The sequence below is a fragment of the Actinomadura sp. WAC 06369 genome, assembly GCF_003947565.1.
GTDB classification, from domain to species: domain Bacteria; phylum Actinomycetota; class Actinomycetes; order Streptosporangiales; family Streptosporangiaceae; genus Spirillospora; species Spirillospora rifamycini.
This window is the reverse complement of record NZ_QHJN01000010.1, coordinates 1-57085: the sequence shown is the minus strand read 5'-3', so window position 1 is coordinate 57085 and position 57085 is coordinate 1. Positions and strand designations below refer to the sequence as shown.

Below are 57085 nucleotides of genomic sequence, written 5' to 3'. Positions count from 1 at the left end.
GCGGTGCAGGCGCCGCCCGCTCACCTCTCCGGCGGTCAGGCTGAACCAGGCGCCGCGGTGCCCGGCGGGCCACGGCTCCACGCTCGCGACGGCGTCCCGCTCGTCCTCCGACAGCGGATGGGCGCCGCCGCGCAGCAGGACGCTCCACCCCTCGTGCGTCGCGGAGTCGATCCGGTCGACCTCGAACGCCATGCGGACCTGCCCGCCCGGCACGGCCGTCAGCAGGCTGCGGTTCATCCGCGCCGACTCCGACGTGCGGAAGATCACCGACTCGCCGTCGACCGCGTAGTTCACCGGGATGACCGTGGGGCCCTCCCCGTCGTCGAACGCGACCCGGCCGATGCCGCCGGGCGCGATGAGGCGCAGGCACTCCGCCCGGTCGAGCTCTTCCAGGACGGGCCGCGCGGAAGACTCAGAAGCCATGTCCCTCCCCATGCCCCGGCGCCCCGCCCGCCATGCATCCTCACAGGGGCAGCCGCGCGCGGAGCCGAAACCGGCCGCCCGCCGCGCCGTGCTCGAGCGTCCCGCCGAGCAGCGCCACCCGCTCCGCCAGCCCCACCAGGCCCGCCCCGGCGCCCGGCAGCGCCGGTTCCCGGCCGGGCGCCGTGGCGTTGTCGAGCTCGATCGTCAGCTCCGGCCCGGCGTCCAGGACGACCCGCACGGCGGCGTCCGGCGCGTGCTTGCGGGCGTTCGTCAGCCCCTCCTGGACGATCCGGTAGGCGTGCCGCCCGACCCGGTCGGGGACGGCGGCGGGATCGGGCACCCGGTCGTCCAGCTCGATCCGGGTCCCGGCGGCCCGCGCCTCCCGGACCAGCTCCGGGACGTCGGCGAGCGTCGGCTGCGGGCGCTGCGGGTCCTCGCCCGCGCCGGGGGCGCGCAGCACCCAGATCACCTCCCGCAGGTCCTCCATCGCCTCGTACGCGCTGCGCCGGATGATCCCGACGGCCTCGCGGTGCTCCTCGGGCGTGTCCGGGCGGAACTCCAGCGCCCCGGCGTGCACGGCCAGCAGCGAGATGCGGTGCGCGAGGACGTCGTGCATCTCCCGGGCGATCCGCTCCCGCTCCAGGTGCCGGGCCTCCTCGATGCGCAGCCGCTGCCCCTCCTCGGCCTGCCGCGCCCGCTCCCGCAGCGACTCGACGAGCTGCCGCCGCGACCGGATCAGCAGCCCCGTGGCGACCAGGAGCGCGTAGCCGAGGACGAAGACGGCCACCGACTCCAGCCGCTCCCGCGTCGTCAGGTCGGCCGGCAGGCCGAGGAACGCGCTGAGGATGAGCCCGCAGTTCAGCCCGGCCACGGCGAGCGCGGACCGCCAGGGGCGGTGCACGGCGACGCCGAACACCGCCATCGCGGTGGCGCCCCACGCCACCGAGCTGGTGAGCCCCCACACGGTGAGGAACAGCGCCGTGTGCATGGGGCGCGACCGGCGGAACAGCAGCAGCACCAGCATGCTGATGCCGCCCAGGACCGCCTCCTTGACGTCCTCCCATCCCGAGACCGCCTCATAGGTGTCCCGGGCGCCCGCGAGGACGAGAAGACCGATCACCAGGGCGCACGCCGTGACGAAGACGTCGCGGACCCACTCGCGGAAGGACCTGCGGAGACTCACGCGCACCACGCTAGCGGCCGGGCGCCCCGCCGGCAGTGGCCGCAGGTCGTCCGGACGATCGACTTTGGTAGCCCCCCGCGGGGATCAGCCGAGCTTCGCGACCGTCAGCAGGACGACCGAGTCCTCCAGCGCGTCGAGGGCGTGGCGGGCCGGCGGGACGATCAGCAGGTCGCCCGCGATCCCGTCCCAGGCGTCGTCGCCGCTGCGCAGCCGGACGCGCCCGGACCGCACCAGCACCGTGGCCTCGCCCGGGTTCTCGTGCTCGGACATGCCCGTGCCGGCCGTCAGCGCGATCAGCGTCTGCCGCAGCACGTGCTCGTGCCCGCCGTGGACGGTCTCGGCCGCCCGTCCCGACGATGCGGCGGACGCCTGCTCGAGGAGCCTGCGGGCCTGCGCGTCCAACGAGAGCTTCTGCATGCCCGTGGTCATTCCCGCGCCCCCCGCCCGTCACACTGGCCGCCCGGGGCGCGGGAACCGCGTTCCGTCCGGCTACCGGGGCCCCGGCCCGCCGCCGGCGGCGGCGCGGTCCACCAGGAGGAGGGTGCGCTCGGCGCCCCGGGCGCCCGCCACCGGCGCCTTCTCCGGTGCCGTGCCGGGCGCGAGCGCGAGCCGTACGGCGTCGGCCTTGCTCTCGCCCGCCGCCAGCAGCCACACCTCCCGCGCGGCCCGCAGCGACGGGTACGTCAGCGAGATCCGGGTCGGCGGCGGCTTCGGGGCGTCCCGCACCGGCACGACCGGGCCCGCGGCGGTCAGCTGCGGCATCCCGGGGAACAGCGACGCGACGTGCGCGTCCGGCCCGACGCCCAGCATCAGCACGTCGAACGCGGGCACCGGACCGTTCCCGCCGGCCGCTGCGGCCAGCTCGGCGGCGTACCGCCGCGCCGCGGCGTCGACGTCGTCGCCGTCGGGACCGTCGGACGCGGGCATGGCGTGCACGCGGGCCGGGTCGACGTCGACGCGGTCGAGGAGCGCCTCCCGCGCGCCCGTCTCGTTGCGCTCGGGATCACCGGACGGCAGGAACCGCTCGTCGCCCCACCACACGTCCACGCGCCGCCAGTCGACCGCGTGCCGGGCGGGGGAGGAGCCGAGGGCCGCGAGGACGGCGGTGCCGACGCCGCCGCCGGTCAGCACGATCGACGCGCCGCCCCGCTCGGCCTGGGCGTCGGCGATCGCCGTGACGAGCCGGGCCGCGGCGGCCTGCGCGACCGCGTCCGCGTCCGGGTGCGGGACCGCCAGCGGGGCGCTCACGCGTCCCCCGCCGCGCCCGCGAGGTCCTTGGCGAACCGGGCCGCCGCCTCCTGGTACACCTCGTCGGGGTCGAGCCGCCGCAGCTCCTCGGCCAGCAGCTCCGACATCGGCCGCCGCATCAGCGACACCTGCCGGTCCGGCTGGTCCGGCCGGCACAGCGTCGCGACGCGGCCGTCCGGGCGGTGCACCACGATGTCGCCGGACGCCGTCCGCAGCCGGACGCCGGTGATGCCGGGCCCCTCGGACACCGTGCGCTCCACGGGCACCCCGAGGCGGATCGACAGCCACGCCGCCAGCAGCTCCGCGCTGGGGCTGTCCGGCTCGGCCATCACCTCGCCGGACAGGATCTCGTCGTGGTCCTGGTCGAGCGCCGCCGCCAGCAGGGACCGCCAGTTCGTGACCCGCGTCCAGGTGAAGTCGGTGTCGCCCGGACGGTACCCGGCGGCGAGCTGCGCGAGGGTGCCGAGCCGGTCGCGGGCGGCGTAGGCGTCGGTCACCCGGCGCTGCGCCAGCCGGCCGAGCGGGTCCTTGGCGGGCACCTTCGGCACCTTCCCGCCGGGCCACCACGTCACCACGGGGGTGTCGGGCATCAGCAGCGGGACGACGACCGAGTCGGCGTGCTCGGCGAGCGGGCCGTACATCCGCAGCAGCACCGTCTCGCCCGGCCCCGTCTCGCCCATCCGGATCTCGGCGTCCAGGCGGGAGGAGTTGCCGCGCGGGTCCCGCGAGATGACGGTCAGCACCCGGCACGGGTGCTCCCGCGCCGCCTCCGTCGCGGCGCGGACCGCGTCGTACTGCGCCGACTCGTCCGTCACGATGATCAGTGTCAGCACCATGCCGACCGCGGGCCCGCCCATCAGGTGCCGCGCCTGCGTCAGCGCGTCCTGGATCTTGCGGGTCGAGGTCCCGGTGAGGTCGATGTTCATCAGAGCCTCCTCCACGAGCGGCCGTCCCGCGCCATCAGCTCGTCGGCGCTGTCGGGCCCGTAACCGCCGGACTTGTACTGGTCGAGGTCGCCGCGCTCGGCCCAGAACTCCTCGATCGGGTCGAGGATCTTCCAGGACAGCTCGACCTCCTCCTGCCGGGGGAACAGCGGCGGGTCGCCGATGAGCACGTCCAGCAGCAGCCGCTCGTACGCCTCGGGGGACGCCTCGGTGAACGACTCGCCGTACGCGAAGTCCATGTTGACGTCGCGGATCTCCATCGAGGTGCCGGGCACCTTCGAGCCGAACCGGACCGTGATGCCCTCGTCCGGCTGCACCCGCATGACCAGGGCGTTCTGCCCCAGCTCCTCGGTGTCGGTCTGCGAGAACGGCTGGTGCGGCGCCTGCTGGAACACCAGCGCCACCTCCGTCACGCGGCGGCTGAGCCGCTTGCCGGTGCGCAGGTAGAACGGGACGCCCGCCCAGCGGCGGTTGTCGATCTCCAGCTTGACCGCGGCGTAGGTCTCGGTGCGGGAGTCGGCGGGGATGCCGTCCTCCTGCAGGTAGCCCTTGACGTTCACACCGCCCTGCCACCCCGCCGCGTACTGGCCGCGCGCGGTGGACTCCGCCAGGTTGCCCGGCACCCGCACCGACGACAGGATCTTGGCCTTCTCGGCGCGGACGGCCTCCGCGCTGAACGACGTGGGCTCCTCCATCGCCGTCAGCGCCAGCAGCTGCAGCAGGTGGTTCTGGATCACGTCGCGGGCCGCGCCGATGCCGTCGTAGTAGCCGGCCCGGCCGCCGATCCCGATGTCCTCGGCCATCGTGATCTGCACGTGGTCGATGTACCCGCGGTTCCAGATCGGCTCGAACATCGAGTTGGCGAACCGCAGCGCCAGGATGTTCTGCACCGTCTCCTTGCCGAGGTAGTGGTCGATCCGGAAGATCGACTCCTCGGGGAACACGCGGTGGACGGTGGCGTTCAGCTCCTTGGCGGTCGCCAGGTCGCGGCCGAACGGCTTCTCGATCACGACCCGCCGCCACGACCCGTCCGTCCGGTCGGCCAGGCCGCTGCGCTGCAGCTGCTCCACGGCCTGCGGGAAGAACTTCGGCGGGATCGACAGGTAGAACGCGTAGTTGCCGCCCGTGCCGCGGCTCTCGTCGAGCTCCTTGACGGCCATCGCCAGCGCCTCGAACGCGCCCGGGTCGCCGAACTCGCCGGGGACGAAGTGCATGCCCTCCGACAGGTGCCGCCAGACGTCCTCGCGGAACGGGGTCCGGGCGTGCGCCTTCACCGACTCGTAGGCGATCTGCCGGAAGTCCTCGTTCTCCCAGTCCCGGCGGGCGAAACCGACCAGCGAGAACCCCGGCGGGAGCAGGCCCCGGTTCGCCAGGTCGTAGATGGCCGGCAGCAGCTTCTTGCGGGACAGGTCGCCGGTGACGCCGAACAGCACGAGCACGCACGGCCCGGCGACCCGCGGCAGGCGCTTGTCCCGCGGATCCCGGAGCGGATTCGCTGACTCGGTCACGTGGCGGCCCCCTCTGCTCGCACCCTGTCTTCTCCTGCTCTGTCCGCCGCGGGTATCCTCACGGCCACTCTCGTCACTGGGCATCTGTCACTGGGCATCATGCTCAAGACACGCATACATGTTCTGATCCCGTGTGTCCCCCGACGGCGCCGAATTAGTGGCGCCGGGGCGGGATCACCCCTCTCCTCTTGCGGCGTCGAGCAGCCGGGCGAGTCCCGCCCAGCGGTTCTCCAGGTGCAGCCGGACCACCGGGCGGCCGTCCGCGCGCGCCGCCCGCGCGTCCCCGAGGGCCCGCGCGAGCTGCAGCATGCCCAGCCCGTGGTGGCGGTCCGGGACGGGCACGTCGCGGACGACGTTGCCCGTCACCAACAGGTAGACGCCCCGGTCCCGCTGATCATTCCCCGCGCCGGACTCGGCGGGGGAGCCGTCCGGCACGGGGCGGCGGCCGCCCCACGCGACGGTCACCGGACGGTCGCAGCGCGCGGCCAGCAGCGCGGCCAGCCGCCGCACCTGCGTGCCCTGCCCGCGCGTCTCGTCCGGGTCCAGGTAGGCGACGACCGCCAGGTGCTCGCCCGGGCCGACCAGCGCCGCCAGGCCGTCCAGGAGGCGCGGCAGGTCCGGTGCCTCGGCGAGCGACGGGACGGTCGTGTGCACCTCGACGGCCCGGCCCGGGTCGCCGTCGGCGAACACCGGGTCGCCCGTCCCGTCGTCCACCGTCAGCGGCGCCCGCCGCGGCGGCGGGGCGAGCGGGTCGCCGCCCAGCAGGTAGGCGGCCACGGCGGCCGCGTACTCCCACAGGACGAGCTGCGCCGCGAGCGGGCCCGACACCGTGGCGTCGTCCTGGTGGGGGCGGCCGTCCAGCGTCACGAGGAACAGGTCCGGGTCGGGCACCAGGGGCAGGCCGCCGCCCTGCACGACCGTCGTCAGCCGGCCGCCGGTCGCCTCGTCCAGCAGCCGCGCCGCCCACCCGGCCAGGCCCGGCAGCGCGGCGGGGTAGCCGCCGAGGACGAGCGTGCCGCGGCCCGAGCGCACCGCCCCGCCCAGGATCGCGCCGAGCACCAGCCCCGGGTTGTCCTCCGGGCGGGTCAGCGCGGGAAGCACCGCCGACGCGCCGTCCAGCAGCGCCGCCGCGTCCGCGCCCGCGAGCGCCGCCGGGACGAGCGCGTACGGCGACAGCGCACCGAACGCCGTCTGCGCGGGCGCCTCGACGAGCGGCCGGCCGTCCTCGGCCGCCGCCTTGGCCGCCGCCGAGCCGGCGGGCGCCACCGTGACGAACCGGCGCGCGAGATCGTCCGGGGCGAGGCCCGCGTCGCGCATCACCGCGTGCAGGGCGCGGCGGAGCGTGTCGGTGACCGGGTCGTCCCCGGCGACCACGACCAGGGTCCCGGCGAGGCCCGCCGGGTCGGCGGCCAGGCGGGTGAGCGGACCCGGCTCCAGGTCGTCCAGCACGGTCAGCGGCAGGACGCCCGGGGCGTCCGGCCCGGCGGCCCGGACGACCGCCTCGGCGGCGCGCACCGCGGTGCCCCGCCCCACCAGGACGACCCGCGTCGGCGGCCCCGGCTCGGCGGCGTCCCCGAACAGCCCCCGCCGCAACTCCGCGACCCGCTCCAGCACGGCGCGCCCCGGCCCCGGCTGGCCCGGCCAGCACAGCCGCCTCCCCTCGACCTCGGCCGTGGCGGCCGACGGCCACAGCATCGCGTCCTCCGACGCCAGCCGGACCGGGACCTGGTCGATCCACAGCCGGCCGAGCACCCGCTCCGCGGCGTCCTTGAGGGGCCTGCGCGCGGTGACGGCGGCGTCGCCCGCGACGACCGAGCTGTGGTCCGCGACTCCGGGGGTGCCGTGTCCCGGTCTCACTGCCCCCGCCCCGCGGAGACCATCGATGCGACCTCCCGCACCGCCTCGGTCAGCCGTCCGGCGCCCTCCACCGGGTTGCGCAGGTGCAGCCGGATGACCGGCAGGCGGCGCGCGCGCAGCGTCCGCAGCTCGCCCAGCGCGCGCGCCAGCCGCAGCTGCGCCAGGCTGTAGGGACGGCCGGGGACGGGGTGCGCGGCGAGCGCGTCCCCCGGCACCGGGTCGCCGGTGATGATCAGGAACGCGCCGTTGCCCGGCCCCTCCTTGTGCACCGGAGCGGTCGCGTGCGGGTAGGCGGGGCCCGGCCCGTACGCCACCGGGCGTCCGGACGCGCGGGCCAGCGACGGCGCCAGGTAGCGGCCGGAGAAGTCGCCCGACAGGTACGTCATCACGGCCAGGTAGCCGTCGGCGGGCACCGACCCGACCAGGCCGCCGAGGACGGTCCGCAGATCGGCGTGCGCGGGCCACGGGAAGTCGACGTACACCTCGATGTCGTCCTCGGTGTACGCGGGGCGCTCCGCGGTCAGCGGGCCGCCCGCCGCCGCGCGCAGCAGCGTCGCCGCGTCGTCCTCGGCCTCCTGCACCGCCGTGGCGCCGGTCTCGAACGGGTTCACCCCGAGCAGCCACCCGGCGACCGCCGTCGCGTACTCCCACAGCAGGAACTGCGCGCCTACCGGCGCCAGCACCGCGGTGTCGGAGTCGTCGTGCGCCGCCGACGGCGGGTTCAGCGCGATGCCGTGCACGTCGGGGAACGACCCGCGGCAGCCGGACGGCTCGAACGCCACCACGCCGCGGCCCCGCCGCCCGGTGCCGACCGCGAGGAGCTGCGACACCCACGCGCTCAGCGCGCCCGGGCCGCCCGGCTCCCGCAGCACCACCTTGTCGCGCGCGATCCCGCCGGGGCCCTGCTGCGCGCAGCCGCCCAGCACCGCCCCGAGCAGCAGCCCGGGGTTGTCCTCCTCCTTGGACAGCGACGGCACCAGCGACGCCGCGTCCTCCAGCAGCGCGTTCGCGTCGGCGCCCGCCAGCACCGCCGGGACCAGCCCGTACGCCGACAGCGCGCCGAAGTGCCCCGGCAGGTACGGGTCGGTCAGCCCGATCCGGTAGCCGTTCTGCCGGGCGAAGTCGTGCAGCGGGCTGCCGTGGTCGGTGATCACCAGGAAGCGGCCCGCGATCTCCCGCTGCGACAGCCCGAGGTCGCGGAACGCGTTCGCGAAGATGCGGCGGTAGGCGTCCCCCTCCAGGGACACGCCCGCCTTGCTGGCCAGCACCACGAGCGTCCGGTCCAGCCGCTCCAGCGCGAACGCGAGCGCCGCGGTGTCGCTGCCGTCCAGCACGGTCAGCTCGCCCGCCGGGCGGTCCGGCCGCCCGGCCGCGCCGCCGGACGCGTGCGCCTCCATGATCGCCTGCGCGGCGAGGCTCTCGGCCCCGACGCCGATCAGCACGATGTGGTCGAGACCGGAGTAGCGCGCCTCGGCGACCAGGCCCTCGACCTGGTTCAGCAGCCCGCGGGACGCGAACGGCAGGTCGAGCCAGCCGAGCCGGCTGTGGTCGACCGCGCGCCGCCCCCACAGCTCGGGGTCCTTGGCGGCGAGCGCCCCGGGGACGCCGCAGCTCACCAGATAGTCCCGCGCCTGCAGCGCCGAGTCGAGCACGTCGCCGCGCGTCAGTACGTCGAATCCGGACACGTTCCCTCCTGCCTGTCCCCATCGTTTCAGGAGAGAACGGTCATTGGCGACCATCTCCGTTGATCTTCCGTTGTGCCGTGACGATCAGGGCGGCGCGGGACAGAGTAGCGCGACCCCGGGCGGTCCGTATCCGTCCCGCGGATCCCCGCGGTCCGGCGGCCGCCCTCCGGACGGCCGGTCAGCAGAGCGCGTCGGCGAGCTGCGCCAGGCCCTCGGCCCGGTCCCGCAGGTGCAGCCGGACCGCCGGACGGCCCAGCGACCGCAGCACCCGCAGGTCGCCGAACGCCTGCGCGAGCTGCAGCTCGCCGAGGCTGTACGGCCGCCCCGGCACCGGCACGTCCGTCCTGACCGCGCCCGTGATCTGCAGGAACGCGCCGTTGCGCGGGCCGCCCTTGTGGTACTGCCCGGTCGTGCGCAGGTACCGCGGCCCCCAGCCGAACGTCACCGGGACCGGACGCCGCCGCACCTTCGCCGCCCGCGCGGCCAGCAGCGGCCGCAGCCCGGCCGCCTCCGCGTCGGCACGGCCGTCCAGGTACGCCAGCACGCCGAGGTAGCCGCCGTCCGGCGCCGCCTCCACGACGGCCTCCAGCGCCCCCGAGAGCGTCGCCGCGCCCTTCAAGGCGTCCTCCCGGGCGTGCACCTCCACCGCGCCCTCGACCAGGGCGGGCGGGCGGCGCACCACCGTGGGCGCCGTGCCCTCCTCCGACCGCAGCAGCGCCGCGATGCTCGCCGCCGACTCCCGCACGTCCGGCTCGCCGAACGGGTCGACGCCGAGCACCCGCGCCGCGACCGCCGTCGCGCACTGCCACAGCAGGAACTGCGCGCCGAGCGGCCCCGCCACGCTCACCCCCGCCTCGCGGCCGGGGCCGGGCTCGTCGGGGCGGCGGCCCAGGATCACCCGCCGCATGTCGGCCGTCAGCTCGAACCCGGGAGCCTCGACGTCCTCGACCACGACCGGCAGCAGGCCCCGGCCGTCCTTGCCGAGCGCCCCCGCCACCAGCTGCTCCGCCCACGCCCCGAAGCCGGTCAGCCCCGAGCCGTGGTCGGCGATCACGAGCTTGTCGCGCCCGGCGAGCGCGGACGCGCCCAGCGCGGCGCCGAGCGTCAGCGCCGGGTTGTCGTAGGGCTGCCGCAGCGTGCCCGCCAGCGCGGCGGCCTCGTCCAGCAGCGCCGCGACGTCGACGCCCGCGAGCGCGGGCGCGGTCAACGCGCGCGCGTCGAGGGCGCCGTACCGCCCGTCCACGTCCGGGGCGGTCTCGACCAGGTGGTGCCCGGCCTCCGGCGCGGCGCCCGCGGCGGCCGACCCGGGCGGCGCCACGACGACGAACCGGCGCGCGAGGTCCGCGCCGGACAGGCCCGCGTCGCGGAACGCCCCCGCGAAGACCCGCCGCAGCGCGTCCACCTCGAGCCCGTGCCCGGCGCCGTCCGCGCCGCCTCGCGCGCCGCCGTCCGCGCCGCCGTCCATGCCGTCGTCCGCCACGACGACGATCGTGCGGTGCGGGTCGCCCGCGAGCGCCCCCGTCACCTCGTGCGGATCGGTGGAGTCGACGACGGTCAGGTCGGCCCCCGCGGCCGCGCAGACCGCCTCGGCGGCCACGGCGGGCCCGCCCGACGCGATCAGCACGACCCGGTCCAGACCGGCGCCGCGGGCGAACCCCGCCGGCCCGGACAGCCGGGCCGGCAGGGAACGCGCGGACTCCTGCGGCCCGAGCCAGCCGAGCCGGCGGGCCGCCGCGGGGGCCGCGTCCGGGCCCCACAGATGCGGATTGCGGGACGCGAGGGCCCCGGGCACCCCGTCGGAGACGAGACGGTCCAGGACCGTCTCGCCCTCGTCGACGACGGCGCCGCGGATGGTGACCGAGATCCCCCCGGCGGTCACCACCGACGTCACGCGCCGGCCCTCTTGCTCTCCAGCTCGCCGCTGATGGAGCCGAGCAGCTCCTTCCAGGACGCCTCGAACTTCTCGACGCCCTCCTCCTCCAGCACCCGCACGACGTCGTCGTAGTCCACGCCGGCGTCCTTCAGCGCCGCCATGTGCGCGCGGGCGTCGTCGTAGGTGCCGCGGACGGTGTCGCCGCGCACCTGGCCGTGGTCGGCCTCGGCCACCAGCGTGGCCTCCGGCATCGTGTTCACGGTGCCGGGCGCCACCAGCTCGTCCACGTACAGCGTGTCGTTGAGGTTCGGGTCCTTCACCCCGGTCGACGCCCACAGCGGACGCTGGGGACGGGCCCCGGCGTTCTTCAGCGACGTCCAGCGCTCGGTGCCGAACTTCTCCTCGTACAGCGCGTACGCGAGCCGCGCGTTGGCCAGGCCCGCCTTCGAGCGCAGCGCCTTCGCCTCGTCCGACCCGATCTTGTCGAGCCGCTTGTCGATCTCGGTGTCGACCCGGCTGACGAAGAACGACGCCACCGACGCGATCTTGGTCAGGTCGCGGCCGTTCTCCCGCGCCTGCTCCAGGCCCGCGAAGAACGCGTCGATCACCTTGCCGTAGCGCTCCAGCGAGAAGATCAGCGTCACGTTCACGCTGATGCCCTCGGCGAGCGCCGCGGTGATCGCCGGCAGCCCCGCCTCGGTCGCCGGGATCTTGATGAACAGGTTCGGCCGGTCCACCGTCCACCACAGCGCCCGCGCCTCGGCGATCGTCCGCGCGGTGTCGCGCGCGAGCCGCGGGTCGACCTCGAGCGACACGCGGCCGTCGAGCCCGTCCGTCCGGTCGTACACGGGGCGCAGCACGTCGCAGCCCCACCGGATGTCGTAGGTGGTGATCGCGTGGGCCGCCTCGTCGACGGTCACTTCGCGCAGGGCCAGGTCGCGGACCTGCGCGTCGTAGGCCGTGCCCTTGCTCAGCGCCTTGGCGAAGATCGTCGGGTTGGAGGTGACGCCGACGACGTGGCTCTCCTTGACCAGGTCCTCGAGGTTTCCGGTGCGCAGCCGCTCGCGGCTGATGTCGTCCAGCCAGATCGACACGCCCTCGTCGGACAGCCGCTTCAGAATCTCACTCATCGCTTCGCTATCTCCCTCGTCATCGAGTGTTCCGCGAGGCCGGAGGGTCAGTTGCCGGTGGTCTCGCCGCGCCCGGCGTGCTTCACGTTCGCCTTGATCAGGCTCGCCTCCGCGGCCGCGACGACCCGGTCGGCAGTGATGCCGAACTGCCGGAACAGCGTCTTGTAGTCCGCCGAGGCACCGAAGTGCTCCAGGCTCACCGACTCGCCGGCGTCGCCGATGTAGGCCCGCCAGCCCATCGCGATCCCGGCCTCGACCGACACCCGGGCCTTCACACCGGGCGGCAGCACCTGCTGCTTGTAGGCGTCGGTCTGCGCCTCGAACCACTCCACGCACGGCATCGACACGACCCGGGTCGGGGTGCCCTTCGCCTGCAGCGCCTCGCGGGCCTCCAGCGCCAGGGACACCTCGCTGCCGGTCGCGATGATGATCACGTCGGGCCGCCCGTCGGTGGCGTCCGCCAGGACGTACCCGCCCTTGGCCGTGCAGTCCGCCGAGGCGAGCTCGCCGTCGCGGTCCAGCGTCGCGAGCTTCTGCCGGGTCAGCGCCAGCCCCGCCGGACGGTCGGAGTGCTCCAGGATCGTGCGCCACGCGACGGCCGTCTCGGCCGCGTCCGCCGGGCGGACGACGTCCAGGCCCGGGATCGCCCGCAGCGCCCACAGGTGCTCGACGGGCTGGTGCGTCGGGCCGTCCTCGCCGAGGCCGATCGAGTCGTGCGTCCACACGAACGTCACCGGCAGCTTCATCAGCGCGGCGAGCCGCACCGCCGGGCGCATGTAGTCGCTGAACACCAGGAACGTCCCGCCGTAGGGACGGGTGCCGCCGTGCAGCGCGATGCCGTTGCAGATCGCGCCCATCGCGTGCTCGCGCACCCCGAAGTGCAGCGTCCGCCCGTACGGGCCGCCCGGGAACTCCTTGGTCTGGAACTCCTCGGGGACGAAGGACGGCTCGCCCTTCATCGTCGTGTTGTTGCTCTCGGCCAGGTCGGCCGAACCGCCCCACAGCTCCGGCAGCACCGGCGCCAGCGCGGCCAGCACCTCGCCGGACGCCGCGCGCGTCGCGACCTCCTTGCCCGCGGGGAACGTCGGCAGCGCCTTCTCCCAGCCGGGCGGCAGCGCCCGCCGGGAGATCCGGTCGAACTCGGCGGCCCGCTCGGCGTTCGCCGCGCGCCACGCCTCGAACCGCTCGGTCCACCGCGCGTGCGCCGCGCGGCCCCGGTCGGACACGGCGCGGGCGTGCGCCAGGACGTCCTCGGGCACCTGGAAGCTCTCCGCCGGGTCGAGGCCGAGGATCCGCTTGGTCGCCGCGACCTCCTCGGCGCCGAGCGCCGAGCCGTGCGCCTTGCCGGTGTTCTTCTTGTTCGGCGCCGGCCAGCCGATGATCGTGCGCAGCGCGATGAACGACGGGCGGGACGTCTCGGCCTGCGCGGCGGCGAACGCCGCGGCGAGCTTCCCGACGTTCTCCTCGTAGTCGCCGTTCTCCGTCCAGTCGACGGTGTGGACGTCCCAGCCGTACGCCTCGTAGCGGGCCCGCACGTCCTCCGACAGCGCGATGGCGGTGTCGTCCTCGATCGAGATGTGGTTGTCGTCCCACAGCAGCACCAGGTTGCCCAGCCGCTGGTGGCCCGCCAGCGCGGACGCCTCGTGGCTGATGCCCTCCTGGATGTCGCCGTCCGAGCAGAACGCCCAGACGGTGTGGTCGAAGGGGGACTCGCCCTGCGGCGCGTCCGGGTCGAACAGCCCGCGCTCGCGGCGCGCCGCCATCGCCATGCCGACCGCGTTCGCGATGCCCTGGCCGAGCGGCCCGGTCGTCGTCTCGACGCCCGCGGTGTGCCCGTGCTCGGGGTGCCCCGGCGTCAGGCTGCCCCACTTGCGCAACGCCTTCAGCTCGTCCAGCGTCAGCGGGTAGCCCGAAAGGTAGAGCTGGATGTAAAGGGTCAGGCTGGAGTGGCCGCAGGACAGCACGAACCGGTCCCGGCCCGCCCAGTCGGGGTCGGTCGGGTCGTGCTTGAGGAACCGCTGGAAGAGCAGGTAGGCGGCCGGGGCCAGGCTCATGGCGGTGCCGGGGTGGCCCGAGCCCGCCTCCTCGACCGCGTCCATGGCCAGGGCGCGGACCACGTCCACCGCCCGCCGGTCCAGGTCAGACCATTCAAACGTGCTGTTGTCCCTAGTCACGGAACGCCAGGCTCCTCTCGAAACCGCTCTATGTACATGATCGCGCCGTGCGGCGAGTCGACGTGCGGCGAAACGCCGCGCCCCCCTCTGTGGAGCGGTGCGCTGTGGGCAGGACGCCCGGCCGAAGATCACGCCGTGCCCGATTCGAGCCTATCGCGCGGCCGTGCGGCCCACGCGTGACCGCGCGCACGTCACCGCCCCCACCGCCGGGGACGTCCGCCGGACGTTCGCGCGCACGCTCCGGCGGGGGCCGGGGCCGCTCCCTGCACCCTTGCCCGATCGCCCTTCCGCTAACCCCCCCGACGGGGGGATAAGACGGGGGATTCGGGCGGGGCGCCGCCCCGTGCCGCGGGCCCCGGGACGGGCGCCGCGGACCCGCCGACACGCCGGTCACGGTGTGTCAGGCGACCCGGTGCACGACCTCCGGAGGGGTCGGACTACAGTGATTGCGCGGTTGACAACGAGCGGCCGCCGTATTCGCCAAGCCGAAAGTCGCACCCAGCCGAGGTCGGCCCGAACACGGGGGCACCGCCGAGTTGGTACGCGATTTCACATGCCTAGTTGAACGTGGACCCGATTGTGACGGTGCTCAGTAACAAGCGCGGGGTGGAGCTCGACGAGCACATGCCGATCGCGCCCCCCGAGCCGACGCCGGCCGAACCGGCCGCGCGCCGGTCGATCGGCGAGAGCGTGCGCGCCTACGTCGCGCTCACCAAGCCGCGTGTGATCGAGCTGCTCTTGATCACCACGATCCCGGTGATGTTCCTGGCGGCCGGGGGCGTGCCGCCGCTGGGCACGGTACTGCTCACGCTGGCGTTCGGCACGATGTCCGCCGGGGCCGCCAACGCGATCAACTGCTACATCGACCGGGACATCGACGCCAAGATGCGCCGCACCCGGCGCCGCCCGCTGGCCCGCGCCCAGGTCACCCCCGCCCGCGCCCTGGTGTTCGGAATCACCCTGGCCGTGCTGTCCACGGTCGGGTTCGCGGTCGCCGTCAACCCGCGCGCCGCCGCCGGTTCGCTGTTCGCGATCCTGTTCTACGTCTTCGTGTACTCGCTGCTGCTCAAGCGGCGCACCTCGCAGAACGTCGTGTGGGGCGGCATCGCCGGCTGCATGCCCGTCCTCATCGGCTGGACGGCCGTCACCGACGAGATCTCCTGGACGCCGTTCGTCCTGTTCGGCGTCGTCTTCCTGTGGACGCCGCCGCACACCTGGACGCTCGCGATGCGCTACCGCGAGGACTACGCGGTCGCCAACGTCCCGATGCTGCCGGTCGTCAAGGGCGAGCGCCGCGTCATCGTGGAGAGCCTCGTCTACACCTACGCCACCGTGGCGTGCTCGCTGCTGCTGTGGCCCGTCGGCGGGATGACCCCCGTCTACGGGGCGGTCGCCGCGGTGCTCGGCCTGGTGTTCCTCGCCGAGGGGCACCGCCTGCTGAAGGCGGTCCGCGCCGGGGTGACGGGCGTCCACCTGCGGCCCATGCGGTTCTTCCACCTGTCGAACGTCTACCTGGCGCTGCTGTTCCTCGCCGTGTCCGTCGACCCGCTCCTGCACTGACGGCCCCCGCGCCCCGGACACAACGATCACGCAACGTGACCGTCCCGTCCCGGCGGCGCGGCCCGGCGCCGGTTACGCTCACGTCATGGCGCGTGTGGACCCGAAGGCGGTGCTCGAGGGGCGGATCCCGGGGCGCCCGCCGATCGGCCTCATCGCCGGGCTGACGGTCTCGGGGCTGTGCGCCCTCGCCGCCCTCGGCGTCGACGTCCTGTCCGGCGGGGGCGGCTTCTGGGTGGGGCTCCTGCTGGCCGTGCTGCCCATCCCGCCGCTGATCGCGCTCGCGCTCGCGCTGGACCGGCTGGAGCCCGAGCCGCCGCGCGCGCTCGTCTTCGCGTTCATGTGGGGCGCGGGCGTCGCCGTCCTGGGCGCCCTCGTCCTGAACACGGCGGGGCTGCTCTACGTCACCGTCCCCGTCTTCGGGGAGGCGGACGGCCACTTCGTCAGCGCCACCTTCGGCGCGCCGGTCATCGAGGAGACGCTCAAGGGCGCCGTCCTGTTCGGCATGCTGTGGCTGCGCCGCAACGAGATCGACGGGTTCGCCGACGGGCTGATCTACGCCGCGATGGTCGGCCTCGGCTTCGCGATGATGGAGAACATCACCTACTACATGCGGGCGTTCGAGGACGGCGGCGCCCAGCAGCTCCAGGCCGTGTTCATCCTCCGCGGGCTCGTCGCGCCGCTCAGCCACCCGCTGTTCACCTCGATGACCGGCCTCGGCGTCGCCTACGCCGCCACGCACCGCCGCGGCCAGCTCCTCGCCCCCCTCGCCGGGCTGCTCGGCGCCATGATCCTGCACGGCCTGTGGAACGGCGCCGCGTCGACCGGCCTCGCCGGGCTCGGCGTCGTGTACCTGCTGGACTTCTGCATCCTCGTCGGACTGATCGCCATCGTCGCCGTCGAGCGCCGCAGCACCGTCCGCCGCATCGAGACGTACCTCCCGCTGTACGCCGCGACCGGGCTCGTCACCGCCGCGGACGTCCGGATGCTGCGCTCCATCCCGGCCCGCCGCGCCGCCCGCCGCTGGGCCCGCGCCGTCGGCGGCCCGCCCGCCGGCCGCGCCATGGTCGACTACCAGCTCGCCGCGACCGAGCTGGCCCTGCTGCACAAGCGCGCCGACCGCGGCGTCGCCGACCCGCACTGGTTCACCGCGCGGCGCGACGCCCTGCTCAACCTCATGGCGCTGGCCCGGCACGCGTTCCTGCGCGTCCCGCAGGCGCCCCGCGCCCCCGGCGGGCCGCCGTGGGCCCCGCGCGGGCCGTCCGGCTTCCTCCGGCCCGACCTGCGGAAACGGTGACCCGGCGCCGCTCCCGGGGGGTTGTGTCACGGGTGCGCGGGGGCGGCCATAGCATGGTCGGCGTGACAAAGCGAGAGTCGACCCCCAACCCGCTGATCCGCGCGCGGGACGCCGTGTGGCGTCCGACGGCGGGTTCGTTCCGGCTGCTCGCACTGCTCGGCGTCATCGGCAACGTGCTCATCGTCGTCAGCGGCGGCGCCGTCCGCGTCACCGAGTCCGGGCTCGGCTGCCCCGAATGGCCCAAGTGCACCGGCGACAGCCTCGTCCCCACCCCGCATCCCGAGCACGAGACCATCAACATGGCGATCGAGTTCGGCAACCGGATGATCACCTTCGTGGTGCTGGCCGTCGGGATGCTCGTCTTCGTCGCCGCGCTCCGCCTCGTCCCGCGCCGCAAGGACCTGGTGCGGTGGGCGCTCGCCCAGCCGATGAGCGTCGTCGCGCAGGCCGTCATCGGCGGCATCGTCGTGCTGACCGAGCTGCACCCGGCCGCCGTCGGCCTGCACTTCCTCGTCTCCCCGGCCCTGCTCGTCTTCTGCGTGGCGCTGTGGATCCGGGCCGGCGAGGGCGACGCGCCGCCCCGGCCCCTCGTCGCCCCCTGGATCCGCGCCCTCGGCGCCGCGCTCCTGGCCGCCAGTGCCGTCGTGCTCGTCGCCGGCACGGTGGTCACCGGCACCGGCCCGCACGCCGGGGACGCCTCGTCGCGCCGCTACGGCTTCGAGATCACCGACGTCACCCGCGTCCACAGCATCACCGCCTGGGTCGTCTGCGCACTGACCGCGGTCATCGCCGTGGCCCTGTACCGGACGGACGCGCCCGCGGCGGCACGCCGCCGCGTCAACGAACTCCTCGTGCTCATCGTCGCGCAGGGCGCGCTCGGGTACGTCCAGTACTTCCTCGGCGTCCCCGCCGTCCTGGTCGTCCTGCACATGCTCGGCGCGGTCCTGATGTGGGTGGCCGCCTTCCGGCTGTTCTTCGCCCTCCGCGACCGCGGCCCCCGCGCCGGCACGGGCCCCGACGCGGCGTCCGGACCCGCCGAGCCCGCCCTGCAGACGCCCCAGCCCGCCTGACGCGCCGGCGCCCGCACGGGACGGCGCTCGCCCGTGCGGGCCCTCCGGACCGCCGCCGGTGGCGCGGTCAGGTCTTGCCGAGGAACTCGCGGAGGCGGTCGAGGGGCCAGGTGTTGATGACGTCGTCGGGCGTGAGCCAGCCGCGCTGGGCGGTGCCGACGCCGTAGCGGATGTTGCGGTGGTGGCCGACGGAGTGGGCGTCGGTGTCGACGGAGAACTTCACCCCGAGGCGCTTGGCGCGGCGGATCAGGTCGGCGGGCAGGTCGAGGCGGTCGGGGAACGAGTCGATCTCCAGGGCGGTGCCGGTGCGGGCGGCCGCGCGGAACACCTCGTCCCAGTCGGCGTCCACGGGCGGGCGGCGGCCGATGCTGCGGGCGGTCGGGTGCCCGATGACGTGCACGTGCGGGTTCTCGCAGGCCCGGACGAGGCGGCGCGTCATCGCCTCCCGGTCCTGCGTGAAGTGGGAGTGGATCGACGCGACGCAGATGTCGAAGCCCGCCAGGAAGTCGGCGTCCCAGTCGACGCCGCCGTCGGGGTCGATGTTCAGCTCGGTCCCGTGCAGCAGCGCGAGGTCCGGCCAGGACGCCTGGAGCTCTCGGACCCGCTCGCGCTGCGCGAGCATCTTCGCGTCGGTCATCCGCTGCATGAACAGGTTCGGCGCGTGGTCGGTGATCGCGTAGTACTCCAGGCCGCGGGCCGCGGCGGCGGCGACCATGTCCTCGAGCGGGGCGATGCCGTCGGTGAGGTCGGTGTGGCTGTGCAGGTCGCCGCGCAGGTCGCCGACGGTGACCAGGCGGGGGAGCCCGCCGGCGAGGGCCGCCTCGATCTCGCCGGTGTCCTCCCGCAGTGCCGGGTGCACCCAGGGGAGCCCGAGGCGCTCGTACACCTCGTCCTCGGTCCCGGAGACGATCAGCTCGCCCGACTCGGCGTCGAACAGGCCGTACTCCGACAGCTTCAGCCCCGCCTTCACGGCGATCTCGCGGGTGCGGATGTTGTGCGCCTGCGAGCCGGTGAAGTACTGCAGCGCCGCGCCCCACGACTCGGGCGGGACGACCCGCAGATCGACCTGGAGGCCCTTCGCCGTGCGGATCGAGGTCTTCTTGTCGCCGCTCGCGATCACCTCGTGGACGAGCGGCAGCGCGGCGAACGCCGCCATGATCGGGTGCGGGTCGGTGGAGGCCGCGAGGACGTCCACGTCGCCGATCGTCTCGCGCATCCGGCGCAGCGAACCGGCGTGCTCGCAGCGCTCCACCTGCGGCAGCGCGGAGAGGGCCGCGACGACCTCGTCGGCGACGCTCGCGGCGGCGTCCACGAGCACGCGCTCCCCGGCGCCGCGCATCAGCTCGATGCCGCGCAGGATGTTCTCCTCGGTCTTGGCGCCGAACCCCTTGAGCCCGCGCAGCCGGCCCGCGCCGATGGCGGTCTCGAGCTCCTCCACCGACGACACGCCGAGCTCCTCGTAGAGGGCGAGGGCCTTCTTGGGGCCGAGGGTGGGGATCGCGGTGAGGGCGCGGACGCCCGCGGGGATCTGCGTCCGCAGCTCCTCCACCTGCCGGATGGTGCCGGTGGAGGTGTAGTCGAGGACCTTCTTCGCGATCGCCTCGCCGACCGTGGGGATCTTGCGCAGCCCGGCCAGGTCGAGGCCGGAGATGTCGTCGGGGTGGCCGGCGATCGCCCGCGCCGCCTTCTCGTACGCCCTGATCTTGAACGCGTCGCCGCCCGTGATGGACAGCAGGTCCGCCAGTTCCTGGATGAGGGCCGCAGCCTCGTCGTTCGCCCGTGCCATACGGTCGATGTTACGGGCCGGGTCCGACGTTTCCGGGGGTCAGCGCAGCGGCGCCACGGGGCCGTCCGGGTGCTCCATGCGGCCCGTCACGACCTCGTCGACGATCTCCGCCACCTCGTCCTCGCCGAGCGCCCGGTAGCCGTCGTCGGTGACGACCGCGATCGTCGGGTAGATCCGGCGGGCCCGGTCGGGGCCGCCGGTCGCGGAGTCGTCGTCGGCGGCGTCGTAGAGGGCGTGCACGCAGACGGTCGCGGCGTCGCGCTCGGACATGTCGGGGCGGTACAGCTTCTTCAGCGCCCCCAGCGCGTACGGGGAGCCGGAGCCGTCGGCGTGGTAGTCGCGGGCCTCCTGCGGCGCGCCGGTGATGTCGTAGGTGTAGATGCGCCCGGTGCCGGTGCGCTCCTCGTACCCGGCGAACAGCGGGACGACGGCGAGGCCCTGCATGGCCTGCGCGAGGTTCGCCTGGATCACGGCGCCGAGGCGCCGGGCCTTGCCCGGCAGCGACAGCGGCGCGCTCTCCATCTTCTCGTAGTGCTCCAGCTCGACCTGGAACAGCCGGACCATCTCCAGCGCCAGCCCGACGGTGCCCGCGAACGCGACGACCGAGTACTCGTCGGCGCGCTGGACCTTGTCTAGCTCGCGGTAGGCGATGCGGTTGCCCTGGGTGGCGCGGCGGTCCCCGGCCATCATGACGCCGCCCGGGAAGGTCAGCGCCAGGACGGTCGTGCCGTGCGGCAGGTCGGGTGCGGTCCCGGCGCCGGGCACCCGGTTGACGGGCAGCAGGTCGGGGGAGTGGAGGCGCAGGAAGTCCACGAACGACGCCGATCCCGCCTCGAAGTACTCCGGCGGCATTCCCTGGTCCTCGTTCCGGCCGATCACGCGGACTCCCCTCCGGTCGATTGCAGGTGGTCCCGTCCCGATCCTTCCACGCCCGGCCGCGCGGTCGCCACCGCACCGCGGCCCGGCGCGCCCGTCCGGCGGCTAAGCCTCGGGCGCCTCGGGCGGGTCCTTCTGGCTCCGCGTGGCGCCGACGCTGGCCACGACCACGCAGACGATCGCGAGCCACTGGCGCCAGCCGAGGATCTCGCCGAGCAGCGCGACGCCGACGAGCGCGGCGGCGGCCGGCTCCAGGCTCATCAGGACGCCGAAGACCCGCGCCGGCATCCGCCGCAGCGCCTCCAGCTCGAGCGAGTACGGGATCACCGACGACAGCAGCCCGACGCCGAGGCCGATCAGCAGCAGCCGCGGGTCGAGCATCTCCGCGCCGCCCTCGGCGACGCCCAGCGGCAGGACGGCCGCGGTGCCGACGATGCTCGCGACGGCCAGGCCGGACGATCCGGCGAACCGCCGCCCGGTCGCGGCCGTCAGCAGGATGTAGGCCGCCCAGCACACCCCGGCGACCAGGGCGAACGCGACGCCGACCGGGTCGAGGTCGCCGCCGCCCCGGGCGAGCATCACCACGCCCGCGCCCGCCAGCAGCGCCCACAGCACGTCGCGGGGCCGCCGGGACGCCAGCAGCGCCACGCTCAGCGGCCCGAGGAACTCGATCGTCACCGCGACGCCCAGCGGGATGCGGGCGAACGACTGGTAGATCGAGAAGTTCATCCCGGCGAGCGCGAGCCCGAACCCGGCGGCGATCGCGAGGTCCTGCCGGGTGTGGTCCCGCAGGACGGTCCGCAGCGCCTTGCGGGCCAGGAACGCCAGGACGATCGCGGAGGTCAGCAGCCGCAGCGTCACGACGGCGCTCGGCGGCAGCCGGTCGAACAGGTTCTTGGCCAGACCGGCCCCGACCTGCACGGAGATGATGCCGAGCAGGATCAGCGCGGGCGGGGGGACGGAACCCAGGGAGAGCAGCGTCGTCCGGCCGGGCGCCCGGGACGCGCCGCCGAGGGAACCGGGCGCCTCAGCCAGTGCCATGCGTCACGTCCTAGATCACTCCCATGTGAAGAACCGGGCGGCGAGGGCGAGTCCGGCGACGGCCCACACCGCGAGGACGAGCAGCGGGCCGCCGGGAACCGCGGCGCCGTCCCGCAGGACGTCCCGCAGCCCCTCGGCCAGCGCGGAGATCGGCAGCAGCTCCAGCGCGTTCCGGACCGTCTCGGGGAACTCGTCCAGCGGGAACACCACGCCGCCGACGGCCAGCAGCAGGACGTACACGAGGTTCGCCGCCGCGAGGGTCGCCTCGGCGCGCAGCGTCCCGGCCATGAGCAGGCCGAACCCGCTGAACGCGGCGGTGCCGAGCAGCAGCAGCGCGAGCACCGAGAACGGGTCGCCGTGCGGTTCCCAGCCGAGCCCGAGGGCGACGGCGCAGATCAGCGCGGCCTGGATCACCTCGACCGCGAGGACGGAGAGGGTCTTGGCGGCGATCAGCCCGGCGCGCGGCAGCGGCGTCGCGCCGAGCCGCTTCAGCACCCCGTAGCGGCGTTCGAAGCCGGTGCCGATGGCCTGGCCGGTGAACGCGGTCGACATCACCGCGAGCGCCAGGACGCCCGGGGCGAGGAAGTCGACGCGGCTGCCGGGGCCGAGGTCCAGCAGCGAGGTGGCGCTGAAGAGCACGAGCAGCACCACCGGGATGATCATGGTGAGCAGCAGCTGCTCGCCGTTGCGCAGCATCGCGCGCAGCTCGTACGCCGTCTGCGCCAGGACCATCCGCGGCAGCGGCACCGCGCCCGGCGCGGGCGTGAAGTCCAGCGCGGCGGACGGCTCCGCCCGCGCCCCCCCGACCGTCATGCGCGCAGCTCCCGTCCGGTCAGCTCCAGGAAGACGTCCTCCAGCGTGCGGCGCTCGATCCGCAGGTCCTCGGTCAGCACGCCGTGCGACGCGCACCACGCGGTGACGGTGGCCAGCAGCTCGGGCCGCACGTCCGCCTCGATCAGGTAGTGCCCGGCGGGCGACTCCTTGGCGGCGCACCCGGCGGGCAGCGCCGACAGCAGCTCCTCCAGGCCGAGCCCGGGCCGGGCGCGGAACCGCAGCTGCCGCTCGGCGCCGGTGAGCGCCGCGGGGGCGCCCTCGGCGACGACCCGGCCGCGGTCGACGATCACGACGTGGTCGGCGAGGGTCTCGGCCTCGTCCATGTTGTGCGTGGTCAGCACGATCGACACCCCGGCGGCGCGCAGCTCCCCGATCAGGTCCCAGGTCGCGCGCCGGGCCTGCGGGTCGAGGCCGGTGGTGGGCTCGTCCAGGAAGACCAGCTCGGGACGGCCGACGACCGCGACGGCCAGCGACAGCCGCTGCTGCTGCCCGCCCGACATGCGCCGGAACGGGGTGCGGGCGTGCTCGGTGAGGCCGAGCCGCTCCAGCAGGGCGGCGGGGGCGAGCGGCGCGGCGTGGAAGGACGCGACGAGCCCGAGAAACTCGGCGGCGCGCGCCGTGCCCGGCACGCCTCCCGACTGCGGCATCACCCCGACCCGCGGCTTCAGCGCGCGGGCGTCGGCGGCCGGGTCCAGGCCGAGGACGCGGACCGTTCCCGCGTCGGCCCGGCGGTACCCCTCGCAGATCTCGATCGCGGTGGTCTTCCCGGCGCCGTTGGGGCCGAGCAGCGCGGTGACCTCGCCCCGGGCGGCGCGCAGCGACAGCCCGTCCACGGCCGTCGCCGCTCCGTAGCGCTTCACGAGCGACTCCAGCTCGACGGCGCCGTCTCCCGGGGGTGTCATGCCCACGAGTTTAGGACGGGGCGCGGACCGGTCGGCGCCCGCCTCCGGGCGCCCGCCCCGGGGACGGCCGGACGGGCGGGCAGGCCGGGGCCCGGAGGCGGGCCTGGGAGCCGGACCGGACGGCCGCGCCCGGCGGGGGTTTCGGCGGCGCCGCCGGGGGAATCCGCGATCGGGGGGTGTTGATCATGCGGGTGGTCGTCGCGCTGGGCGGCAACGCGCTCGTCGGCCGCGGCGAGTCGCCCGACGACGGGCCGCAGCGCGCCAACGTGGCCCGCGCGGTGCGGGCGCTGGCCCCGCTCGCCCGGCGGCACGAGCTGATCGTCACGCACGGGAACGGGCCGCAGGTCGGCGTGCTGTCGCTGGAGAGCGTCAACGACCCGAACCTGACCCGCCCGTATCCGCTCGACACCGTCGGCGCGGAGACGCAGGGGATGATCGGCTACTGGATCCTGCAGGCGCTGCAGAACGCGCTGCCCGGCCGCCAGGTGATGGCGATGATCACGCAGACGCTCGTGTCGGCGGTCGATCCGGCGTTCGAGGAGCCGAGCAAGTTCGTCGGGCAGGTGTACGAGCGGGACAAGGCGGAGAAGCTCGCCGCCGACTACGGGTGGACCGTCCGGCCGGACGGCGGGCACTGGCGGCGCGTGGTCCCGTCGCCGCGGCCGCAGCGCGTCATCGAGACCCGGCTGATCCGCGAGCTGGTGCGGCTCGGGACGGTCGTGGTGTGCGCGGGCGGCGGCGGCGTCCCGGTGTTCCGCAACGACGTGGGTCGGCTGGAGGGCCTCGAGGCGGTGATCGACAAGGATCTCACCGCGTCGGTGCTCGCCGAGAGCCTGGACGCGGACGCGCTGCTCATCCTCACCGACGTCCCGCGGGTGGTGCGGCGCCGCGGCACCCCCGACCAGGAGGAGATCACCCACACCACCCCGCACGAACTGCGCGGCGAGGAGTTCCCCGCGGGGTCGATGGGCCCGAAGGTGGAGGCGGCCTGCCGGTTCGTGGAGCGGACGGGCGACATGGCGGCGATCGGGCTGCTCGACGAGTGCGCGGAGATCCTCGACGGCACCGCCGGGACGATCGTCACGCCGAACGCCACGTGGCCGCTGGAGAGCACGCTTTGACCGCGCCCACCGGCCCCTCCGGCCCGTCCGCCCCCGCCGGGCCCGGCGCCGGCGGGTTCGCGCGGAGCCTGCTGCGCACGAAGCCGGTCGACCGGATCGTCGCCGAGGGCGGGCGCGGCGCGGGCGGGGAGCTGCGGCGGACGATGGGCCTGCTGCAGCTCACCCTGTTCAGCGTGGGCGCCACCCTCGGCACGGGCATCTTCGTCGTGCTCGGGTCGGCGGTACCGCTCGCGGGCCCCGCGGTCGTCGCGTCGTTCGTCCTCGCGGCGGTCACCGCGCTGTTCTCGGCGTTGTCGTACGCCGAGCTGGCCGGGACGATCCCGGTGTCCGGCTCGTCCTACTCGTACGCGTACGCGACGCTGGGCGAGCTGGTCGCGTGGGTGTGCGGCTGGTGCCTGCTGCTGGAGTACGGGGTGTCGGTCTCGGCGGTCGCGGTCGGCTGGGGCGCCTACCTGAGCGCCTTCTTCGACACCACGCTCGGGTTCACGATCCCGGCGGAGCTGGCCGACCCGCCGGGCGGCGGCGGGATCGTCAACGTGCCCGCGGTCGTCGTCGTGGCGCTGGCGGCGTTCCTCCTGCTGCGCGGCGCGTCCGAGACCGCCGCCGCGAACACGGTCATGGTGTTCCTCAAGATCGGCGTGCTGCTGTTCTTCTGCGCGGTGGCCTTCACGGCGTTCCGGTCGGAGAACCTCGCCGGGTTCGCGCCGATGGGCTGGGCGGGGATCAGCGCGGCCGGGTCCAAGGTGTTCTTCTCCTACATCGGCTTCGACGCCGCCTCCACCGCCGGCGAGGAGGCGAAGAACCCGCGCCGCGACCTGCCGCTGGCGATCGTCCTGTCCCTCGCCATCGTCACCGCCGTGTACGTGCTGGTCGGGCTCGCCGCGGTCGGCGCGATGCACTGGACGCGGTTCGGCGAGGACGACTCGGAGGCGTCCCTGGCGAACGTGCTCGACGCGGCCACCGGCGCCGCGTGGCCGTCGGCCGTCCTGTCGATCGGCGCCGTGATCGCGATCGCGAGCGTCGTCCTGACGGTGATGTACGGGCAGACCCGCATCCTGTTCGCGATGTCGCGCGACGGGCTCGTCCCGCCCGTCTTCCAGCGGGTGAGCCCGAAGCGGTCGGTGCCGGTCGCCAACACGGTCATCGTCGCGGCGTTCATCGGGCTGCTCGCCGGGTTCGTCCCGCTGGGCCGCCTCGTGGACGCCACCAGCATCGGGACGCTGTTCGCGTTCGCGCTCGTCAGCGTCGGCGTGATCGTCCTGCGGCGGACCCGCCCCGACCTGCCCCGCAGCTTCCGGACGCCGCTGTACCCGATCACGCCGCTGCTCGGCGTCGCGTTCTGCCTGTACCTGATGGTGGGGCTCGGCGGGGTCACGTGGCTCGTGTTCCTGCTGTGGGGGCTGGTCGGGCTCGCCGCGTACTTCGCCTACGGGCGCCGCCACTCGCGGCTCCGGGGCGGGGGGACGGCATGACGGCGCGGGTCCTGGTCGGATGCTCCCCGGACGAGCGCGGCGACGACGCGCTCGTGCTCGCCGCGCTGGTCGCGCGCGCCACGGGCGCGGCGGTGACCGCGGCGAACGTCCACCCGCCGCCGTGGCCCGCCCGCGGGCCGGGCTCGGTGGACGCCGAATGGCTCGCCTACCTGCGCGGCCGCGCGGACGAGGTCGTCCGGGCGGCGGTGGTGCGGCTCGCGGAGCTGGGCGTCCCGGAGGGCGGCGCCGAGCCCCGGGTGCACGCGCACCGGGGCAGCGGCCGCGGGCTCATCGAGGTCGCCGAGGACGTCGGGGCCGGGGTGGTCGTGATCGGCTCGGCGCCGCGCGGCCGGCGCGGCCGGATCGCGGTCGGCAGCACCGCCGACCAGCTCCTGCACGGCTCGCCGGTGCCGGTCCTGATGGCCCCGCGCGGGTACGGGGCGGAGGCGCCGCCGCGGCTGGAGCGGCTGACCGCCGCGTACTGGCGCCGCCGGGAGGCCGAGAACCCGCTCGGCGTCGCCGCCGGGTGGGCCGCGGCGCTCGACGTCCCGATGCGGCTGCTCACGCTGGTGCTCCGGCCGCCCGGGGTCGCCGCGCGGTTCCGGGACTCCGGCGAGATCCTGGAACGGCAGCGGGAGCGGGCCGAGGAGGACCTCGCCCGCGCCGCCGGATCGGTGGAGGGCGTCCCGGTGACGACCGAGGCGGTCGCCGGGGTGAGCGTGGGCAAGGCCCTCGCCGCGGTCGATATGCTGCCGGGCGAGGTGCTGACCTGCCAGTCCGGGCACCACGGCCCGTTGCGCGGGGTCTTCCTCGGGGAGAGCTCCGGCAAGATCGTGCGCTCGGCGCCCCGCCCGGTGCTGATGCTCCCGCGCGTGGCGTCCCGGTGACGGACCGCTTCCGGGAGCCGCTCCCGGGCACGGCACGCGGCCCGTACGCTCACCGGGCCGGACGGCTCGTTTAGGTAAGGCTTACCTGCGTGAGCCACGACATCGGCAAACCGGTGTTTCGGGGGAAGGAATTACGGCACACTGATGTTGTGAAAAACGTGAGCGAGGATCGGGCGAGCGCGGAGGCCGTGGTGACACGGCCGTCCGGCGTGCCGTCTCCGGCCGGGACCGAGCGCGACACCCGCGCCCGGGTGGCCCGGCTGATCCTCGAGCACGGCCCCGTCACCGCGTCCGCGCTCGGCGAGCGGGTCGGCCTCACGCCGGCCGCGATCCGCCGGCACCTGGACGCGCTGCTGGCCGAGGGCATGATCGAGGTTCGCCGGGCCCGGCCGCAGACGCGGCGCGGCCGCGGGCGCCCCGCCAAGTGGTTCGCCATCACCGACGCGGGACGCAGCGCGTTCGTGCACGCCTACGACGACCTGGCGACCAGCGCGCTGCGCTTCCTCGCCGAGACGGCCGGCGCCCACGCGGTCGCCGAGTTCGCCCGGCGCCAGATCGCCGACCTCGAGCGGCGCTACCGGCCCGTCGTGCAGGAGGCCCCGCCCCACCAGCGGGTCCGCACGCTCGCCGAGGCGCTGTCCGGGGACGGCTACGCGGCGGCCGCCGCGAAGGCCCCGCAGCCGGGCGGCGGCGAGCAGCTGTGCCAGCACCACTGCCCCGTCTCGCACGTGGCGGCGGAGTTCCCGCAGCTGTGCGAGGCCGAGACGGAGGCGTTCAGCCGGCTGCTGGGCACCCCCGTCCAGCGGCTCGCCACGATCGCCCACGGCGACGGCATCTGCACCACCCACGTCAGCTCCCGCTCCCTGTGCGGGGACGGGACGGACGCCGCCGGGGAACCGGCGGACGGGCCGGGGGACGCGGGGGATTCCCCCGCAAGCACACTGACCAGTGACGAGGAGTCCGGGAGGACGCCCCTATGACTACGGCAGCCCACCCTGAACTGGAAGGGCTCGACAGGTACAAGTTCGGCTGGGCCGACTCCGACGAGGCCGGAGCCTCGGCCCGCCGCGGCCTGAACGAGGACGTCGTCCGCGACATCTCTGGCAAGAAGGACGAGCCGGACTGGATGCTCGACCTGCGCCTCAAGGGGCTGCGGCTGTTCGACAAGAAGCCCATGCCGACCTGGGGCTCGGACCTGTCGGACATCGACTTCGACAACATCAAGTACTTCGTCCGGTCGACCGAGCAGCAGGCCGCCTCCTGGGAGGAGCTCCCGGAGGACATCAAGAACACCTACGACAAGCTCGGCATCCCGGAGGCGGAGAAGCAGCGCCTCATCGCCGGCGTCGCCGCCCAGTACGAGTCGGAGGTCGTCTACCACAAGATCCGCGAGGATCTTGAGGAGAAGGGCGTCATCTTCGTCGACACCGACACCGGCCTGCGCGAGCACCCGGAGATCTTCCAGGAGTACTTCGGCTCCGTGATCCCGGTCGGCGACAACAAGTTCGCCGCGCTCAACACCGCCGTGTGGTCGGGCGGCTCGTTCATCTACGTGCCGCCGGGCGTCCACGTCGAGATTCCGCTCCAGGCGTACTTCCGGATCAACACCGAGAACATGGGCCAGTTCGAGCGGACGCTGATCATCGCCGACGAGGGCTCCTACGTCCACTACGTCGAGGGCTGCACCGCCCCGATCTACAAGTCGGACTCCCTGCACTCGGCCGTCGTCGAGATCGTCGTGAAGAAGGACGCCCGCGTCCGCTACACGACCATCCAGAACTGGTCGAACAACGTCTACAACCTGGTGACCAAGCGCGCCGTCGCCTACGAGGGCGCCACCATGGAGTGGGTCGACGGCAACATCGGCTCCAAGGTCACCATGAAGTACCCGGCGGTCTACCTGCTCGGCGAGCACGCCAAGGGCGAGACCCTGTCGATCGCGTTCGCGGGCGAGGACCAGCACCAGGACGCCGGCGCCAAGATGGTGCACGCCGCGCCCAACACCTCCAGCAGCATCGTGTCCAAGTCGGTGGCGCGCGGCGGCGGCCGCACCTCCTACCGGGGCCTGGTGCAGATCCAGGAGGGCGCCGAGCACAGCAAGTCCACCGTCAAGTGCGACGCGCTGCTGGTCGACCAGATCAGCCGCTCCGACACCTACCCCTACGTGGACGTCCGCGAGGACGACGTGGAGATGGGCCACGAGGCCACCGTCTCCAAGGTGTCGGAGGACCAGTTGTTCTACCTGATGAGCCGCGGTCTCACCGAGGACGAGGCCATGGCGATGATCGTGCGCGGGTTCGTCGAGCCCATCGCGCGCGAGCTGCCGATGGAGTACGCCCTCGAGCTGAACCGGCTCATCGAGCTGCAGATGGAAGGAGCCGTCGGCTGATGGGGCTGGACGTGAAGCCTCTCTCGACGCTGCACGAGAAGGCGTCGTACGACCTGGGCGACTTCGAGGTCCCCACCGGCCGCGAGGAGGAGTGGCGGTTCACCCCGCTGCGCCGCCTCCACGGCCTGCACAACGGGACCGCGCAGGACGGCGGCAAGGTCATCGTCGACGTCGAGGCCGCGCCGGAGGTGACGGTCGAGACCGTCGGCCGCGACGACGCCCGCCTCGGCAAGGCGTACGTCCCGGCCGACCGGGTCTCCGCCCAGGCGTGGAACGCGTTCGCGCACGCCACGGTCGTCACCGTGCCGAAGGAGGCGGTGGCGTCCGCGCCGACCGTCCTGCGGGTGCGCGGCGAGGACGCCTCGGCCGCCGCCTACGGGCACACCACCGTGATCCTGGAGCCGTTCGCGGAGGCCACCGTGGTGCTCGCGCACCGCGGCTCGGCCACCTACGCCGACAACGTCGAGTTCGTCGTCGGCGACGGCGCCCGCCTCTCGGTGATCAGCCTGCAGGACTGGAACGACGGCAGCGTGCACGTGTCGCACCAGCACGCCCGGCTCGGCCGCGACGCCCGGTTCGTCTCCCACAACATCTCGCTGGGCGGCGACCTGGTGCGGATCTCCCCGTCGGTCGCGTACGAGGCGCCCGGCGGCGACGCCGAGCTGTACGGCGTGTACTTCGTCGACGGCGGCCAGCACCTCGAGCACCGGCTCCTGGTCGACCACACCGTGCCGCACTGCCGCAGCCGCGTCGACTACCGCGGCGCCCTGCAGGACGCCGACGCGCACGCCGTCTGGATCGGCGACGTCATCATCCGCGCCGAGGCCGAGGGAACCGACACCTACGAGCTGAACCGCAACCTCGTCCTCACCGACGGGACGCGCGTCGACTCGGTGCCGAACCTGGAGATCCTCACCGGCGAGGTCGCCGGCGCGGGGCACGCCTCCGCGTCCGGACGCCTCGACGACGAGCACCTGTTCTACCTGCAGGCGCGCGGCATCACCTTCGACGAGGCGCGGCGCATGGTCGTCCGGGGCTTCCTCGGCCAGCTCGTCGACCGCATCGAGGTCGACGAGGTGCGCGACAAGGTCCGGCAGGCCATCGAGGCGGAGCTCGACGTGCGGGGCGGTGACCGGTGACGTACGTGAAGGTGTGCGCGCTCGCCGACGTCCCGGCGGACGGGGCGCTCGGCGTGGAGGTCGACGACACGCCCGTCGCGATCGCGCGCAGCGGCGACGAGGTGTTCGCCGTCAACGACATCTGCTCGCACGCCGAGGTCTCCCTCTCCGAGGGCGAGATCTACAACGGCACCATCGAGTGCTGGCTGCACGGGTCCTGCTTCGACCTGCGCACGGGCAAGCCCACCAACCCGCCGGCGACGCAGCCGGTCGCCACCTACAAGGTCAAGGTCGAGGACGGCGACGTCTACGTCTCGCTCGGCTCCGACGACTAAGGAACGACAACACCATGGCCACGCTTGAGATCCGCGACCTCCACGTCTCCGTCGGCGAAGGCACCGACGGGACCAAGGAGATCCTGCGCGGGGTCGACCTCACCGTGCAGGCCGGCGAGACCCACGCGCTGATGGGGCCGAACGGCTCCGGCAAGTCCACCCTCGCCTACGCGATCGCCGGGCACCCCAAGTACGAGGTGACCGGCGGCACCGTGACGCTCGACGGCGAGGACGTCCTGTCCATGAGCGTCGACGAGCGCGCCCGCGCCGGGCTGTTCCTGGCGATGCAGTACCCGGTCGAGGTGCCGGGCGTGTCCGTCTCGAACTTCCTGCGCTCGGCCGTCACCGCCGTCCGCGGCGAGGCCCCGAAGCTGCGCGAGTTCTCCAAGGAGATGAAGGCGGCGATGGACGGGCTGTCCATCGACCCCGCGTTCGCGCAGCGCTCCCTCAACGAGGGCTTCTCCGGCGGCGAGAAGAAGCGGCACGAGATCCTCCAGCTGGAGATGCTCAAGCCGAAGATCGCCGTACTCGACGAGACCGACTCCGGCCTCGACGTCGACGCCCTCAAGGTCGTGTCCGAGGGCGTGAACCGGTTCTCGGCCGCGCCCGGCACCGGCGTCCTGCTGATCACGCACTACACGCGCATCCTGCGGTACGTGCAGCCGGACTTCGTGCACGTCTTCGCGGGCGGCCGCATCGTCGCCGAGGGCGGCCCCGAGCTGGCCGACCAGCTGGAGAACGAGGGCTACGAGAAGTACGTGAAGGCGGGCGCGTCGGCATGACACTGCTGCCCGAGGAGCTGAAGAAGGACTTCCCGCTCCTGCAGCGCACCGTCCGGGGCGGGCGGCCCCTGGTCTACCTGGACTCGGGGGCCACCTCGCAGAAGCCCGTCGCGGTGCTGAACGCCGAGCGGGAGTTCTACGAGCGGTACAACGCGGCGCCGCACCGCGGCGCCCACCTCCTCGCCGAGGAGGCCACCGAGGCGTACGAGAAGGCGCGCGCGTCCATCGCCCGGTTCGTCGGCGCGACGCCCGGCGAGATCGTGTTCACCAAGAACGCCACCGAGGGCATCAACCTCGTGGCGTACGCGATGAGCAACGCCGCCACCGCCGGGCCCGAGGCCGAGCGCTTCCGGGTGGGCCCCGGCGACGAGGTCGTGGTGTCCGAGATGGAGCACCACGCGAACCTCGTCCCGTGGCAGGAGCTGTGCCGCCGCACCGGCGCGACGCTCCGCTGGTTCGGGATCACCGACGAGGGCCGCCTCGACCTGGACGGCCTGGACGGCCTGGTCAACGAGCGCACGAAGATCGTCGCGCTGACGCACCAGTCGAACGTCCTCGGCACCGTCACGCCGGTCGACCGCATCGTGGAGCGTGCCCACGCGGTCGGCGCGCTCGTCCTGCTGGACGCCGCGCAGTCCGTTCCGCACCAGCCGGTGGACGTCCGCGCCCTCGGCGCCGACTTCCTCGCCTTCTCCGGGCACAAGATGCTCGGCCCGACCGGCATCGGCGTGCTGTGGGGCCGCCGCGAGCTCCTCGAGGCCATGCCGCCGTTCATCACCGGCGGCTCCATGATCGAGCTCGTGCGGATGGAGTCGAGCACGTTCATGCCGCCGCCGCAGCGGTTCGAGGCGGGCGTCCCGATGACCGCGCAGGCCGTCGGGCTCGGCGCGGCCTGCGACTACCTCGCCGACCTCGGCATGGACCGGGTCCACGCGCACGAGGAGGCCCTCGTGGGCTACTCCCTCGAGCGGCTGTCGGAGATTCCCGGCGTCCGGATCATCGGCCCGGGCACCACCGAGGCGCGCGGCGGGGCCGTGTCGTTCACCGTCGCGGACATCCACCCGCACGACGTCGGCCAGGTGCTGGACGACCTCGGCGTCGAGGTCCGCGTCGGGCACCACTGCGCGTGGCCGATCTGCCGCCGGTTCGGCATCCCCGCCACCACCCGGGCGACGTTCTACCTGTACAACACCCTCGCCGACGTGGACGCGCTCGCCGACGGGGTACGGCAGGCGCAGAAGTTCTTCGGAACAGCCTGAGGGCCGCCCCGGTTGTAGCCAGAAAGGCTTGGAAAGGACGACATGCAGCTGGAGGCGATGTACCAGGAGGTCATCCTGGACCACTACCGCAATCCCCTCCACAAGGGCTTGCGGGAGCCGTACGAGGGTGAGGCGCACCACGTCAACCCGACGTGCGGCGACGAGGTGACGCTGCGCGTCCACCTGGACGGCGACGGCCGGGACGCCACGGTGGCGGACGTCTCCTACGACTCCATGGGCTGCTCGATCAGCCAGGCCAGCGCGTCGGTGATGGCCGACCTGCTGATCGGCAAGTCGGTCAAGCAGGCCATGGAGGTCGGCGACGAGTTCCTGGCGCTGATGCAGTCGCGCGGCCAGGACGTCGAACCGGACGAGGACGTCCTGGAGGACGCCGTCGCCTTCGCCGGGGTGTCGAAGTACCCGGCCCGGATCAAGTGCGCCCTCCTCGCCTGGATGGCGTGGAAGGACGCGACCGCCCGCGCACTGGGAGAGGCATCATGAGCGAGACGACCGACACCGCCGAGACGACCGGCACCGCCGAGTCGACCGGCACCGCCGAGACGACCGGCGCGCCCGAGACGGCCGAGGCCGCCGCGGGCGGCACCGGCGCCGACACCGCCGCCGAGGAGGAGGTCCTCGAGGCGCTGAAGGACGTCGTCGACCCCGAGCTCGGCATCAACGTCGTCGACCTGGGCCTGGTGTACGGGGTGAACCTCGACGGGGGCGTCGCCACCCTGGACATGACGCTCACCAGCGCCGCCTGCCCGCTCACCGACGTGATCGAGGACCAGGCGCACAGCGCCCTGGACGGCCTGGTGCAGGACGTCAAGATCAACTGGGTGTGGCTCCCGCCGTGGGGCCCCGACAAGATCACCGAGGAGGGCCGGGACCAGCTCCGCGCCCTCGGCTTCAACGTCTGACGCGCCACCCGCGGAGGCCGCGCCCCGACCCGGGGCGCGGCCTCCGCGCGTCCGCCGGGCGCGGTGCCACCGGCGCCGAGGCGTCCGCGTAGGGTCGTCCGACGTGAAGGATGCTTTTCCGGACAGCGATCCGGGGCTCGTGGCCCGGCGTGCGGCCTCGTTCGGCGGCGGCGCCGCGGCGTACGCGGCGGAGCGGCCCGACTATCCGGTCGCCGCGGTGCGGTGGGCGCTGGAGCCCCTGGGCGGACGGCCGCCGCGGGCGCTCGACCTCGGCGCGGGCACCGGCAAGCTCACCGAGGTCCTCCTGCGGGACGGCCTGCGCCCCGAGGACGTCGTGGCCGTCGAACCCGATCCGGCGATGCTCGGCGAACTCCGCCGCGGGCTCCCCGACGTGCGCGTCCTGCGAGGGGGCGCGGAGGACATCCCGCTCGGCGACGCGAGCGTGGACGCGGTCCTGGTCGGGCAGGCGATGCACTGGTTCGACCTCGACCGGGCGCTCCCCGAGATCCACCGGGTGCTCGCGCCGGGCGGGGTCCTCGCGGGGCTGTGGAACCTGGACGACGACCGCGTGCCGTGGGTCGCGGGGCTGAAGGAGGCCGCGCGCAGCACCGTGTCGCTGCGGCGATGGCGGCCGAAGTCGGTCCCTCCGACGCGGTGGTTCCCGGAGATCGAGCGGGCGGAGTTCCCGCACGCCCAGCGGCGCACGGTCGACTCCATGGCGGCGACCGTCGGCACGCACAGCCACGTGCTCGTGCTGGACGCCGCCGAACGCGACGAGCTGCTCGGGCGGGTGCGCGACTACCTGCGCGGCAGGCCCGAGACGGCCGCGGGCGAGTTCGACCTGCCGATCGTCACCGCGGCCGTCCGGACCCTGCGGGGCTAGCGCTCCGCCCCTCCGGTTCCTGCTCCGGCGCCGGCTCCTGCTCCTTGGCCGGCCACAGCGTGTGGCTGACGGGCCAGATCGCCCAGATCGCCAGGACGAGGCCGAGGCGCGCCGCCCACGCCCACAGGGCCGCCGTGCGCTCGGCGTCGCCGACCATGGCGATCATGCCGACGAGCAGCCCGCAGGCGATCGCGGTGGCGGCGGCGGCCTTGCCGAACTCGCGCCACTCGTACCGGGTGCGCGCCCGGCCGCCCCGCGGCTTCCCACGGGGCGGCGGGCCGCCCGCGAACCGGTGCGCGAAGCGCTCGTCGGCCCAGCGGACCATGCTGTGCCCGAACGCGATCGAGTAGCCGAGGTAGGCGGCCGACAGCCCGTGCGCGAAGCCCGCCTCGGCGCCCCGGCGCAGGTCGAGGACGGTCGCGGCGAGCAGCACGGCGTCGATCAGCGGCACGCAGAGCAGGAGCAGGGCCCCGAGGCGCCGCATCCGCAGCGGGTAGCGGGCGAGCAGGCCGGCGCCGAGGACGACCCAGAACCCGATCTCGCACGCGGCGATGACCGCGATGAGCACGGCGTCACCGGCGCCGGGCGAGGGCCGCGCCGGCGCCGTAGAGCGCCAGCCCGAGCAGGCCGAGGCCGATTCCGGCGAGCGGCTGACGGGTGTCCGTCCACTCCAGAACGTCCATCTGATTGCTGCCGAAGGCGTGGTTGACGAGCGAGAGCAGACCCGCGACCGCGACGATGGTTCCGATGGTGCGCACTGTGCGTTCCCTCCGATGGCGTACCCCTCGATCGTCGGACACGCGGGGGAGGGGACGCGTCGTCTGGGATGAGGTTTCGCGGGTCGTCCGAAGGATGTACGCGCCGCCCTCACAGCGGTGGACGCGCCACACTCCCGGAGGTGCTGAGATAGGGGGCGTGCTGTCGACCGCCCGCCGCCTCACCACCCCGCAGGACGCCCTCATCGCCGCCGCGGCGCTGATCGGCGGCGTCCTGATGATCCTCGCGGACGGCTACATCAAGTGGGTGGACGCCTGGCTGCCGAACCTCGCGCTGCGGTGCGTCCCGCTGGCCGGCCTGTGCGCGGCGATGCTGCTGCGGCGGACGGCGCCCCGCACCGGGCTGGCGGTGGCGACGCCCTTCAACTTCCTCGACGTGGCGCTGGGGCCGAGCCTCGCCACGCTGATGATCTACGGGGACGCGCTGTACGCGGCGAGCCTGTACGGGCCGCGGCGGACGGCCGAACGGCTCCTCGGCGTGACGATCGCGGCGACGCTGGCCACCACGGTGGCGGCGGGCGCCCTGCTGGGCGGGATCTCCGTCGCGGTGCTGCTGGGCGCGGTCGCCGGGATGACCTGGGTCGCGCCGGTGCTGACCGCGATGGTGGTCCGCGAGCACCGCTTCCGGGCGGAGGCCGAGCGGCAGCGCGCCGAGCAGGTCGCGCGGCTCGCCGAGCTCGACCGGCGCGCCGCCGTGGGCGCCGAGCGGGCCCGGATGGCGCGGGAGCTGCACGACGTCGTCGCGAACCACCTGAGCGCCGTCGCGCTGCACTCGTCGGCCGTCCTGAAGGTCCGCGACCTGGACCGGGAGACGCTGGACCGGTCGCTCGAGGTGATCCGCGAGAACAGCGTGCAGGGGCTGGCCGAGATGCGCCGCATGATCGGGCTGCTGCGCGACGGCGACGGCGCCGACACCGATCCGCCCGCGCAGCCGCGGCTGTCGGAGCTGGAACGGCTGGTGGCGCGAACGTCGCGCAACGACCTGTCCGCCCGCCTGCAGATCGCCGGGGAGCCGCCCGAGCTGCCCGCGGCGGTGGAACTGGCCGCGTACCGGATCGTGCAGGAGTCGCTGACGAACGCGCTCAAGCACGCCGGTCCCGGCCGCGCCGACGTGGTGGTCGAGTACGGGCGCGACGGCCTGACGATCGACGTGCTGAGCCCGCTCGGGGCCGGCGACGCGCGGCTGCCGGGCACCGGCAGCGGACTGATCGGGATGCGTGAGCGGGCGACGCTGCTGGGCGGCCGGTTCGACGCGGGCCCCTGGCCGGAGCCGGACGGCTCCCGCTGGCGGGTGCGCGCCCGGCTGCCCGTGGACCCGCCCGCCGAGAAGGAGACGACCTAGATGATCGACGTGCTGGTGGCCGACGACCAGGCGGCGGTGCGCGCCGGGCTGGTCCTCATCCTGGGCGCCGCGCCGGGCGTCCGGGTCGTCGGCGAGGCCGCCGACGGGGAACGGGCGGTCGAGCTGGCGCGCGAGCTGCGCCCGGACGTGGTGCTGATGGACGTGCGCATGCCGCGGCTGGACGGCATCCGCGCCACCCGGGAGATCTCCGGTTTCACCGACGTGCTCGTGCTGACCACGTTCGACGTGGACGAGTACGTGTTCGGCGCGCTGCGGGCGGGCGCGGCCGGGTTCCTGCTCAAGGACGTCGACGCCGACCGGCTCGTCGACGCGGTGCGCACGGTGGCGGCGGGGGAGGGCATCATCGCCCCGAAGGTGACCCGGCGGCTGATCGGCGCGTTCGCCGCGCGCCCGGCGGCACCGGAGCCCGTCCCCGGGCTGGCGGACCTGACGCCCCGCGAGCGGGACGTCTTCCGGTGCCTGGGCGAGGGCATGTCGAACGGGCAGATCGCGGAGCGCCTCGACATGGCCGAGACCACCACCAAGACGCACGTCAGCCGCATTCTGGCGAAACTCGGGCTGCGCAGCCGCGTCCAGGCGGCCATCCTCGCCCAGGAGACGGCCGCCGTCGGCCCGGTGGACCCCGGCCGTCACCCGCATCCCCGCTGACGCCTCCGGCCCGCCGCACGGCCGCTCAGCGCGCCCCGCGCCTCGTCCGGCGGGACGGGCGCCGCACGCGGCGGCCGGAAGTCCGGGGCCGTCCGTGGGCGTCCGGCGCGCGGTCAGGGGGACAGGCCGCGGATGAGGTCGGCGACCCGGACGATGCCGAGGCAGCGGCCCACCTCGTCCACCACGACCAGGTCGTCGTAGACCCGCTCGTCCTCCCGGCCCGCCGCGCGCAGCGCCGCCACCGCCGGGACGGTGCGCGGCACCGGCCGGGGCCGGTCGGCGAGCCGCGCGGCGGGCCGGGCGGCGTGCAGCGCGTGCCCGTAGGGCCCCGACAGCCGCAGCAGGAACCGCGTCCGGTCCACCGTGGCGTACGGGCGCTGCCGCTCGTCCACCAGGACGATGCTGGTGACGCCGCTCTCGGCGTTCAGCGCCTCCAGCACCTCGTCGGCGGTGGCCGTGTGCGGCAGCGTGATCGCCGGCAGGGTGAACTCCGACACGCGCGGCCCGAGCGAGGCGTACGGGAGCCGCGCCGCCGGCTCCTCGCGCGCCGCGACGGGGACGCTGACCGGCATGCCCGGCCGCCACTCCGGCCCGGCCAGCACCGGTCCCTGGGCGAGCCGGGCGCCGAGCCCGCGCAGGTGCAGCACCTGGTCCTGGGTCTCCAGCCCCGGCGCGAGGACGTGCGTCTCCAGCCGGTGCGCCAGGTCCATCAGGCTCCCGGCCAGCGCGGAGCGGCGCGGTTCGCCCGGCGTCCGCCGGGCCAGGTCGGCGTCGAGCTTGAGCAGGTAGGGGGCGACGTCGGCGAGCAGGTCCAGCGGCGCGTGCGCGGCGCCGAGCCCGGCGAGCCCGACGAGGTAGCCGGCCCGGCGCAGCCCGCCGAGCGCGGCCGCCACCGCGGGCCGGATCCCGGGCGGGAACCCGCCGGTCGCGCACAGGATGATCTCGTTGGGGCGGCGTCCCGCCGAGCCCAGGCCCCGGTGCAGGGCGGACAGGACGTGCTCGCCCGCGGCGAGGGTCTCGGCGCGCAGGCCGACCAGCAGCGGGAGCCGCGTGCCGAGTTCCGCCGCCGCGCCCGCCGCGTCGACCGCGCGGCGCACGTCGTGGGCGGCGGGATCGGGCCGTCCGGCGGGTGCGGGCGGTGCGGCGTACGGGTCGGGGCGGAGGTCTGCGGCCGGGTCCGGGAGGGGCCCGGCGGACGGGTCCGCGGTCGGGCCCGCGTGCGCCTCCACGGCCACGACGGCGCCGCTGCCCAGGTCGACGACCGGGTGGAACACCGCGCGGGCGGGGAGAAGGACATCAAGGGCTGACACATCCGCATGATGCCGCCTCTATACGCCCGAAACCCCAGTTGTCAGGAGTTGTTCACGCACAATTCGCCAGGTCAGACGTGCCCCACATGATCATAAACGATGGTCACAGGTCGCGTCCGGCGAACAGCGTCGCCAGCAGGTAGGTGACGCCCGCGAGGGCGGCGAGCCAGGCGTACGGGGCGATCTCGGCGCCGCGCAGCGCCTGCACGGTCAGCGCCGCGACGACCGCGACCGTCAGCACGTCCCCGGTGACGGCGGCGCCGCGCCGGTGCGCGCGCGTCCGGTGCCCGGTGCCGAACCCCTCGCCGAGGGCCGGGCCGGCGTCGTGCCTGCGGTGCGCCAGCAGCCCCGCGTACCCGGCGAGCGCGCAGAGCGCGACCGCGCCGGTGCCGGTGCGGCCGTCGGCGGCGAGCACGGCGCCGACCACCACCGCGGCGGCCAGGACGAGGCCGGGGACGGCCCACCGGCTGATGCTGCGGCGTTCGGGAGCGATCCACATGGGCGCCATCCTTCCCGATCACCGGGCGGTCCCGTCCGCAACGCGCCGGTCCGCTCACGGTCGATGCCTGTGGTTGGGCGGGGGCAGGCCGGTATGTTATCGGCCCGTGGCGCAATTTCGATTGAACGGCTCCAAGATGCTGGCCGTCGATCTCGCGGGCGAGTCGATCAGGGCGCTCAACGGCTCCATGGTCGCCTACGAGGGACAGATGGCCTTCAAGCGGCAGGGCATGAGCGGGGGCGAGGGCCTGCGCGGCGCGCTGAAGCGGAAGATCGCGGGCGAGAGCATGACCCTCATGGAGATCAGCGGCCAGGGCACGGTGTACCTGGCGAGCGAGGCGACCGAGGTCACCCTGGTCCAGCTCGCCGGCGACACCCTCTACGTGGAGTCCGAGAGCCTCCTCGCCCTGGACGGCGGCCTGCAGACCGGCGTGCACTTCGTCGGGCTGCGCGGGATGGGGAGCGGGCAGGGCCTCGCGACCACCAAGGTCGACGGGCACGGCACCGCGGCGATCCTGTCGGACGGGCCCGCGATCGCCCTCGAGGTGACGCCGCAGGCGCCGCTGAGCGTCGACCCGCACGCCTACGTGGGGCACATCGGCCGGCTCGAGCAGGACGTCGTCACCGACGTCAACTTCCGCACCGTCCTCGGCCAGGGGTCCGGGGAGAGCGTCCAGTTCCGGTACCAGGGGCACGGCCTGGTCTACGTGCAGCCCGCCGAGCGCGGCGGCATTCTGGAGATCTGATGCCGGGATACCAGTCGATCAACTCCAAGATGCTCCAGGTGCAGGTCGGGCCGGGGCGGGAGGTCTACAGCAGGCGCGGCGCGATGCTCGGCTACACCGGCCCGGTGTCGTTCGCGCCGTCCGCGACCGCCGGGCAGGGCCTCGGCCAGACGCTCGGACGCGCCGTCGCGGGCGAGCGCACCTCGATGATGCACGTCACCGGGCAGGGCCGGGTGATGTTCGGGTACGCGGGCCTGGAGGTCACCACGGTCGAGCTCGACGGCTCCGACACGCTGTTCGTCGAGGCCGACCGGCTCCTCGTGCACGACGCGACCCTCCAGGTCGGGACGATGTTCATGGGCGAGCAGGGCGGCGTCCGCGGCGTCATCCGCGGCGCGGTGACCGGCCAGGGCCTGTTCACCACCACGCTCACCGGCCGCGGCTCCTGCGCGCTGCTGTCGCACGGCGGCGTGATGGAGATGCCGATCACCCCGCAGCGCCCCGTCCACGTCGACCCGCAGGCGTACGTCGCCCACCGCGGCCAGGTGCAGAACAAGCTGAGCACCGCCGTCGGACTCCGCGACCTGGTGGGCCGCGGCTCCGGCGAGGCGTTCCAGCTCGAGCTGAGCGGCTCCGGCGTCGTCTACGTCCAGGCCAGCGAGAGGAAGATCTGACCGTGACCAGCTACGGCACGCAGACCTGGAACGCCGGCACGCTCCCGGCCAACGACAACGTCAACCCCTACGCCTTCAGCGTGGACCTCAACGGGCAGTGGTTCGCGCAGAAGGGCAAGATGATCGCCTACTACGGGCAGATCAGGTTCGAGGCGCTGTCGGCCGGGCCCCTCGACGCCCTCGTCGCGCACACGTTCAACTCCCCGCTCTACGCGCAGGACTGGATCGTCGCGCAGGGGCAGGGCAAGCTGCTGCTCGCCGACCGGGGCTTCGACGTCAACTCCTTCGACCTCGACGACGGCAACCTCACGGTCCGCGCCGGCAACCTGCTGGCGTTCGAGCCCGGCCTGGAACTGAAGCAGTCGATCATCCCGGGATTCCTCACGCTGATCGGCACCGGACGGTTCGTGGCCGCCTCGAACGGGCCCGTGCACTTCGTCGAACCGCCCGTCCGGGTCGACCCGCAGGCGCTGCTCGGCTGGGCCGACTGCCCGTCCCCCTGCCACCACTACGACCACGCGTACATGCGGGGGGCGCTCGGCGCCGCGCGCGCCGCGTTCGGCATCGGGGGCGCGTCCGGCGAGGAGCACCAGTTCGACTTCACCGGCCAGGGCACCGTGCTGATGCAGTCGTCCGAGGTCGTGATGAACGAGGACGTCCTGCTGCGCGACCTCGAGGGCCAGATCGGCACGGTCGGCACGTCCGGGCTGCAGCGGCTCCAGCACACGATCAACCAGCGCCTCGCCGCCGAACGCCAGGACTGACCGGCCGGCCGGTGCCGGGCGGGCGCGCGCCCGCCCGGCACCGGCGGCGGGGTCACCCCGCCGGTTCGGGCGCCGGCTTCATCAGCTGGAACCGGGCGCCGAACGGGTCGCGGACGGACGCGAACCGCCCGTACGGCGAGTCGACGGGTTCCCGGTCGACGGCGCCGCCGCCCTCGCGCACCAGCCGGACGGCCTCGTCGGCGTCCGCGACGGCGAAGCACGACTGCCACGACGCGCCGCCCGCGCCCGGCTCGCCCATCACGCCGCCGATGTAGCGGCCGTCCGGGCGCTTGAGGACGGTGTAGTCCATGCCGCCCGCCTCCTCGTCGGGCATCGCCTCGCCCCGGTGCCCGAACACGGCGGCGTAGAAGCCGAGCGCGGCCTCGGGGTCGGGGGTGACGACCTCGTTCCAGACGAGCGAGCCCGGCTCGTTCACGTAGGCGGAGCCGATGTGCGCGCGGCCCTGCCACAGGCCGAACTGGGCGCCCTGCGGGTCGCGGACGATGGCCATCCGGCCGAGGTCCATCACGTCCATCGCGGGCTCCACCACCTCGCCGCCCGCGTCGGTGACCCGCGCGACCGTCGCGTCGCAGTCGTCGGTGGCGAAGTAGACGTCCCACCAGAAGTCGTCGGCGTCCTCGTCCGGGTTCTTCATGACCGCCGCGACGGACTCGCCGCGCAGCAGGCACAGGTTGTAGTGCCCTGTCTCCGCGCCGGTGTCGCGGAACTCCCAGCCGAAGATCGGACCGTAGAACGCCTTGGCCCGCTCGACGTCCGGGACCCCCAGGTCGATCCAGTTCGGCGTCCCTTCGGGCGCGTTGCTCGTGACGTGCGTCATTCCGACTCGCTCCTTGGTCGTGGGCCGTCTCCGGCCCGGCGTCCCCGTCGCACGCTCTGACCCGTGCGTCCTCCCCATACCCCGGTCGCGTTCGCACTCGTGTTCGACGGGGCGGCGAAAAAGTATGGAACGGGGCGGGACGCGGTCACGTACACTGGACCGATGGTTTCGCTCCCGAACTGACAGGCCGTTCTGGCGCGCCCCGGTCACCGGACCGTGCGGCGCGCCGTTTCGTGCGCCTGCCCGTCGAACCGTCCCGTCCAGGGGAGCCCTGTCACTGTGATCATCGCGAAAGACATCGAGCTGCGCGCCGGGCCCCGGCTGCTGATCGAATCCGCCTCGTTCCGGGTCAATCCCGGCGACCGGGTCGGGTTCGTGGGCCGCAACGGCGCGGGGAAGACGACCCTCACCAAGGTGCTGGCGGGGGAGGCGCTCCCCGCGCAGGGCGCCGTCACCTCCTCGGGCACCATCGGCTACCTCCCCCAGGATCCGCGCGGCGTCGACCTCGACGAGCTGGCCCGCGACCGCATCCTGTCGGCGCGCGGCCTGGACGAGATCGTCCGCGACCTGCGGGCCGCCGAGGAGGCCATGGCCACCGCCACCGGCCAGGCGCGGGACAAGGCGGTCCGCCGCTACGGGCGGCTGGAGGAGCGGCTGCACGTGCTCGGCGGCTACTCCGCCGAGTCCGAGGCCGCCTCGATCGCGTCCAGCCTCGGCCTGCCGGACCGGGTGCTCGGGCAGCCCCTCGGGACGCTGTCGGGCGGGCAGCGGCGGCGGGTGGAGCTGGCCCGGATCCTGTTCTCCGACGCCGACACCCTGCTGCTGGACGAGCCGACCAACCACCTGGACGCCGACTCCATCGTCTGGCTGCGCGACTTCCTGAAGTCGCACCAGGGCGGCCTCGTGGTCATCAGCCACGACGTCGAGCTGCTGGACGCCGTCGTGAACCGGGTCTTCCACCTGGACGCCAACCGCAGCGTCATCGACATCTACAACGTCGGCTGGAAGAAGTACCTCGACCAGCGGGAGACCGACGAGCGGCGCCGCAAGCGCGAGAGCGCCAACGCGCATCGGCAGGCGTCCGCGCTGCTGTCCCAGGCCGACAAGATGCGCGCCAAGGCCACCAAGGCGAAGGCGGCCCAGCAGATGGACCGCCGCGCCCGGCAGCTGCTGGCGGGCGTCGAGGGCGAGCGGCAGGCCGACAAGGTGGCCAAAATTCGCTTCCCGGACCCGGCGCCGTGCGGCAAGACCCCCCTCACCGCGACGGGTTTGTCGAAATCGTACGGATCTTTGGAGATTTTCACCGACGTCGACCTGGCGATCGACAAGGGCAGCCGCGTCGTCGTCCTCGGCCTGAACGGCGCGGGCAAGACGACGCTCCTGCGCCTGCTGGCGGGGGTGGACGAGGCCGACACCGGCAGCGTCGAGGCCGGCCACGGGCTGCGGCTCGGCTACTACGCCCAGGAGCACGAGACGCTGGACGTCGAACGGTCGGTGCTGGAGAACATGCAGTCCGCCGCGCCCGGCATGGCGCCCGTCGAGGTCCGCAAGATCCTGGGCTCGTTCCTGTTCTCCGGCGACGACGTCGACAAGCCCGCGGGCGTCCTGTCCGGCGGCGAGAAGACCCGGCTGGCACTGGCGATGCTCGTGGTCTCCAGCGCGAACGTCCTGCTCCTGGACGAGCCCACCAACAACCTCGACCCGGCGAGCCGGGAGGAGATCCTCGCGGCGCTGCGGACGTTCGCCGGAGCCATCGTCCTGGTCACCCACGACGAGGGCGCCGTCGAAGCGCTCGCTCCGGAAAGAGTGATCTTGCTTCCGGATGGTGTGGAGGATATCTGGAGTGACGAGTTTGCCGATCTGGTGACGCTCGCGTGACCTGCGCGGCATCTTCCGCAGATCTTTTCTCGCCGAGTGGGTAGCCGAACGGCCGGGAATGACTGATCATGGCGGGGGATAACGCAGCGGTCACCACATCACTACGGGAGGTACTCGTGGCCGAGACCCTGAAGAAGGGCACCCGCGTGACCGGTGCCGAGCGCGACAAGCTGGCGACGGACCTGAAGAAGAGGTACGAATCCGGCGAGAGCATCCGCGCCCTGGCAGCCGCCACCGGCCGCTCGTACGGCTTCATCCACCGGATTCTGACCGAGTCCGGCGTCAACCTTCGCGGTCGCGGCGGCGCGACCCGGGGCAAGAAGTCCTGACCGGACGCCGACCCCCGGAGCAGCGCCCCACCTGACCCGTTGCGGCCGCCTTCGGCGCGACCGGCGCCGAGCGGAGGCAACGGGTCAGGCCCGGCCGCGGCGGGGATCGTCCCCCCTGGACGGGACGCCCGACCAGGCGCCGCGACCGACCGAGTAGGGTTCGGTCGCGGCGGGATCGGCATGGGCCCCGCCTCGTGGACGGCGAGGCGGGTCCGGTGCGCGGTGCACCGCCGCAGCCGAGCCGTTCGGGCGCGCCCTCGGGAGGCCGCCCACCAGGAGGGGGACACATGACCGACGTGCACGCGCGCGCCGAGGAGAGCGCGGCGCCCGCCGCCCCGGGCGCGGCCGAGCTGGCCGAGGCCGGGCTGGCGCTGGAGATCGACGGGGCCGTCGCCACCGTCACGCTCGACCGCCCCGAGCGGCGCAACGCGATGACCTTCGCGACCTGGCGCGGGCTCGCCGCGATCGGCCGCTCGCTCCCCGCGGACGTGCGCGTCGTCGTCCTGCGCGGCGCGGGCCCGTGCTTCTCCGCCGGCATCGACCTGTCGATGTTCTCCGGCGGCGGCGAGGGCTTCACCGACGGCTCCGACGCCGCGGCGACCGACCGGTTCATCGCGGAGCTGCAGGAGGGCTATACCTGGCTGCGGCGCCCCGACATCGTCACCGTCGCCGCCGTCCACGGGCACGCGATCGGCGGCGGCTTCCAGCTCGCCCTGGCCTGCGACATGCGGGTCGTCGCCGACGACGCCCGGTTCTGCATGAAGGAGCCCGCGCTCGGGCTCGTCCCCGACCTGACCGGCACCAAGCCGCTGGTGGAGATCGTCGGGATCGGCCGCGCGCTGGAGCTGTGCCTGACCGCCCGCACCGTCGGCGCGGACGAGGCCGCCCGGCTGGGCCTCGCCGAGATCGTCGTCCCGGCGGACGGCCTGGACGCGGCGGTCGCCGACCTCGTCGCGTCCCTGCTCGCGGTGAACCCGGGCGCGGCGGTCGCGACGAAGCGGCTGCTGTGGGAGGCGGCCGAGAACACGCTCGAGGAGCAGTGCGCCGCCGAGCGGCGCGAGCAGATCGGCCGGCTCCGGGAGATGTTCGGCGCGCAGGGCTAGGACGGCGGGGACGCCGCCTCGAGCGCGGCGGAGACCGCCACAGACGCGGCAGAGACGCGGCGGGGACGCGCGTTTTCGCCCACAGCTCAAACCGGAAGGGCCGCGGGGGCCGTCGCGTTGTGATGCTTACTTGATGACCCGATGACGAGTGCGCGCCCGCGTTCCGCGGGCGCGCCGCGACCCTCGGAGGCGCGTGTGGGCATGCCGGGAACGCCGGGCAACGGCTGGCAGGTGATGGCCTCGTTCCGCCGGGACAGCTCGGTCACCCAGCAGAAGCTCAAGCCCGGCACCGTGAAGCGGATCGTCGGCTACGCGCGCCCGTACGTCCGCGAGCTGTCGCTGTTCCTCGCCCTCAACACGTTCGCCTCGCTCATCGTGGTCGCCAACCCGCTGCTGCTGAAGGCGATCATCGACCGGGGCATCGTGCCCGGCCGGCAGTCCGTGGTGGTGTGGCTGGCCGTCGGCGTCGCCGCGCTCGCGCTGGTGGAGGCGGTCCTCGGGCTGGCGCAGCGCTGGTACTCGGCGCGGGTCGGCGAGGGACTCATCTACGACCTGCGCTCGCAGGTGTTCGCGCACGTCCAGCGCCAGCCCGTCGCGTTCTTCATGCGGGCGCAGACCGGCTCGCTGGTCAGCCGGCTGAACAACGACGTCATCGGCGCGCAGCGGGCGCTGACCACCACGCTGTCGTCGGTCGTGTCGAACGTGATCAGCCTGGTGCTGGTGCTCGTCACGATGCTCATCCTGTCGTGGCAGGTCACGCTGATCGCGCTGCTGCTGCTCCCGGTGTTCGTCCTGCCGGCCAAGTGGGTCGGCAAGCGGCTGCAGCGGGTCAGCCGCGAGCAGATGAAGCTGGACGCGGAGATGAGCTCGCTCATGACCGAGCGGTTCAACGTCGCGGGCGCGATGCTGGCGAAGCTGTACGGGCGCCCGTCCGAGGAGGAGGAGAACTTCTCCGGCCGGGCCGCGCGGGTCCGCGACATCGGCGTGGTCGCCGCCATGTACGGCCGGGTGTTCTTCACCGCGCTGACGCTCGTCGCCGCGCTCGCCACCGCCATGGTCTACGGCGTCGGCGGGTCGCTGGTCGTGGGCGACGCGCTGGAGCTCGGCACGCTCGTCGCGCTCGCCACCCTGCTGACCCGGATGTACGGGCCGCTGACCGCGCTGTCGAACGTCCACGTTGACGTCATGACCGCGCTGGTGAGCTTCGACCGGGTCTTCGAGGTGCTGGACCTCGAACCGCTCATCCGCGACCGGAAGGACGCGCGGGGGCTCGCCGAGGCCCGGCGGGCGGCGGCCGGCGCGCACGGCCCGGACGGCGCGGACGCCCCGCGGGCCGCGACCGCGGCGCCCGCCGCGCCCGCGATCGAGTTCGACCACGTGCGGTTCGCGTACCCCTCGGCGGACGAGGTGTCCCTGGCGTCGCTGGAGTCGATCGCCCGCGCCGACTCCGCCCCCGGCCGCGAGGTGCTGCACGACGTCCACTTCACCGTGCGCCCCGGCCAGCTCGTGGCGCTCGTCGGCCCGTCCGGCGCCGGCAAGTCGACGATCACGCACCTGGTGTCCCGGCTCTACGACGTGTCGGACGGCGCCGTGCGGATCGGCGGGGCGGACGTCCGCGACGTGACGCTGGAGTCGCTGCGCGCGGAGATCGGCGTGGTCAGCCAGGACGCCCACCTGTTCCACGACTCGATCCGCGAGAACATGCGCTACGCCCGTCCGGACGCCGCCGACGAGGAGATCCGGGAGGCGCTCGAGGCGGCGCACATCGGCGGCCTGGTCGACCAGATGCCCGAGGGGCTGGACACCGTCGTCGGCGACCGCGGCTACCGGCTGTCGGGCGGGGAGAAGCAGCGGCTGGCGCTGGCGCGGCTGCTGCTCAAGGCGCCGTCGGTGGTCGTGCTGGACGAGGCGACCGCGCACCTCGACTCCGAGTCGGAGGCGGCGGTGCAGCGGGCCCTGGCGTCCGCCCTCGCGGGGCGCACCTCGCTGGTGATCGCGCACCGGCTGTCGACCGTCCGGGAGGCCGACCAGATCCTGGTCATCGACGGCGGCCGCGTCGCCGAGCGCGGGCGGCACGAGGAGCTCCTGCTGCGGGGCGGCCTGTACGCCGAGCTGTACCGCACCCAGTTCGCCCGCCAGAGCGACGGCGGGAGCGGCGGGAGCGAGGCGGACGGCGTGATCGGGCGGGACGCGCTCGACGGGCCGCCGGCGGCCGCCGAGTGGCGGCCCGGCGCCGCGGAGGATCAGGCGCCGGAGGCGAGCCGGTAGCCGAGCCGGCCCAGCTCGATCCCCGCGATCTTCTCGACCTGGGCGGCCTGCCGGGACGTCAGCCGCTCGCGCCACGACCCGACCCCGTGCGGGTCGCCGGTCCGGCCGCCCGCCGCGGCGCGGACGAGCCCGCCCAGCGCCGTGCGGGAGATCTCGGCGTCGAGGTAGCGGGACAGGTCGGCGGCGAGCTTGCGCGGCCGGGCGGCCAGGTCCTCGTACCGGACGGTGAACAGCTGCTCCTCGGGGACCTGCCGGCGCAGCTTCGCGCTCAGCCGCACCGCGCCGCGCCAGCGCAGCGCGCACTTGACGGCGGTCGCCGCGCGCGGCCAGCGGCTGCGCTCGGTGTGGTCCTCGACGCCGAAGAACGCGTTCGGGAAGACGGTGTCGAGGTTGGCGAGGCCCGGCTGGAACCAGGCGAGGCAGCGCTCGTCCTCGAGCATGTCGGCGACGGCGTCCCGGCCGTCCCGGATCACCTGGACGAGCTGCGCGTCGGGGAACGCGTCGAGCAGCACGTCGGCGCTGTAGATCAGGTCGGGGGAGGCGTCGGCGAACCGGGCGATGCCGCGCGCGTCGACGCACGTCGCGTCCCCGGGGCCGTCGCCGGCGGGCGGCAGCCCGCCGAGGTCGCGGCAGTCGGCCGGGCACTCGCCGCACGCCCGCGCCGACACCTGCCACGCCTGCGCGTAGGCGTCGCGCAGCACCCGGGCGGCGCCGCGCTCGCGCTCGCCGGCGATCGCGGGCCGCCGCGCGAACGCGTAGGTGACGCGCAGCACCTCGGGACGGCCGGTCGTCAGGTGGAACTCCGGTGACCTCTTGATCGCACGCGCCAGCAGGTCCGTGCCCGAGTGCGGAGCGCCCAGGACGAACACGGGGCGGCGGACCTTGGTGCCGTTGATCACCAAGATGTGCGGCGTCGACCTCATACGGAGCCAAGTTTGTCACCTTTTGCGGGGTGGACGGTCCGTGACCCTCCGTAGGGCGCGTCCGATACACATCCGTTAAACAGCGATTTAGCAGGATCGCGTTCTAGCCTGGAGGAATGGACGAACCGCAGACGCTCGCCGACCTCCTGCCGACGGTCGGCGCCATCACGGTCCTGACCGGCGCGGGCATCTCGACCGACAGCGGGATCCCCGACTTCCGCGGGCCGCAGGGCGTCTGGACCAAGGACCCGACGGCCGAGGCGATGTCCACGATCGGCTCCTACCTCGCCGACCCGGACGTGCGGCGCCGCGCGTGGCGGTCCCGCCGCGACCACCCCGCCTGGGACGCCGAACCGAACGCCGCCCACGCGGCGCTGGTCGAGCTGGAACGGGCCGGACGGCTGCGGGCCCTCGTCACGCAGAACATCGACGGGCTGCACCAGCGGGCCGGATCGGGGCCCGGCACGGTCATCGAGATCCACGGGACGATGCGCGACGCGGTCTGCCTGTCCTGCGGGCTGCGCACCCCGATGCCCGAGATCCTCGCGCGGGTCGACGCGGGCGAGGAGGACCCGCCGTGCGCCGAATGCGGCGGCGTCCAGAAGTCGGCGACGATCTCCTTCGGGCAGGCGCTCGAGCAGGACGTCCTGGACGCGGCGATCACCGCCGCGCGCGAGTGCGACCTGTTCCTGGCCGTCGGGACGTCGCTGACGGTGCAGCCCGCGGCGGGCCTCTGCCTGGAGGCGGTGGAGCACGGCGCCCGACTGGTGATCATTAACGCGTCGGAAACGCCGTACGATGGTCTGGCCGACGCGGTCCTGCGGCTGCCGGTCGGGGAGGCCCTGCCGAAACTGGCGGGGCTGGTGCTCGGCACCGTCCGCTGACCGCCGTGCGCCGCCCCGGAGGCCCGGGGGCGTCCGCCCGGAGGCCCTCGGACGACCGCTACAGTGACCGGGCGGTCGCCGTGGCCGGGCGCGCGCCGGGCGGCGGCCGCGACGTCCCGGCGGGATCCGGCGGCGCATCCGTTGGCGGGTCGTGACCGGCGGCCTCTTCCGTCGACGTCCGGATCCTGACAAGCTCTAACGGTCGGGTGCTGAGGAGGGATCGGGTTGATGAGCGGGGGCGCCCGCGCGGAGGCGGCACAGGAGCCGTCCGACGCGCCCTCCGGGGAACCGTCCGCACGGCGCGCGGACACGCGGAATGTCCGTACTTACAGGCGTTTGCTCCCCGGTGACCGGGTTGTCGTGGTCGCTCCGAGCGGTCCCGTCGAGCCGGCCCGCCTCGCGGCCGGCGAAGCGGCGCTGCGCGATCTCGGTCTTGACGTGGCGGTCGGGAAGCACGCCCTCGACCGAGTCAACCTCGACGGCTCCGCGCCCGCCCGCGACGCCCGGCGCGGGCTCGCCGGCGGCGACGCCGAACGGGCCGCCGACCTGGCGGACGCCTGGTGCGACCCGGACGTGCGCGCGGTGATCTGCGCGCGCGGCGGCTACGGCGCCACCCGCGTCCTCGACCTGCTCGACTGGACCGCCCTCGCCGCCGCCACCGAGGCCGACGTCGCCGCCGCGGGCGCACCGAAGATCCTGCACGGATCGAGCGACGTCACCGCCCTGCACGCGGCGTTCGGCGCCCGCCTCGGCATCACCACGTCCTTCGGCCCGATGGCCGCCGGGCTCCTCGCGGGCCCCGACACGGCGGCGTCCGGGACGGACGGCGACCGCGCCTGGTCGATCGACGCGCTCCGCGGCGCGCTGTTCGGCGGCGGAACCGCACTGCCCGGCGCACGCGCGCTGCGCCCCGGACGCGCGGAAGGCCCCCTCACCGGCGGCACCCTCTCCCTCCTGACGGCCCTGCTGGGCACCCCGTACGCGCCGCCGCCCGCCGCGGGCCGCATCGCGTTCCTCGAGGACGTCACCGAGGCCCCCTACCGGATCGACAGGATGCTCGTGCAACTGCTGCAGGCGGGATGGTTCGACGGCGCCGCCGGGATCGCCCTCGGCTCCTGGGACCGCTGCGGCGACCCGGACGAGCTCGACGCCGTGTTCACCGCCCGGCTCGGCGTGCCCGTCCTGGCGGGCGTCCCCGCCGGACATGGAGCGCGCCAGGGCACGCTCGAGCTCGGCGCCCCGGCCGTCCTCGACGCCGACCGGCGCACGCTGGCGGCGGGGGGCGCCCGATGAGCGGCCGGCACGCGGGCGGGGACGCGTGGGACGACGGCACCCTCGAATCGCTGCTGGTCCTGGTGGCCGAGAGCCTCGGCTACGCGTGCCGCCCCGCGCCCGGCGACATCATGCTGCTGGAGGGCCCGCAGCGCCTGCACGTCAATATGCGGGACGTCCGGCAGGTCGCCCGGCGGGTGCCGCGCGACGACTGGCCCGCGCTGGTCTCCGACCACGTCACCACCGTCGTCACCGCGACCGAGGAGCCGCTCGACCTCAGCGACTTCGACCTCGCCCAGCACCTGCTGCGGACCCGGATCTACCCGGCCGAGAACGACAACGGCACCCTCGCCGCCCGCCCCTTCGCGCCCGGCCTGATCGAGGCCGTCGTCGTCGACACCCCCACCACGATGCGGACGGTCACCACCACGGAGATGCGGGGCTGGCCCGTCTCCGGGGACGCGCTGTTCATGATCGGACGAGCCAACGTGCGGGCGGACGGGCCGCTGCAGGTCGTCGAGCAGGACCTGCGCGGCGTCCGGGTGTCGGTGCTGCGCGGCTGGACGTTCTACGCCGTCACGCACCTGGCGTGGCTGGAGGAGTATCTGCCGATCGGGCCCTACGGCGCGCTCGTCATCGCCCCGAACCGCAGCCTGATCGTCGCGCACCCGCTGCGCATGACCGAGGGCTCCCCGCGCGCCCGCTACCGCGCCGCCGTGGCCGCCGCCGAGGAGCTGCGGGCGCAGGCGTACCGCGCCTACCACGAGGGCCCGGGGTCGCTCAGCCCGCAGCTCTACTGGTGGCGCGCGGGCGAGCTGACGTACCTGCACACGCGTTACGAGAACGGCGTGCTCGTCCTGCCGGAGGAGTTCGCGGCCGTCCTGGCGACGCTCGCCGCCGAGCACTGACCGCGCCCGGACCGGACGCCCCGCCACGAACGGTCTGCGGACCGCGGGGTTCTCGTCAGGTCGGTTCGGGGGCGCCGACGGGTTCGGGGGGTGCGGCGGGCCCGTGGGCCCCGACCGGCGCCGGGACGTCGCCGGGTACGTCGACGGGGACGTCCGGGGCGGGGTCGCGGGCCGGGTCCTTGATCGTGAGCATGGGCAGGAACACGTGCGTGAGCGGGCCGATGGCGAGCGCGTACAGGACGGTGCCGACGCCGACCGTCCCGCCCAGCAGCCAGCCGACCGCGAGGACGGTCAGCTCGATCCCGGTCCGGACGGCGCGCAGCGAGCGCCCGCGCGCGGCGATCCCCGTCATCAGGCCGTCGCGGGGGCCGGGCCCGAGCCCGGCGCCGATGTAGCAGCCGGTGGCGAAGCCGCCGACCAGCACGGCCGTCACCAGGTACGCCGCGCGGGCCCCGAGCGAGTCCGGGGCGGGCAGCAGCCACAGGAACGCGTCCGTGAAGGCGCCGACGAGGAGCACGTTGCTGATCGTGCCGATGCCGGGGCGCTGCCGCAGCGGGATCCACGCCAGCATCACCAGCGCGCCCGCGATCAGGATCCAGGTGCCGATCGTCAGGCCGAACCGCAGGGCCAGGCCCTCGTGGAGCACGTCCCACGGGTCGTTCCCCAGGTTCGAGGACAGCTGCAAGGCCAATCCGAGGCCGTACAGGGCCAGGCCGACGTAGAGTTGCACCAATCGGCGTGCCATCAAGGCCATTGGTCGTTCCCGCTCCTTCGCTCCGGTGTGACAAGGCCACTCTTGTCCCGATTGGCCTGGAGGCTACAGAGCCAATGTGCGAAAGTGGTCTGTATGAGCACCAGATATGTGAGCGGGCACCAGCTGGCCCGGCTGCTGGGCGACGTGCCGCGCGAGCGCCCGGTCTACGCGGCGGTGGCGCGCGGCGTGCGCGGTCTCGTGCTGGACGGGCGGCTGGCGCTGCGGACGCGGCTGCCCGCGGAACGCGACCTGGCCGGCGCCCTGGGTGTCAGCCGCACCACCGTGACGGCCGCCTACGACCGGCTCCGCGAGGAGGGCTACATCGAGAGCCGGCAGGGCGCGGGGAGCTGGACGGCGCTGCCGCCGGTGCGGATGGCTGGCGAGGGCGGGCCCGGCGCGGGCCGGGGCCGCCCGGCGCCCGCCGCACCGGCCCCCGGCGTCGCCGGGGCGGCGCCCGGCGGGTTCGGCGCCGCCGGCTTCGACATCGCGTTCGCCGACGGGGGACCGGACGGCGAGGGCTTCATCGACCTGGGCTGCGCGGCGCCCGCCGCCCCCGCCGTCCTGGACGAGGCCGTGGCGGCGGCCGTCGCCGAGCTGCCCCGGTACAGCCGCGGCCCCGGGTACGAGCCGGCCGGGCTCGCCTGCCTGCGCCAGGCGATCGCCGACCGCTACACCGCCCGCGGCGTCCCCACCCGCCCGGACGAGATCGTCGTTACGAGCGGCGCGCAGCAGGCGTTCACGCTCCTCGTCCGGATGCTGGTGAACGCCGGGGACCCGGTGATGGTCGAGCGGCCCACCTACCCGCACGCGCTGACGGCGCTGCGGGCCGCCGGCGCGCGGCTGGTCCCGGTCGGGATGAACGGGGGCTGGGACGCCGAGCTGGCCGCGGCCACGATGCGGCAGGCGGCCGTCCGGCTGGTGCACACGATCCCGGACTTCCACAACCCGACCGGCCTGCTGATGCCGGACGCCGACCGCGCCGCGTTCACGGCCGGCGCGCGGGCCGCCGACGCGTACGTCGTCGCCGACGAGATCTTCGCCGACCTCGCGCACGACCCGGACGCGCCGCGGCTGCCGCCGCTGGCGATGTACGACTCCGGCGGCCGGGTGATCACGATCGGGTCGGCGTCCAAGCTGATGTGGGGCGGGCTGCGGATCGGCTGGATCCGGGCGGCGGCGCCGCTCGTGCGCCGCATGGTCGTGGCGCGCGAGCCGCTCGACATGGCCAGCCCGGTGCTGGACCAGCTGATCGTCCGGGAGCTGCTGGAGCGGGTCGAGGACGTCCGGGCGGAGCGGGCCGCGCACCTGCGGGAGAGTCGGGACGCGCTCGCCGCGGCGCTGCGGGAGCGGCTGCCCGACTGGGAGTTCCGGCTGCCGGAGGGCGGCATGTCGCTGTGGGCGCGGCTGGGCGCGCCGGTGGCGACGCAGCTTGCCGAGACGGCGGGCCGGTTCGGCGTCCGGGTCGTGCCGGGGCCGGTGTTCGCGGCCGACGGCGTCCTGGAGGACTACGTCCGCCTGCCCTACGTGCTGCCGCCCGACGTGCTGCGCACGGCCATCGACCGGCTCGCCGCCGCGTACCGGCGGGCGGAGGGCGCGCCCGCCGCCCGGCTGCTGCCCGCCTACGTGTAGCGGGTCACTGGACGTTGTGGATGTAGTCGACGAGGTGCTCGCGTTCGCTCTCCAGCGCGTCGATGGCGCTCTTGACGACGTCGCCGATGCTGACGATCCCGGCGAGCCGGTCGTCCTCCACCACGGGCATGTGCCGGAACCGGTGCTCGGTCATGGTCAGCCGCAGGTCCTGCACCAGGTCGCCGGGGGCGCAGCTGCGGACCTCGGCGGTCATGATCTCGGACACGGGGCGGTCCAGCAGGGCCGCGCCGTGCTCGTGCATCCGCCGGACGACGTCCCGTTCGGACGCGATGCCGGCGATGGTCGCGCCGTCGGCGGACACGACCACCGCCCCGACGTTGTGTTCGGCCAGGACGGCCAGCAGTTCCCGGACGGTGCTCCCGGGCGGCACGGTGACCACCGCGTCGCCCTTCCTCCGCAGGATGTCGCGAATCCGCATTGCCTCACGCTCCGGTGACAAGGGGGTTCCGGTCCCGCCAAGGTCGCATGAACCGGCGCGCAAGGGAACCCCGCGGCGCGGGGGCGGGACCGGGCCCGAGGGCGCCTCCGCATAAAAACCGCCGTCCGGGAAGCAAGAAGACCATGACGACGGACGGCAGGGTCATCGAGACCGAGATACCGGCAAGGCTCGACCGGCTCCCGTGGTCCCGGTGGCACTGGACCGTCCTGATCGGGCTCGGCGCCGTCTGGATCCTGGACGGGCTGGAGGTCACGGTGGTCGGCGTCGTCGGGGCGCTGCTGACCAGCGAGTCCGGGGGCCTCGGCCTCACCGAGGGGCAGGTCGGGCTGGCCGCCTCGATCTACGTGATCGGGGCGTGCACGGGCGCGCTGTTCTTCGGGCACCTCACCGACCGGTTCGGGCGCAAGAAGCTGTTCATCCTGACGCTGGTCGTCTACCTGGTGGCGACGGTCGCGACCGCGTTCTCGTTCAGCCCGTGGTGGTTCTACCTCTGCCGGTTCTTCACGGGGGCGGGCATCGGCGGCGAGTACGCGGCGATCAACTCCGCCATCGACGAGCTGATCCCGGCGCGCGTCCGGGGCCGCGTGGACATCCTCATCAACGGGTCGTTCTGGATCGGCACGGCGTTCGCCGCGGCCCTGTCCATCCCGATCCTGAACGGCTCGCTGTTCTCCGAGGAGCTCGGCTGGCGGGCGCTGTTCGCGCTCGGCGCGGTGCTCGGCCTCGGCGTCCTGTTCGTCCGGCGCAACGTCCCGGAGAGCCCGCGCTGGCTGTTCATCCACGGCCGCGAGGACCGGGCCGAGGACGTCGTCGGCGGGATCGAGCGGCGCATCGTCGACGAGACCGGCACGGAGCTGGAGCGTCCGGAGACCAGCATCCGCGTCCGGCAGCGCCGCGTGGTGAGCTTCCGGGAGATCGCCGAGACGGCCGTCCGCCGGTACCCGCGCCGGACGGTCCTCGGCCTGGCGCTGTTCATCGGGCAGGCGTTCCTCTACAACGCCGTGTACTTCACCTACGCGCTGGTGCTGTCCACGTTCTTCGACGTCCCGGACGTCGACATCGGCTACTACCTGATCCCGATCGGCCTCGGGAACTTCCTGGGCGCGTTCCTGCTCGGGCGGCTGTTCGACACGGTCGGCCGCCGCACGATGGTGTCCCTGTCGTACATCGTGTCGGGCGTCCTGCTGATCGGCACGGGGTTCCTGTTCCGCGCGGACGTGCTGAACGGGTGGACGCTGACGGCGTGCTGGTGCGTCGTGTTCTTCTTCGCCTCGGCGGGCGCGTCGTCGGCGTACCTGACGGTCAGCGAGATCTTCCCGATGGAGACCCGCGCGATGGCCATCGCCGCGTTCTACGCGGTCGGCACCGGGCTCGGCGGCGTGATCGGCCCCGCCCTGTTCGGCCGGCTGGTGGAGACGGAGAGGCTGAGCGCGGTCGCCAACGGGTACTTCCTGGGCGCCGCGCTGATGATCGCGGCGGGGCTGGTGGAGGCGTTCATCGGCGTGGAGGCGGCGCGGCGGTCGCTGGAGGACATCGCGAAACCGCTGTCCGCCGAGGAGACCGCGACCTGACGCGCGGGGCGGCGGCCCGCGTCAGCCGGTGAGGGCGCGGCGCAGCGCTTCCAGCGCGGGCGTCAGGACGAGCCGTCCGGCGGGGGACGCGTGCGCGAGCGCCGCGCGGGCCGCGTTCGTCCCGCACCCGCCGTGCACGCCGCCGCCCGGGTGCGCCGACGCCGACGCCAGGAACAGGCCCGCGACCGGCGTCTCCGCGCGGCCGAGGCCCGGCACGGGACGGAACACGAGCTGCTGGTGCGGCAGCGACGTCCCGCCGTTCAGCGCCCCGCCCGGCAGGCTGGCGTTGCGGTCGGCGAAGTCCGGCGGGGCGACGATCCGGCGGGCGGCGATCCGGTCCCGGAAGCCGGGCGCGAGCCGCTCGACGATCCCCTCCAGCCGGTCGGCGAACGCGGCGCGCTCCCGCGCGTCCCAGGCGCCGGTGATGCCGTCGGGGCCCGCGTCGCCCCGCACCCGGTGCGGCACGTGCGTGTACGCCCACACCGACTCCGTCCCGGCGGGGGAGCGGCCGGGGTCGGCGGTCGTCATCTGGCCGAGCAGCGCGAACGGCTCGGCGGGCACCCGCCCGGTGGCGAGGTCGGCGCCGTAGCGGGTCAGCGCGTCCATGCCGGACGCCAGGTGGACGGTCCCCGCGCGCGCCGCGCCCGGCGACGTCCACGGGATCGGCGCCGTCAGCGCCCAGTCGACCTTGAACGTCGCGGGATCCCAGTCGAAGCGCCGCATCTGTTCGCGCAGCCGCGCCGGGAGGTGCTCCCAGCCGACGAGGCCGCCGTACAGCGCGGGCGCCGAGACGTCCGCCAGCACCGCCTTCGCCGCCCGGACCGGCTCCCCGTCGGCGGTGCGGACGCCGAGCGCCCGCCCGTCCCGGACGATCACCGAGCGCACCGGCGCGCTGCGCCTCCTCGCCCGCCTCGACCTGAGGTGACGCGCGGTCCCGCGGGAGCCCGCCCCTAGGG

At 74.3% G+C, this 57085-nt stretch carries 54 protein-coding genes (1 of these 54 cut by a window edge); 29 read left to right on the top strand and 25 right to left on the bottom strand.

The window, feature by feature from the left end:
• The 11 genes from DMH08_RS04605 to tkt form a co-directional block, all read right to left on the bottom strand.
• Positions 1–423, bottom strand: partial view of a pyridoxamine 5'-phosphate oxidase family protein gene (locus DMH08_RS04605; protein ID WP_026406054.1) — the 5' portion only. 6 nt of this gene lie to the left of the window's left edge; the window shows 423 of its 429 coding nt (coding positions 1–423); it begins with the start codon at positions 421–423; the stop codon falls past the left edge of the window.
• Between the two features lie 40 nt (positions 424–463).
• On the bottom strand, positions 464–1606 hold the full coding sequence (locus DMH08_RS04600; RefSeq protein ID WP_125611904.1) for a sensor histidine kinase: 1143 nt from the start codon (positions 1604–1606) through the stop codon (positions 464–466).
• Between the two features lie 84 nt (positions 1607–1690).
• The gene (locus DMH08_RS04595) at positions 1691–2023 is read right to left on the bottom strand and encodes a cupin domain-containing protein (RefSeq protein WP_026406053.1); all 333 of its coding nucleotides are present in this window, start codon (positions 2021–2023) and stop codon (positions 1691–1693) included.
• Between the two features lie 72 nt (positions 2024–2095).
• Positions 2096–2854, bottom strand: coding sequence for a 6-phosphogluconolactonase (pgl, locus tag DMH08_RS04590; protein WP_125611902.1), 759 nt, complete (start codon positions 2852–2854; stop codon positions 2096–2098).
• Positions 2851–3780, bottom strand: a complete 930-nt coding sequence (opcA, locus tag DMH08_RS04585; RefSeq protein ID WP_034521809.1) for a glucose-6-phosphate dehydrogenase assembly protein OpcA — start codon at positions 3778–3780, stop codon at positions 2851–2853. Before opcA ends, pgl begins: the two co-directional genes overlap by 4 nt.
• Positions 3780–5306 carry a glucose-6-phosphate dehydrogenase gene (gene zwf, locus DMH08_RS04580; protein WP_026406051.1) on the bottom strand — a complete coding sequence of 509 codons (1527 nt, stop codon included), beginning with the start codon at positions 5304–5306 and terminating at the stop codon, positions 3780–3782. Before zwf ends, opcA begins: the two co-directional genes overlap by 1 nt.
• A gap of 174 nt (positions 5307–5480) precedes the next feature.
• Entirely contained in the window at positions 5481–7163 is a 1683-nt protein-coding gene (locus tag DMH08_RS04575) for a glucose-6-phosphate isomerase (RefSeq protein ID WP_125611900.1), read from the bottom strand.
• Entirely contained in the window at positions 7160–8848 is a 1689-nt protein-coding gene (locus DMH08_RS04570) for a phosphoheptose isomerase (RefSeq protein WP_051301597.1), read from the bottom strand. The genes DMH08_RS04575 and DMH08_RS04570 overlap by 4 nt, the downstream gene beginning before the upstream one ends.
• A gap of 178 nt (positions 8849–9026) precedes the next feature.
• The gene (locus DMH08_RS04565; protein ID WP_125611898.1) at positions 9027–10739 is read right to left on the bottom strand and encodes a glucose-6-phosphate isomerase; all 1713 of its coding nucleotides are present in this window, start codon (positions 10737–10739) and stop codon (positions 9027–9029) included.
• Positions 10736–11851 carry a transaldolase gene (gene tal / locus DMH08_RS04560; RefSeq protein WP_026406048.1) on the bottom strand — a complete coding sequence of 372 codons (1116 nt, stop codon included), beginning with the start codon at positions 11849–11851 and terminating at the stop codon, positions 10736–10738. The genes DMH08_RS04565 and tal overlap by 4 nt, the downstream gene beginning before the upstream one ends.
• 47 nt (positions 11852–11898) lie before the next feature.
• Complete coding sequence (gene tkt / locus DMH08_RS04555) at positions 11899–14025, bottom strand: transketolase (RefSeq protein ID WP_034521806.1); 2127 nt, start codon at positions 14023–14025, stop codon at positions 11899–11901.
• Between the two features lie 624 nt (positions 14026–14649).
• Between tkt and DMH08_RS04550 the strand changes: the two genes are divergently transcribed.
• The 3 genes from DMH08_RS04550 (at position 14650) to DMH08_RS04540 (ending at position 17949) form a co-directional block, all read left to right on the top strand.
• Positions 14650–15585: a heme o synthase gene (locus DMH08_RS04550; protein WP_125611978.1), complete on the top strand. Its 936-nt coding sequence runs from the start codon at positions 14650–14652 to the stop codon at positions 15583–15585.
• Positions 15586–15670: 85 nt separating this feature from the next.
• A complete protein-coding gene (locus DMH08_RS04545; protein WP_125611896.1) occupies positions 15671–16879 on the top strand; it encodes a PrsW family intramembrane metalloprotease in 1209 nt (402 codons plus the stop codon).
• Positions 16880–16941: 62 nt separating this feature from the next.
• Entirely contained in the window at positions 16942–17949 is a 1008-nt protein-coding gene (locus DMH08_RS04540) for a COX15/CtaA family protein (RefSeq protein WP_233617391.1), read from the top strand.
• Positions 17950–18016: 67 nt separating this feature from the next.
• On the opposite strand, the gene polX is transcribed toward DMH08_RS04540, so the two are convergent.
• The 5 genes from polX to DMH08_RS04515 all read right to left on the bottom strand — a co-directional run bounded on the left by polX (position 18017) and on the right by DMH08_RS04515 (position 23388).
• Positions 18017–19735, bottom strand: coding sequence for a DNA polymerase/3'-5' exonuclease PolX (gene polX, locus DMH08_RS04535; RefSeq protein WP_125611892.1), 1719 nt, complete (start codon positions 19733–19735; stop codon positions 18017–18019).
• A 39-nt stretch (positions 19736–19774) separates the two neighbouring features.
• On the bottom strand, positions 19775–20587 hold the full coding sequence (gene prcB, locus DMH08_RS04530) for a proteasome subunit beta (RefSeq protein ID WP_125611976.1): 813 nt from the start codon (positions 20585–20587) through the stop codon (positions 19775–19777).
• A 129-nt stretch (positions 20588–20716) separates the two neighbouring features.
• Positions 20717–21652: an EamA family transporter gene (locus tag DMH08_RS04525; protein WP_125611890.1), complete on the bottom strand. Its 936-nt coding sequence runs from the start codon at positions 21650–21652 to the stop codon at positions 20717–20719.
• A 15-nt stretch (positions 21653–21667) separates the two neighbouring features.
• Positions 21668–22465 (bottom strand): ABC transporter permease, encoded by a 798-nt coding sequence (locus tag DMH08_RS04520; protein WP_125611888.1) that lies wholly within the window; start codon positions 22463–22465, stop codon positions 21668–21670.
• Positions 22462–23388 (bottom strand): ABC transporter ATP-binding protein, encoded by a 927-nt coding sequence (locus DMH08_RS04515; RefSeq protein WP_026406041.1) that lies wholly within the window; start codon positions 23386–23388, stop codon positions 22462–22464. Before DMH08_RS04515 ends, DMH08_RS04520 begins: the two co-directional genes overlap by 4 nt.
• A 185-nt stretch (positions 23389–23573) precedes the next feature.
• Here DMH08_RS04515 and DMH08_RS04510 point away from each other — a divergent pair, with 185 nt between their 5' ends.
• The 12 genes from DMH08_RS04510 (at position 23574) to DMH08_RS04455 (ending at position 34554) form a co-directional block, all read left to right on the top strand.
• Positions 23574–24509 carry a carbamate kinase gene (locus tag DMH08_RS04510; protein WP_125611886.1) on the top strand — a complete coding sequence of 312 codons (936 nt, stop codon included), beginning with the start codon at positions 23574–23576 and terminating at the stop codon, positions 24507–24509.
• 68 nt (positions 24510–24577) lie between these two features.
• Positions 24578–25981 carry an amino acid permease gene (locus tag DMH08_RS04505; protein WP_233617393.1) on the top strand — a complete coding sequence of 468 codons (1404 nt, stop codon included), beginning with the start codon at positions 24578–24580 and terminating at the stop codon, positions 25979–25981.
• The gene (locus tag DMH08_RS04500) at positions 25978–26868 is read left to right on the top strand and encodes a universal stress protein (protein ID WP_026406038.1); all 891 of its coding nucleotides are present in this window, start codon (positions 25978–25980) and stop codon (positions 26866–26868) included. The genes DMH08_RS04505 and DMH08_RS04500 overlap by 4 nt, the downstream gene beginning before the upstream one ends.
• Before the next feature lie 158 nt (positions 26869–27026).
• On the top strand, positions 27027–27848 hold the full coding sequence (locus DMH08_RS04495; protein WP_442778624.1) for a helix-turn-helix transcriptional regulator: 822 nt from the start codon (positions 27027–27029) through the stop codon (positions 27846–27848).
• The gene (sufB, locus tag DMH08_RS04490) at positions 27845–29257 is read left to right on the top strand and encodes a Fe-S cluster assembly protein SufB (protein ID WP_026406037.1); all 1413 of its coding nucleotides are present in this window, start codon (positions 27845–27847) and stop codon (positions 29255–29257) included. Before DMH08_RS04495 ends, sufB begins: the two co-directional genes overlap by 4 nt.
• Positions 29257–30396 (top strand): Fe-S cluster assembly protein SufD, encoded by a 1140-nt coding sequence (sufD, locus tag DMH08_RS04485; protein ID WP_026406036.1) that lies wholly within the window; start codon positions 29257–29259, stop codon positions 30394–30396. The genes sufB and sufD overlap by 1 nt, the downstream gene beginning before the upstream one ends.
• Positions 30393–30710: a non-heme iron oxygenase ferredoxin subunit gene (locus tag DMH08_RS04480; protein ID WP_026406035.1), complete on the top strand. Its 318-nt coding sequence runs from the start codon at positions 30393–30395 to the stop codon at positions 30708–30710. Before sufD ends, DMH08_RS04480 begins: the two co-directional genes overlap by 4 nt.
• A gap of 14 nt (positions 30711–30724) precedes the next feature.
• Positions 30725–31492, top strand: a complete 768-nt coding sequence (gene sufC / locus DMH08_RS04475) for a Fe-S cluster assembly ATPase SufC (RefSeq protein ID WP_026406034.1) — start codon at positions 30725–30727, stop codon at positions 31490–31492.
• On the top strand, positions 31489–32751 hold the full coding sequence (locus tag DMH08_RS04470) for a cysteine desulfurase (RefSeq protein ID WP_026406033.1): 1263 nt from the start codon (positions 31489–31491) through the stop codon (positions 32749–32751). Before sufC ends, DMH08_RS04470 begins: the two co-directional genes overlap by 4 nt.
• Before the next feature lie 42 nt (positions 32752–32793).
• Positions 32794–33252, top strand: coding sequence for a Fe-S cluster assembly sulfur transfer protein SufU (gene sufU / locus DMH08_RS04465; protein WP_026406032.1), 459 nt, complete (start codon positions 32794–32796; stop codon positions 33250–33252).
• Positions 33249–33671 carry a metal-sulfur cluster assembly factor gene (locus DMH08_RS04460; RefSeq protein WP_125611884.1) on the top strand — a complete coding sequence of 141 codons (423 nt, stop codon included), beginning with the start codon at positions 33249–33251 and terminating at the stop codon, positions 33669–33671. The genes sufU and DMH08_RS04460 overlap by 4 nt, the downstream gene beginning before the upstream one ends.
• 103 nt (positions 33672–33774) lie before the next feature.
• Positions 33775–34554, top strand: a complete 780-nt coding sequence (locus tag DMH08_RS04455) for a class I SAM-dependent methyltransferase (protein ID WP_199747616.1) — start codon at positions 33775–33777, stop codon at positions 34552–34554.
• On the opposite strand, the gene DMH08_RS04450 is transcribed toward DMH08_RS04455, so the two are convergent.
• On the bottom strand, positions 34523–35122 hold the full coding sequence (locus DMH08_RS04450; protein ID WP_125611882.1) for a hypothetical protein: 600 nt from the start codon (positions 35120–35122) through the stop codon (positions 34523–34525). The two genes, DMH08_RS04455 and DMH08_RS04450, sit on opposite strands and share 32 nt — an antisense overlap.
• Positions 35123–35126: 4 nt before the next feature.
• Positions 35127–35312: a hypothetical protein gene (locus tag DMH08_RS04445; protein ID WP_125611880.1), complete on the bottom strand. Its 186-nt coding sequence runs from the start codon at positions 35310–35312 to the stop codon at positions 35127–35129.
• 157 nt (positions 35313–35469) lie between these two features.
• Between DMH08_RS04445 and DMH08_RS04440 the strand changes: the two genes are divergently transcribed.
• Together DMH08_RS04440 and DMH08_RS04435 are read left to right on the top strand one after the other, a co-directional pair.
• A complete protein-coding gene (locus tag DMH08_RS04440; RefSeq protein ID WP_233617390.1) occupies positions 35470–36672 on the top strand; it encodes a sensor histidine kinase in 1203 nt (400 codons plus the stop codon).
• A complete protein-coding gene (locus DMH08_RS04435; protein WP_026406026.1) occupies positions 36673–37341 on the top strand; it encodes a response regulator in 669 nt (222 codons plus the stop codon).
• 113 nt (positions 37342–37454) lie between these two features.
• Here the strand turns inward: DMH08_RS04435 and DMH08_RS04430 are convergent, their stop codons facing one another.
• Positions 37455–38651: an EAL domain-containing protein gene (locus tag DMH08_RS04430; protein WP_125611878.1), complete on the bottom strand. Its 1197-nt coding sequence runs from the start codon at positions 38649–38651 to the stop codon at positions 37455–37457.
• A gap of 103 nt (positions 38652–38754) precedes the next feature.
• The gene (locus DMH08_RS04425; protein ID WP_125611876.1) at positions 38755–39150 is read right to left on the bottom strand and encodes an ABC transporter permease; all 396 of its coding nucleotides are present in this window, start codon (positions 39148–39150) and stop codon (positions 38755–38757) included.
• A 106-nt stretch (positions 39151–39256) separates the two neighbouring features.
• Between DMH08_RS04425 and DMH08_RS04420 the strand changes: the two genes are divergently transcribed.
• From DMH08_RS04420 to DMH08_RS04410, 3 genes are read left to right on the top strand one after another with little or no spacing between them, the layout of a single operon-like run.
• Positions 39257–39895, top strand: coding sequence for an AIM24 family protein (locus DMH08_RS04420; protein ID WP_233617389.1), 639 nt, complete (start codon positions 39257–39259; stop codon positions 39893–39895).
• Positions 39895–40548, top strand: coding sequence for an AIM24 family protein (locus tag DMH08_RS04415; RefSeq protein WP_026406023.1), 654 nt, complete (start codon positions 39895–39897; stop codon positions 40546–40548). Before DMH08_RS04420 ends, DMH08_RS04415 begins: the two co-directional genes overlap by 1 nt.
• A 2-nt stretch (positions 40549–40550) precedes the next feature.
• Positions 40551–41312 carry an AIM24 family protein gene (locus DMH08_RS04410; protein ID WP_034521797.1) on the top strand — a complete coding sequence of 254 codons (762 nt, stop codon included), beginning with the start codon at positions 40551–40553 and terminating at the stop codon, positions 41310–41312.
• A 52-nt stretch (positions 41313–41364) separates the two neighbouring features.
• Here the strand turns inward: DMH08_RS04410 and DMH08_RS04405 are convergent, their stop codons facing one another.
• Positions 41365–42150, bottom strand: a complete 786-nt coding sequence (locus DMH08_RS04405) for a VOC family protein (RefSeq protein WP_026406021.1) — start codon at positions 42148–42150, stop codon at positions 41365–41367.
• Between the two features lie 279 nt (positions 42151–42429).
• Here DMH08_RS04405 and DMH08_RS04400 point away from each other — a divergent pair, with 279 nt between their 5' ends.
• The 4 genes from DMH08_RS04400 to DMH08_RS04385 all read left to right on the top strand — a co-directional run bounded on the left by DMH08_RS04400 (position 42430) and on the right by DMH08_RS04385 (position 47728).
• On the top strand, positions 42430–44028 hold the full coding sequence (locus DMH08_RS04400; RefSeq protein WP_125611875.1) for an ABC-F family ATP-binding cassette domain-containing protein: 1599 nt from the start codon (positions 42430–42432) through the stop codon (positions 44026–44028).
• A gap of 116 nt (positions 44029–44144) precedes the next feature.
• Positions 44145–44357 (top strand): helix-turn-helix domain-containing protein, encoded by a 213-nt coding sequence (locus tag DMH08_RS04395; protein WP_026406019.1) that lies wholly within the window; start codon positions 44145–44147, stop codon positions 44355–44357.
• 287 nt (positions 44358–44644) lie between these two features.
• Positions 44645–45460 (top strand): enoyl-CoA hydratase/isomerase family protein, encoded by an 816-nt coding sequence (locus DMH08_RS04390; RefSeq protein WP_051301594.1) that lies wholly within the window; start codon positions 44645–44647, stop codon positions 45458–45460.
• Positions 45461–45661: 201 nt separating this feature from the next.
• Entirely contained in the window at positions 45662–47728 is a 2067-nt protein-coding gene (locus DMH08_RS04385; protein ID WP_084551324.1) for an ABC transporter ATP-binding protein, read from the top strand.
• Here the strand turns inward: DMH08_RS04385 and DMH08_RS04380 are convergent.
• Positions 47704–48651, bottom strand: coding sequence for a sulfotransferase family protein (locus DMH08_RS04380; protein ID WP_125611873.1), 948 nt, complete (start codon positions 48649–48651; stop codon positions 47704–47706). The two genes, DMH08_RS04385 and DMH08_RS04380, sit on opposite strands and share 25 nt — an antisense overlap.
• A gap of 116 nt (positions 48652–48767) precedes the next feature.
• Here DMH08_RS04380 and DMH08_RS04375 point away from each other — a divergent pair, with 116 nt between their 5' ends.
• The 3 genes from DMH08_RS04375 to DMH08_RS04365 all read left to right on the top strand — a co-directional run bounded on the left by DMH08_RS04375 (position 48768) and on the right by DMH08_RS04365 (position 51715).
• Positions 48768–49535, top strand: a complete 768-nt coding sequence (locus DMH08_RS04375) for an SIR2 family NAD-dependent protein deacylase (RefSeq protein ID WP_125611871.1) — start codon at positions 48768–48770, stop codon at positions 49533–49535.
• A gap of 360 nt (positions 49536–49895) precedes the next feature.
• Entirely contained in the window at positions 49896–50828 is a 933-nt protein-coding gene (locus DMH08_RS04370; protein WP_233617388.1) for a S66 peptidase family protein, read from the top strand.
• A complete protein-coding gene (locus DMH08_RS04365; protein ID WP_026406014.1) occupies positions 50825–51715 on the top strand; it encodes a hypothetical protein in 891 nt (296 codons plus the stop codon). Before DMH08_RS04370 ends, DMH08_RS04365 begins: the two co-directional genes overlap by 4 nt.
• Before the next feature lie 55 nt (positions 51716–51770).
• On the opposite strand, the gene yczE is transcribed toward DMH08_RS04365, so the two are convergent.
• Positions 51771–52445: a membrane protein YczE gene (gene yczE / locus DMH08_RS04360; protein WP_442778625.1), complete on the bottom strand. Its 675-nt coding sequence runs from the start codon at positions 52443–52445 to the stop codon at positions 51771–51773.
• 117 nt (positions 52446–52562) lie between these two features.
• Here yczE and yczR point away from each other — a divergent pair, with 117 nt between their 5' ends.
• The gene (gene yczR / locus DMH08_RS04355; protein ID WP_125611867.1) at positions 52563–54098 is read left to right on the top strand and encodes a MocR-like transcription factor YczR; all 1536 of its coding nucleotides are present in this window, start codon (positions 52563–52565) and stop codon (positions 54096–54098) included.
• A 4-nt stretch (positions 54099–54102) separates the two neighbouring features.
• On the opposite strand, the gene DMH08_RS04350 is transcribed toward yczR, so the two are convergent.
• Positions 54103–54537, bottom strand: coding sequence for a CBS domain-containing protein (locus tag DMH08_RS04350; protein ID WP_125611865.1), 435 nt, complete (start codon positions 54535–54537; stop codon positions 54103–54105).
• A 143-nt stretch (positions 54538–54680) separates the two neighbouring features.
• Here DMH08_RS04350 and DMH08_RS04345 point away from each other — a divergent pair, with 143 nt between their 5' ends.
• Positions 54681–56129 (top strand): MFS transporter, encoded by a 1449-nt coding sequence (locus DMH08_RS04345; RefSeq protein WP_125611863.1) that lies wholly within the window; start codon positions 54681–54683, stop codon positions 56127–56129.
• A gap of 21 nt (positions 56130–56150) precedes the next feature.
• Here the strand turns inward: DMH08_RS04345 and DMH08_RS04340 are convergent, their stop codons facing one another.
• Positions 56151–57014, bottom strand: a complete 864-nt coding sequence (locus tag DMH08_RS04340) for a phytoene desaturase family protein (RefSeq protein WP_199747615.1) — start codon at positions 57012–57014, stop codon at positions 56151–56153.
• Between the last annotated feature and the right edge of the window lie 71 nt (positions 57015–57085).

Coding starts and splice junctions, on each gene's coding strand:
- DMH08_RS04545 (WP_125611896.1), top strand. CDS start 15,671: ATGGCGCGTGTGGACCCGAAGGCGGTGCTCGAGGGGCGGATCCCGGGG.
- sufC (WP_026406034.1), top strand. CDS start 30,725: ATGGCCACGCTTGAGATCCGCGACCTCCACGTCTCCGTCGGCGAAGGC.
- DMH08_RS04520 (WP_125611888.1), bottom strand. CDS start 22,465: ATGACGGTCGGGGGGGCGCGGGCGGAGCCGTCCGCCGCGCTGGACTTC.
- DMH08_RS04435 (WP_026406026.1), top strand. CDS start 36,673: ATGATCGACGTGCTGGTGGCCGACGACCAGGCGGCGGTGCGCGCCGGG.
- opcA (WP_034521809.1), bottom strand. CDS start 3,780: ATGAACATCGACCTCACCGGGACCTCGACCCGCAAGATCCAGGACGCG.
- DMH08_RS04380 (WP_125611873.1), bottom strand. CDS start 48,651: ATGAGGTCGACGCCGCACATCTTGGTGATCAACGGCACCAAGGTCCGC.
- sufB (WP_026406037.1), top strand. CDS start 27,845: ATGACTACGGCAGCCCACCCTGAACTGGAAGGGCTCGACAGGTACAAG.
- DMH08_RS04550 (WP_125611978.1), top strand. CDS start 14,650: ATGCCGATCGCGCCCCCCGAGCCGACGCCGGCCGAACCGGCCGCGCGC.
- DMH08_RS04595 (WP_026406053.1), bottom strand. CDS start 2,023: ATGCAGAAGCTCTCGTTGGACGCGCAGGCCCGCAGGCTCCTCGAGCAG.
- DMH08_RS04345 (WP_125611863.1), top strand. CDS start 54,681: ATGACGACGGACGGCAGGGTCATCGAGACCGAGATACCGGCAAGGCTC.
- DMH08_RS04415 (WP_026406023.1), top strand. CDS start 39,895: ATGCCGGGATACCAGTCGATCAACTCCAAGATGCTCCAGGTGCAGGTC.
- sufU (WP_026406032.1), top strand. CDS start 32,794: ATGCAGCTGGAGGCGATGTACCAGGAGGTCATCCTGGACCACTACCGC.
- DMH08_RS04460 (WP_125611884.1), top strand. CDS start 33,249: ATGAGCGAGACGACCGACACCGCCGAGACGACCGGCACCGCCGAGTCG.
- DMH08_RS04515 (WP_026406041.1), bottom strand. CDS start 23,388: ATGACACCCCCGGGAGACGGCGCCGTCGAGCTGGAGTCGCTCGTGAAG.
- DMH08_RS04510 (WP_125611886.1), top strand. CDS start 23,574: ATGCGGGTGGTCGTCGCGCTGGGCGGCAACGCGCTCGTCGGCCGCGGC.
- tal (WP_026406048.1), bottom strand. CDS start 11,851: ATGAGTGAGATTCTGAAGCGGCTGTCCGACGAGGGCGTGTCGATCTGG.
- DMH08_RS04365 (WP_026406014.1), top strand. CDS start 50,825: ATGAGCGGCCGGCACGCGGGCGGGGACGCGTGGGACGACGGCACCCTC.
- polX (WP_125611892.1), bottom strand. CDS start 19,735: ATGGCACGGGCGAACGACGAGGCTGCGGCCCTCATCCAGGAACTGGCG.
- prcB (WP_125611976.1), bottom strand. CDS start 20,587: ATGCCGCCGGAGTACTTCGAGGCGGGATCGGCGTCGTTCGTGGACTTC.
- yczR (WP_125611867.1), top strand. CDS start 52,563: ATGAGCACCAGATATGTGAGCGGGCACCAGCTGGCCCGGCTGCTGGGC.
- DMH08_RS04405 (WP_026406021.1), bottom strand. CDS start 42,150: ATGACGCACGTCACGAGCAACGCGCCCGAAGGGACGCCGAACTGGATC.
- sufD (WP_026406036.1), top strand. CDS start 29,257: ATGGGGCTGGACGTGAAGCCTCTCTCGACGCTGCACGAGAAGGCGTCG.
- DMH08_RS04385 (WP_084551324.1), top strand. CDS start 45,662: ATGCCGGGAACGCCGGGCAACGGCTGGCAGGTGATGGCCTCGTTCCGC.
- DMH08_RS04500 (WP_026406038.1), top strand. CDS start 25,978: ATGACGGCGCGGGTCCTGGTCGGATGCTCCCCGGACGAGCGCGGCGAC.
- DMH08_RS04375 (WP_125611871.1), top strand. CDS start 48,768: ATGGACGAACCGCAGACGCTCGCCGACCTCCTGCCGACGGTCGGCGCC.
- DMH08_RS04525 (WP_125611890.1), bottom strand. CDS start 21,652: ATGGCACTGGCTGAGGCGCCCGGTTCCCTCGGCGGCGCGTCCCGGGCG.
- DMH08_RS04350 (WP_125611865.1), bottom strand. CDS start 54,537: ATGCGGATTCGCGACATCCTGCGGAGGAAGGGCGACGCGGTGGTCACC.
- DMH08_RS04390 (WP_051301594.1), top strand. CDS start 44,645: ATGACCGACGTGCACGCGCGCGCCGAGGAGAGCGCGGCGCCCGCCGCC.
- DMH08_RS04425 (WP_125611876.1), bottom strand. CDS start 39,150: ATGTGGATCGCTCCCGAACGCCGCAGCATCAGCCGGTGGGCCGTCCCC.
- DMH08_RS04470 (WP_026406033.1), top strand. CDS start 31,489: ATGACACTGCTGCCCGAGGAGCTGAAGAAGGACTTCCCGCTCCTGCAG.